Raw genomic sequence first — 56,587 nt, forward strand, 5'->3', positions numbered from 1 at the left:
CGGCTTGGACGCCTTCCAGGCAGCAACCCCAGCAGCCACGGCAGCCGCGATTACTCCAACAATCAGCAGCCCGCGCCTCTTGGGCTTTTCCGGCTGGATCAGCTGCTTCCCGGTGACTGCACGGCCCGCCTCCGAGGCGGCTGACTTCAGCTGCGTGCCGGCAACCTGCGCCTGTTCCTGAAGGGAGTGGATGATGCCGACGTCGCCGAGCTTTTGTGCCACGGCGTCGACGCGGGCCGGAGCGTTTTCCAGCGTCCGGTGGACCACCTCCGATGCCGTGCCGATCTGGTCGGAGAGCCGGGGCAGGTATTCGACCACTACGCGGTCACGGGCCTGTGTGATGACGGGGGTGGCCTTGTCCAGGGCCTCGTGCAGCCGCGGTGTGGCACCCTCAACGGCGTCATGAATCTTCGGTGCCAAGTGCGCCAGTCCGTCCTGGATCCGCGGCGTCACGACAGCAACTCCGTCAGCCAGGTTGTAGGCGGCGGACTTGAGCCCTTCCTGGATTTTGGGGGAAGCGGTGTCGATGCCATGCTGCAGCCGGGGAACAGCCCAGTCCACTGCGGCTTCCACCCGGTCTTTTGCGTTCTCTACTGCTGAACTGACCGACAACTCCAGTTCATGGGCAATACGATCCGTTTTCTTCACAACTACCTCCCGATTAATGTGACGGTTCTGTCGCTAGCCTACGTGGAGGATGACCCGTGCTGCTATCGTTCCCGGGGATTGCGGACGGATTTCACCCAACGCGGAACTGCCTTTGCGGCCCCGTGCGGCGTTGACCCTCCGTGAAAGAATGACCGTATGACTGCCACAGCAACTGCAAAAGCAACCATCCACACAAGCCTCGGCGACATCGTCGTCAACCTCTTCGGCAACCACGCGCCGAAGACTGTCAAGAACTTCATTGGATTGGCCACAGGCGAACAGAACTGGACGCACCCGGAGACCGGCGAGGAAAAGACCGGCACGCCGCTGTACAACGGCACCATTTTCCACCGCATCATCAAGGACTTCATGATCCAGGCCGGCGATCCCCTGGGCCGCGGCACCGGCGGACCGGGTTACCGCTTCGACGACGAGATCCACCCCGAATTGAGCTTCAACGCCCCCTACAAGCTCGCCATGGCCAACGCCGGCATTCAGATGGGCAAGGGAACCAACGGTTCCCAGTTCTTCATCACCACCATCCCCACCGACTGGCTGCAGGGCAAGCACAGCATCTTCGGTGAAGTGGCTGACGAGGAATCCCGCAAGGTCGTCGACGCCATCGAAGGCGTCCGCACCGGCATGGGCGACCGGCCGGTCGAAGACGTAACGATCAACAGCATCGATATCGAGCAGCTCTAACCCACACCATGAGTTACGGAATTCCGTCGGTCGAGCCGTCCGCGCAGGTCCCCGTGTGCCCCCGGCACCCGGACAGGCCCTCCTACGTGAGGTGCCAGCGCTGCGGGCGTCCCGCATGCCCCGAATGCCAGCGGGCGGCCGCCGTCGGATTCCAATGCATTGACTGCGTCAATGAAACAAAACGTACGACGCCGGCAGTCCGGACCGTCTACGGCGGCGCCGTGGCGACAGGCAAGCCAATGGTGACGTTCGCGATCATCGCGGCCTGCGCGGTGCTATATGTCCTGCAATGGGTCATTCCGGGCGATGCCATTTACCGGAACCTTGCGTACGCCTCGGTGTTTGCCACTCCCGAGTACGGTGTGTTCCAGCCGTGGCGCATGGTCACGTCGGCCTTTCTGCACTCGCAGGGATTTCTTCTCCACATCCTGCTGAACATGTACATGCTGTGGATTTTCGGCCAGGCCCTGGAGCCGTTGCTTGGCCGGGTCCGCTTCCTTGCGGTCTACCTGGTCTCGGCCGTGGGAGGGTCCGTGGGGTATCTTCTCCTCACTCCCCTCATTCCTGAGGGCGGACCCGTGGGCGTCATCGGGGCCTCGGGAGCAATCTTCGGGCTCTTCGGCGCCATGCTGGTGGTCCAGCGGCACCGCCGCGCTGAAACCAAACAGCTCTGGATACTCATCGCCATCAACGGCGTGATCGGATTCGTGGTGCCCCAGATTGCCTGGCAGGCTCACCTCGGTGGGCTGATAGCGGGAGCCCTGTGCGCGGCAGTTATCGCCTACGCGCCCCGCGGTCCGCGCCAACACCTTCTGCAGTTTGCCGGTCTGGCCGCTGTTTTGGCGCTGCTGGCCCTCGCGTCTTGGTCCCGCATCATCGCCGGCTGACGGTTTCCTCACCGCTTCCCCTGCAGCTCCCCTGGCTGCACCTACATAGCCTTCCATACCTCGTGGCCTCCTTCCCATAATCTTCCAAGGCGCGACGTGTGCTGTACTGCACCCTCCGCCCTCCCGCCGGCCGGCTGGCGAGGGAGCGGCCTCGGGCCCGGCTGTTCCCCCTGAAGCCGCTGAGGCGCGCCTCTGGAACGCTTTGGCCTCTGTAGCTGGTCGCCTCCTGGAGCCGCAGCCTCCTGGACCGGCAACTTCCTGGACCGGTGGCCAGAGTCTCAGCGCTTACGTTTTCCACAGGAGTTATCCACACTGTGAGTAACTTACACGTCTGTAGTTCCCCCATTGCCGCTTTGAAATCCCCGCCGAAGCGCGGTTTTCCCCATTTTGTCGACAGTTGCGTCCACATCTGTGGATAACTCTGTGGGGGCTTCCTGTGGTTAAGTGGACAACTTTCCGGCTCCAGGAGGGGCGGGACCCTACATGGGCCGATGGACTGGCAACAAACTCACGGAGTGCCGGAAATCCCGGGAAAATCAACGGACGGAATGGTCCCCTGGCGCGTGCGAAGCAGGCGCACGCCCCTATTCTCAACAGGGTTATGCACATTTGTTAATAAGTTACAGCTGTGTAGTTCGACGACGCGAGACGGTCCTGAAGCCTACATGGCGGCGATTTCGGAGATTCTTCCCCACAGGTTATCCCCACCTGTGGATAAGTTGTGGGTACTCGCCTGTTGTTAAGTGGATAAACCCCACAGGTTCACCTCGGATTTACCCTCGCCTAGGGCGCCGTGGCTGTCACGGCATGTGGGCCAACGTGCCGCTTGCCGGTCCGGGCCGCGTGTAGTCTCGGATTAACCGCCAGCCAGCGCCACTGTCCGCCGGTGGCTTCCGGCGGGCTTATTCATCGAGGAGTACGCCGTGAGCACCACCGAACATATCTTCCTGGACAAACACCATCCCGCATCATGGCGTGCCCTCAATGGCCTGGGACTCAAAGTGCGGGAAGCGGCGATTGAAGCTGGGCTGGATCCTAAGCTCATCGAACTGCTGTACGTCCGCACCTCCCAGCTCAACGGCTGCGCGTACTGTCTGGACATGCACGTGTCGGACGCCCTCAAGGGTGGCGAATCCAGCCAGCGGCTGGCTGTTCTCCCCGCCTGGCGCGACACCGAGCTCTTTGACGGTACCGAGAGGGCGGCCCTGGCACTTGCCGAGAGCATCACAAACCTCCCTGACGCGCGAACCCGCGAAGCCGAGGAAGCCTATGCGCGTGATCACCTGACAGCTGAGGAGTATTCGGCGGTCAGTTGGCTGGCCATCACGATGAACGCTTTCAACCGGGTATCGATCACCAGCCAGCACCCTGTCCGCCGGCAAACAGACTAGGCCGCCGCATTATCCACAGACTTTCCACAGTTGTTAATAACTTGAGCAGCGCTTTTCGCGAAGGAAAGGGCGCGCTAGAGGCCTTGAGCCGCTCTTGAGCCCGGATTCGGCTCCGGCTTTATCAACACTGTGGATATCCTTACCAACATCTGTGGACAGGAAGTGGGACGCCGGAAGCGGGGCTGTCAGTGCCAGACGCCGGACGTTCCGCGTCGATGGCTGTCGATGAGGTGAGTGTCCACCATGCCGATGGCCTCCATGAGGGCAAACATCGTGGTGGGCCCGACGAAGGCGAACCCCTTTTTCCGGAGTGCTTTCGAGAGTGCAATGGACTCAGGCGACGTGGTGGGTACATCCGCGTAGGTCAGCGGCGCAGGAGTGGACGCGGGCTGAAACTTCCACACAAAATCCACGAGCCCGCCCTCGTCGCGGAGGGCAATCGTAGCCTTGGCATTGGTAATGGCGGCCCGGATCTTCAGCCGGTTCCGCACAATGCCGGGGTCCTGGAGCAGCCTCTCGACGTCGGCCTCGGTGAAGGCGGCCACAGTATCGGGATGGAAGTTGGCGAAGGCCGCACGGAAGGCCGGCCTCTTGCGGAGGATTGTGGCCCAGGACAGCCCGGCCTGAAACGCCTCCAGGCTGATGCGCTCGTACAATCCCTGTTCGTCCCGGACAGGAAGTCCCCATTCCGTGTCGTAGTACTCCCGCATCAGGGGATCTGCGGAGGCCCATACCGGACGGGCGAGCCCGTCGTCGCCGATGATGATGCCGTCCGGGGTCATGGCAGCGGAACGGCCGTCAGGAACGCCAGCGCGTGGTCATGAGGAAGCCAGCGATCGCAATGCCGAACCCGGCAACGATGTTCCATGAGCCCCAAGTACCCACGGGTAGTGTTCCCTCGCTGATGTAAAAGGTGATGATCCAAAGGAGACCGATGATCATGAGCCCGAACATGACAGGCTTGAACCACACGGGATTGGGTTTGTACGCCTGCGTCGCGGAGACGGATTCGGACGCGCGGGCAGTCTTCTTACGGGGCTTTGACTCGGGCACATGTCCTCCTTGGCGGGCTGAATCAAGAACGGCGTGCCCGGCTTGATATCCTGCTAGCAGGAATATTGCCGGCGGTCTGCGCGCTCTTGGTCAAGTCTGAAGTCTTACTAGCAGCCAATTCTAGCTGTACTTCAGGCCACACCATCGCCCACCGCACCCGCCTTGGAGGAGATCGCGTGGTACTGCAGGAGAAGGTCAGACCCCCTGCCGCGCCGGTATCCGGCGTCGTAATCCTGCGAAGGGCTGTCCAGGTCATTGGTGAGCTGCTGATAACGGCCGGCATTGTGCTCCTGCTCTTCGTCGCATGGCAGCTGTGGTGGACCAACGTCGCGTCCGATGCCAGGCAGGGCGAGGTAGTCAAAGACTTTGCCCGCGAACTGGGGGGACCGGTGGTTCCCGCGCCCAGCCCGGGAGCTTCGGCGGCCGCGTCGGGGACACCTGACTATGGCACCCCTCCGGTCGCCCAGGCACCCGGCCACGGCGGCACCATCGGCATCATGTACATCCCCAGGTTTGGCGAGAACTACACGCGCCCCATCGTTGAAGGAACCAGCCCCGATGTGCTGGACACCCTTGGCCTGGGCCATTACGGCAGCACCGCCATGCCGGGCGCGGTAGGGAACTTCGCGGTGGCCGGACACCGACAGACGCACGGTGCCGTGCTGGACAATATCCACACCCTCGTTCCGGGAGACAAGATCTACGTCCAGACCAGGGACGGCTACTACGTATACGTTTTCCGGAACAACCGGATCGTGATGCCGTCCAACGCTGACGTCCTGCTTCCGGTGCCCTCGCGGCCCGGAGTCAGGCCGACCGAAAGATTCCTGACCATGACCAGTTGCAACCCCCGCTTTGGTTCGCAGGAGCGGATCATTGCCTATTCCGTGCTGGACCACTGGCAACCGGTGTCCGCAGGGCCGCCGCGGGAAATTGCGGCCCAGGTGGCACGGGCCCGAGGGGAAGGCTGAGACTTGTACGGTTGGATATTCCGGCACCTCCCCGGCCCGCTCTGGCTTCGCATCCTCACCTCGGCGGCGCTGATTGTCGGGACACTGTTCCTGATGGTCGAGTTCCTGTTCCCCTGGATGTCACAGTTCACACAATTCACCGACTCAACGATTGGTGCGGCAAGTAAACCATGAGCACAACCAAGATCCTCGTCGTGGATAACTACGACAGCTTCGTCTATACCCTGGTGGGTTATCTCCAGGAACTGGGCGCCGAGACCACCGTGGTCCGCAATGACGACGTCACGCTCGCCGAAGCGGTCGAAATGGCTGAAACGCGCGACGGCGTACTCATCTCGCCTGGTCCGGGCTCGCCGTCGGAGGCCGGCGTCTGCATTGAGCTGATCAAGTGGTGCGGAGACAGCCGGAAGCCCATGTTCGGCGTCTGTTTGGGTCATCAGGCCCTCGCCGAGGCTTACGGCGGCATTGTGACGCATGCCCCCGAGCTGATGCACGGCAAGACGTCGCTGGTCCGGCATGAGGGCGTCAGCGTGTTCGCCGGGCTGCCCTCCCCCGTTACCGCAACGCGTTACCACTCCCTGGCAGCTGTGCGGGAGTCCATTCCGGACGTTCTCGAGATCACGGCGGAAACAGCCAACGGCGTGGTCATGGGCCTGCAGCACCGCACAGCGCCGCTGTGTGGAGTCCAGTTCCACCCGGAGTCGGTCCTCACCGAGGGAGGCTACCAGATGCTGGGCAACTGGCTTGAGTCACTCGGCATGAAGGGCGCGGCCGAACGCGCGGCCAAGCTCAGCCCGCTCATCCAGCACTAGCCGCCAATCCGGCACTAGCGTTTGGCGGAGGCGCTGGGCGAGGCAGTCGGCTTGGGAGTGGAAGTGGGGGTCGGAGTCGGCTTTGGCGCCGGCGCTTTGGCCACGGTGATGGTGATGGTTTTTCCCTGTTCCACGAGGGTGTTCAGGGGATCGCTTTGGCCTGTCACCTTGCCCGGAGCCACTTGGGAATTCTCCACTTCGCTGACGACAACCGGCAGATGCAGCCGCTTCAGGGCGGCCTCCGCTTCGGCGCGTGTCATGCCCCGCAGTTCGGGCACGGGCACCTTGCCGGTGGAAATGATGATCTCCACGGTGCTTCCCACCGCAACCTGCTGGCCCGGAGCGGGCTTAGTGGTGATCACCAGGCCGCCCGGGACCGTTGGGCTGTTGGCCATGGTGGTGGACGGCGCTCCCACCAGTCCGACCTGTCTCAGGATGTCACGGGCCGCCGCTTCCGTCCGGCCAGGCAACGCTTCAGGGATCTTGACGGCGCTTGGCCCGGCCGAAACGTTGAGCGTCACCTCCGAGTCCAGAGTGAGAAATGATCCGGCCGCGGGCACAGTTCCGATGGCTGTCCCCTTGTCGACGGTGTCGTGCTGGACGCGCTTGATTTGGGGCCGCAGCTTGGCGTCGTAGAGCACCTGCAGGGCTTCTGATTCTGTGCGGGCTTCCACCGAGGGTACGGCAACCTTCACCGGCTCCGCCGGCCGCTGGTTCATGGTGTTGTACAGCCAGAGTCCGCCGCCTGCGAGCACGAGCAGTGTAAAAACAACAAACGTGGCGATCCACGCCCGACGGCGGGACTTCTGTACGCGCGTGCGTTCCCTCTCCCGCGGGAGACCCAGGGGAAGGTCCTCCTGTTCGGCCGTCTCATACATCGCGGTGGCCTCCGCAGGCAGAACGGACTCGGCGCCGGCAGGCTCCTGGGCAGGACGGAGCCTGCCGCCCGGGGCATCGTCCAGGAAGCTGGCGCCTGTCATGGAAAAGGCTTCCGTGGCTGGCGTGCGGTGGAGCTGCGGGACGTGGTCGTTCGGGTCTGTCGGCGCCTCGCTGGCGGACACCCCAGGCACGGGCACGCCGTTTTGTGCGGCACGCAGGGCACGCCTGAATGACGCGGCATCCTGGAACCGGTCCACCCGGTTTTTCTGGAGTGCCTTCGCCAGGACGCTGTCCAGGGCTGCGGAAACGTCCGGGTTGAGGCTGCTGGCAGGCTCAGGAATCTCGCGCACGTGCTGGTACGCCACGGAAACCGGGCTCTCACCGATAAACGGCGGGCGGCCGGTCAGCATTTCGTACAGCAGGCACGCCGCGGAGTACAGATCGCTGCGGGCATCAACGGTCTCGCCGCGGGCCTGCTCCGGCGACAGATACTGGGCAGTGCCGACGACGGCCTGCGTCTGCGTCATGGTGGCCGCGGAGTCCGCCATGGCACGGGCGATGCCGAAGTCCATGACCTTCACCATGCTTGAGTTCCTGCAGAACATCACGTTGGCCGGTTTGATGTCGCGGTGCACGATGCCGGCCTTGTGGCTGTACTCGAGCGCGGACAGGACCCCCAGTGTGTAGCTGATGGCCTGGCTGATGGTGATGCCCTTGGCCCTGATGAGGTCCCGCAGGGTTTCCCCGTCCACGAATTCCATCACGATGTAGGGCACGCGGATGTGGTCGTGGGCGTCCTCGGGCAATGCGTGGTCACCGGTGTCGTAGATCGCCACGATGGACGGGTGGTTCAGGGCCGCAACAGCCTGCGCCTCGCGTTTGAACCGGGCTTGGAACTGCGGATCACGTGCCATGTCCGGACGCAGCAGCTTGATGGCCACTGTGCGCCCCAGCCGGGTGTCGGTGCCGCGGTGTACATCGGCCATGCCTCCCCGGCCTATGAGCTCACCGAGCTCATAGCGTCCGTTGAGGATGCGCTGGGCGGTCACCGGGATGCGGTCCTCCCGGTGCGACGGCGATCGTGGCGGCGTAGTCACAGCTTATCCCTGGCCCAGGGGCACGCTTGGAGAGACGCTGGGGCTGGTCGCGGGCGGAGTGGTGGCCTGGGCCTTGGCCAAATGGTAGGTCACCGTGGAACCGGCATCGACTTTGCTGCCGCTGCCCGGCTCGGAGCTGACGAAAGTACCGGGCTCCTGGCCGGGCTCCCCATCCACATCAGGTCCCTTGACCCAGCGGAGATTGGCGTTCTCGATTGCGGTCCGGACCTGGGCCTCCGTGCTGCCGGGACTGAGGTCGGGCACAGTGGACTGCTCCGGTCCCTTCGAGTAGGTGACCTTGATGGTCTCCCCTGGCTGGACCGGGCCGGTCGGGTTGATTTCAGTAACCGTGCCGGGAGCCGCCGCATTGAAGACCGGTTCCCCGTCCACCTGGAGCCCGAGCGCGTTCAGTTCGTCCCGCACCGCGGTGAACTGCTTGCCCAGGTAGGCAGCGGGAATGACATTGACGGTTTCCGGAGTGCTCTGCGTGGGGGTCGGCGTGGGCGTTGGCGACGTGGTGGTGGGCGTGGGGCTGGCACTCGTTGAGGTCGGGCTGCTGGCGGCACTTGACGTGGTACCGGCAGGTGACTGCGGCGGGAACAGGAGGCCCGCCTGGGTCAGGAGAATACCAACAACGGCGAAGAGCACCAGCAGGATCAGGGCGATCAGCGGCCAGGTCCAGGGGCTGCGTCCGCGCCGCTCCGGCTCATCCGCAGGTTCGTCGTCGTACTGCTCCTCCTCCTGCACCCAGCTGCGTTCCGCAGCGAGGGCGTCGGCCCGCGACAGCGTGCTGCCGGCACGCGTGGGCGCTCCCTCTGTTCCGGCACCGGCGCCGGCTCCGGCGGCGCCCGCCGCCGCCGCACCTGCAGCCGCCGCACCGAGCACCGGCAGGGCGGAAGTCGCCGTCGAACTCTTCTCGGTGCCGATGACGCCGGTGGGGGCCGTGTGCATGTTGACCGGTGCCGTGATGGGCCCGGTGGCACCCTCGTAGAGCAGCATGCCCGGGACGGCCGCGTGCGCCGCCTGGATGTCGCCGTTCCGGATGGCCTCGGCGGCTTCCGAAAGCTTGATGGCATTGGCCGGCCGGTTCTTCGGATCCTTGGCCAACATGGACATCAGGAGCGCGCGGACCGGTTTCGGAAGCGTGTCCGGCAGGGGCGGCGGGGCGTCGTTCACCTGGGCCAGGGCGATGGCGATCTGGGATTCGCCCGAGAACGGCCGGTGGCCTGTGAGGCACTCGTAGCCGATGACGCCCAGCGAGTAGATGTCCGAAGCTCCGGTGGCTGTCTGCCCGGTGGCCTGTTCGGGGGCAAGGTACTGCGCGGTGCCCATCACCTGGCCGGTCTGCGTGAGCGGCACCTGATCGGCAAGGCGGGCGATGCCGAAGTCGGTCACCTTGACCCTGCCGTCGGGAGTGATGAGAAGATTGCCCGGCTTGATATCACGGTGCACCAGCCCCTGGGCGTGGGCAACGGACAGTGCGCGTGCGGTCTGGGCGATCATGGACAGCGTGCGGTCCGGCGATAGGACCTGCTCGTGCTCGATGATGCTGCTCAGCGGCTGGCCGGGCACCAGTTCCATGACGAGGTAGGCGGAGCCCTCCTCCTCGCCGTAGTCGAAGACATTCGCAATGCCCACGTGGTTCAGGAGCGCGGTGTGGCGTGCCTCCGCCCGGAACCGCTGGAGGAAGCCGGGGTCGCCCGTGTACTCCTCTTTGAGCACCTTGATGGCCACGATCCGCCCGAGGATGAGGTCTTTGGCCTTCCAGACTTCGCCCATGCCGCCGATCGCAATACGCGTGGTCAACTGGAATCTGCCGCCGAGGGTGATTCCTGATGTAGGCCTCACTTATTCAACACCGCCTCAAAAATCTTCTTTGCGTTCGGACTGGTTAGCTGTGCGCCGGTGGTAATGTCCACGCCCTGCATGACGATCGTGACAGACACCTGCGGGTCATTCGCGGGGGCAAACCCGGTAAACCACGAGTTGTTAAGGCCATCGGTACCAAGTTCGGCGGTGCCGGTCTTGCCGGCCACGTCCGCGCCGGGCACCGCCGCGCCGGCACCGATGCCTTGGCTGACCACACTGGTCATCCATTCGGTGATCTGACCGGAAATTTCCGGCGTGGTGGAGGTCCGCAGCGGCACTGGCTTTGGTTCTTCGAGGACGCGCAGATCCGGCGACCGCACAGCCTTGATCAGGTTGGGGGTCATTTGTACTCCACCATTGGCAATGGCCGAGGTCATCAGCGCGATCTGCAGCGGTGTTGCGCGGACGTCGCGCTGGCCAATGGCCGACTGGGCCAGCCCGGCGGCGTCCAGGTCCCGCGGGAAGATGCTTTCGGCGTAGTCGAGCTTGAGCTGGTCTCCCAGTTCCTGTCCCCAGCCGAATTTAGCTGCCTGCGCGGCGATGGCGTCCTCACCGAGCTTTTCAGCAATGCTTGCAAACGGGGTGTTGCAGGACTGCTGGAGCGCGAACGCGAAGTCGGCGGTGTTGCGGGTGTAGCAGTTGCCGCCGGCATAGTTCGGAAGCCGGTACTGGATGCCGGGAAAAGACATTTCCGCGGGATTCGGAAGCTGGCTGTCCGCGTTGTATTTTCCGGATCCCAACGCAGCAGCAGTGTCCACGATCTTGAAGACCGAGCCCGGCGCCATGAGCGCACCGGTAGGTCCGCTGACGGACGGGTTCAGGTTGATTCCGGGGACCTTGATGATGTCGTTGTAGCTCGCCTGTTCCTTGGCCGCGTCCTGGGTGGCAATGAGGTTGGGGTCATAGGACGGCTTGCTGACCATGGCGAGGATGTCGCCGGTCTTCGGATTGGTGACCACGATCGATCCCCGCTGCCCGTCCGGTATAAGGTCGTATGCCAGTTTCTGGATCTTGGGGTCGATGGTCAGCTCCACTGACGCACCCTTGGGCTGGTTGCCCAGGAAAAGCTGCCCGATGCGGTCCAGGAACAGCTGGTCAGAGCTTCCGGCCAGCTGGGCGTCCATAGCGCGCTCGAGACCGGTCACGCCATAGTTCTTCGAGAAGTATCCGGTAATGCCGGCATAGAGCTCAGGCTGGGTGTAAGTCCGCTGGAACTTGCAGGTTTGGTTGCCTTCCACGGACTCCGCAATGGGGGTGCCGGCCACGAGGATGGCACCGCGGTGATTGCAGTAGTTCTGGAGAATGGCACGCTTGTTCCACGCGTTGGCCTTGAGCTCGTCGGCCCCGACCACCTGGACGTAGCTGAGCGCACCGAAGATCAGGGCGAACATGGCGATCGCGGCAACCCACGAGTGTCGAATGGCCTGGTTCACAGTTGTTTCACCGCCTCGGTGGGAGCGTCCGGAAGGGTCTGGGTAGCGTTTTTGCCCGGCCTGCCCATTGCCGCTGGCAGCCCTGGAGTCCGCTGGGCCTCGGGCGTCCGGCCCGGCTGCATGGGCGTGGTGTCCACAGGTCCGCGGGCAGTGTGCGAAATCATCAGCAGGAGGCCCACGATGATCCAGTTGGCCAGGAGGGACGAGCCTCCGGCTGCCAGGAAGGGGGTAGTCAGGCCCGTCAGCGGAATGAGCCGCGTGACGCCGCCGATGACGACGAAGCACTGCAGCGCCACAGCGAAGGACAGCCCGCATGCCAGCAGTTTGCCGAAGGCGTCCCTCGTGCCGAGTGCGGCGCGGAATCCGCGGGTGAACAGCAGCAGGTACATCATGACGATGGCGAACAGCCCGATCAGGCCAAGTTCTTCACCGAATGAGGCGATGATCATGTCGCTGTTGGCAAAGGGCACGAGGTTGGGGCGGCCCTGTCCAAGCCCGGTTCCCACGAGTCCGCCGTTGGCCATACCGAAGAGGCCCTCGACGATTTGACCGCTGCCGCCTGGCGAGCGTCCGAAGACCTCTTCGGTGAACGCATTCAGCCAGGAGTCGATGCGGAGCGCGACGTGTGAGAAGACCTGCGATGCAATGAAACCTCCGCCCAGGATCAGCGAAACGCCGATGACCACCCAGCTGATGCGGCTGGTTGCGACGTAGATCATCACAATGAACAGGCCGAAGAACAGGACGGAGGAGCCGAGGTCGCGCTGGAAAATCAGCACGCCGATGCTCACGAGCCAGGCGGTGATCATGGGTCCCATGTCCTTGAAGCGCGGGAACTGCAGGGGCCCGATCTTCCGGCCGGCGAGCATGATCAGATCGCGGTTTGACGATAAATAACCCGCGAAGAATATAGCCAGCGTGATCTTGGCGACCTCACCGGGCTGGAAGGTCATGGGTCCGAGCCTGATCCACACGCGGGCGCCCAGGATCTCGCCTGCGGAAATCCCGGGAATCAGCGGAAGGACGAGCAGCAGCGCGCTGACGGCCAGGGAGATGTAGGTGAAGCGGCGAAGGATCCGGTGGTCCTTGAGGAGCCAGATCACGGCGATGGCCACAGCCATTGCGATGAGTGTCCAGCGCATCTGGTTGTTGCCGGTGTCCTCGCCGGGGGCGTCGAGGCGATGGATCATCGCCAGGCCGAGCCCGTTGAGGGCGACGACCAGCGGAAGTATTACCGGATCTGCATACTTGGCCCGGATCCGAAGCACGACGTGGAAGGCGAGAGAGGCCACGGCCAGAAGGCTGGATTGGAACCAGAAGTCAGTGTCGAAGGCGTTCTGGTCATCGATGCTGATCAGTGCGTTGGCACCGATGCTGACAGCGAGGGCCAGCATGAGCAACAGCAGTTCGACGTTTCGCCGGGGCTTGGGCATGGTGTCGGCGTGGCTCATTGGCCCCCCTCACAGGTTGCGGTTGGGGACGGCGCGGGGGATGCACCGGCGGCGGCGGTTTGCGACGCTGCCGGCTTGGGGCTGGCCGTGGCGGCGGGCGTCTTTGCGGCAGGAGCCTTGGCAGCCGGCACCTTTGCGGCCGCGGTTCCCGCGGGCGTGGGCTTGGCAGTCGTGGCACGCGGAGTCGGGGACGCCGTGGACGTGGGCGAAGCCGTGATGCATTCATCCGACGGAGTCGTCGTCCCGGTCCGCTCGAGGTTCTTCACGATGCGCTGGGCATCGTAGAGGTCGCGTGCGGGCACGGTCTGGCGGACGCGCTGCTGCGAGAACTGCGGCAGGGACTCCATCCGAATTTCGGTGACGGCCTCAAGCGTCGAGAGCTGGAAGGGGCCAAGGCGCTGCGAAACGCCATTGAAGATCGCCACGCGCTGGTCGAACTCGCCAATGTAATACCGGGTCTGCGTCCAGGCGTAGCCCAGCCAGAGCCCCACGACGAGGACCATGAGGGCTGCAGCGGCGATGCCGATGGTGACCCAGCGGTGCGGCCGGCGTTCCCCTCCGAGATCCTCGGCCTCGTCACGGGCCGGTTCGGCCTTGTGCGTGAGCACGGTGGCTGCCCGGCGGGCTACCGTGCGCCCGGCGATCGTGGGGATGGATCCGGTCTCCGCCGCGGTGACGGCAGCACCGACGAGGAGGTGGGGGCGTGAGGACAGTTCCTCGCGCAGCACCTCTGCCGAGAGGTGCTCACCCAGGTGCGGGTCGGTACTTGTTGTGGGCTCCTTGGATTCAGGCTGGCCGGTGTCCGGGACTGCGGCTTTGCCGTCCTCGGAGGGAGGGACAGCATCTGAATCGTCGGCCTTCGGGCCGTGGGTGGCTGCTTCAGGGCTGGGCGCGGCCACCTGTTCGGCTTCGGCCCCGGCGGATTCCGCAGCGGCGGAGGTTCCAGCCGCGGCGCCGGCGGCGCCCGTGGCGGCAGCGGGCTTGGCGGGGAGGCCATCCGGCGAGGCGAGTTCCGCGGAAGGAACGATGTCGACGGCGGCTGTTTTGACGTCGTCGAGCGTCTCCTCGACGATTTCCACCATCACGACGGTGACGTTGTCCGGGGCGCCTGCCTCAAGGGTGAGGTCGACCAGGATTTCCACGCATTCGTGGATGTCCTTGGTTTCGCGGACTGTCCGCTCCACGACGTGCCCGGCCACATAGTTCAGGCCGTCGGAGCACAGCAGCCAGCGTTCGCCGGGCTGCACCTCCAAGGCGGCCAGGTCCAGTTCGGGGCTCGCATCAACGTCGCCGAGGACCCGCATGAGGACATTCTTATGGGGATGGGTTTCGGCCTCTTCAGGGCGGAGCCGGCCCTCATCGATCAGGCGCTGGACGAACGTGTGGTCTACGCTGACCTGTTCGAACTCGCCGTTGCGGAGCCGGTAGGCACGCGAATCGCCGATGTGTGCGAAGTGCAGCTTGCCCTCGGCGAGAAGCAAGGCCGTCACGGTGGTGCCCATGCCGGCAAGTTTGGGATTGATGTGGACGAGCTCTGACAGCAGGGAATTGGCCGTCTGGATTTCATCGGCCAGAACGGTTTCGGCGTCGCCGTCGTAATCATCAGCGTCCAGGTGGATCATGTCCAGGACGGTGGCCGCGGAGGCCACGTCCCCTCCGGCATGGCCGCCCATGCCGTCCGCCACCACGGCGAGGTGCCGCCCGACGTAAGCGGAGTCGTCATTCTTCGCCCGGACGCGGCCGACGTCGGACCGCGCGGCATAGCGCATGATCAGGGGACGCGGGGAGGCTGGCGCCTTCTCCACGGGAATGTCCGGAGCGGCCATGGCTATGGCCTCAATTCAATGACCGTCTTGCCGATTCTCACGGGTACACCGAGGTCCACGGGAAGGGCCCGGGTGAGCTGCTGGTCGGCCAGATACGTGCCGTTGGTGGAGCCGAGGTCCTCAATGAACCAGCGGCTTCCCTGCGGGAACAGGCGTGCGTGCCGGCCGGAGGCGTAGTCGTCCTCCAGCACGAGAGTGGCTTCCTGGGCCCGGCCCAGCAGGATGGGGCTGGATGCGAGGGGAACCGTGCGCCCCTTGAGGGGGCCTTCGGTGACCACCAGTTGGCGGGCCTGCTGTTTGACCGGAGCCGGGGCGGGCTCGGCCAGTTCAGGATTCTTGCGCACCTGCCGAGCGGTGGGGGCGCCCGTCGCGGCCTTTCGGCCGATCATGAGGTCGCGGCGCATCGCGGAGACGATGCTGAAGATCAGCACCCAGAGAAGCAGCAGGAAGCCGAAGCGGAGGGCGGTTATGGTCAGTTCGCTCATGGGCGGCCGCCAGTGTTGGCGGGCAGGAGGCGGAAGATGATTTTGGTCCGTCCCATCGTGATGGTGGAGCCGTCGGTGAGCTCCGTGCTGCCAGCCACTTTGTGTCCATTGACGTAGCTGCCGTTGGTGGAACCGAGGTCCACGGCAGTTGTGGTGCCGCCGGCAGTCTGGATTTCCAGATGGCGACGGGATACTCCGGTGTCGTCCACCAGGATGTCAGCTTCTGATGAACGTCCCAGAACGACCGAAGGAGCATTGAGTGAATATCGCTGGCCGTCGATGTCCAGGACGGGCTGCAGGCGGACAGGCTGGCGGCTGGGCGCTGCAGGTACGTTGGCGCGCGGCGCTGCTGCCGGAGCAGCACCCGACGCCTTCTCGGTCTTGGATGTGATCTCAAAGTCGCCCGGACGGTGGGCTTCATCGTGCCGGAACGAGATCCGGACCGGCCCCTGAAGGGTGTAGCCCTGGCTGCGGACGTGGTTGATCACCACATCGCACAGTTCTTCGGCCAACGGGGTTCCCCATTCCTGGGCACGCTGGAAGTCATCGTCGCTGAGGAGTACGTCAAAGACATTGGGCGCCAGAGTCCGGCCGGCGGCAACGGTGATGGCCTTGTGGTCGACTTCCCGGCGGAGCCGGCTGGCGATTTCCACGGGCTCGACCTGTGCTTTGGAACCGGTGGAGAAGACGCCGCGGACGGCCTTTTCAATGCCGCGCTCGACTTTGTCCAGCAAACCCATGGTCCTTCTCCTTCCTTGCCACGGCGGGCAGTGCGCCTCGTGAAGCTCTCTCTGCTGCGCACGCCACAACAGAACAGTGGGCCCACCGGAAGCGGGCGCCTATACATCCGATACTACTTGCCACCCCTGCTAATGACCTTAATCCACAACGTGGCGGTGCTCAGATTCGTTCATGATGGACACTCTTTTGTTGCCGTCATCACACGGATTGGCGTGCGGAGCGCCGCCGGGTTGCCTGGAGCCGATGGGGCCGCGCGGACCTCAGTCTGCCTGTCAACGGGCCCCAATCCGGCCGATTGGCGTTTTGCGGCAATTGTCCGTTATGCTTGATCTCGCTGCTTTTACGAGGTTGCGACTCCGGAGTCCGGGGTTGGAATTCAGTGGAAGAAGTTGCGCGCGAGTGGCGGAACGGCAGACGCGCTGGCTTCAGGTGCCAGTGTCCGAAAGGGCGTGGGGGTTCAAATCCCCCCTCGCGCACGCAAATGAAACACCCCGGTCTTTCGGACCGGGGTGTTTTTGTTTGCCCTGCGGCGGGGTTATCGGGTTCTTGGCAAGAGTGCCAAATTCGGGCGCGTCAGGACACCGGGGTCACCAAGGTTCCGTCGGCTGCGAACTGGGCCAGGTTCGCAAGCGTGAGCTCCGCCATCGCGGCGCGGGTCTCGTGGGTCCCGCTGCCCAGGTGCGGCAAAAGAACCACGTTATCCATGGACAGCAGGTCCTGAGGGACCTTCGGCTCATCGGCAAAGACATCAAGGCCTGCTCCGCCCAGCTTTCCCTCCAGCAGGGCCGCGACGAGAGCCTGCTCGTCCACTACTGAACCTCTGGCGATGTTGATAAGGTAACCGCCGGATCCGAGTGCCTCCAGGACCTCGCGGTCAACTACGTGCACAGATTCCGGCCCGCCGGCCGCTGCCACAATCAGTACATCCGAATTCTGTGCCAGCTCCACCGGTGAGGATGCGTAGTCGTACGTCACCCCCGGATCCCTCCTGCGGTTGTGGTAGCTGACGGTGCAGTCGAAGCCCTCGAGCCTGCGCGCAATTACTTTTCCGATCCGGCCAAGGCCCAGTATCCCCACCCGCTTGCCGCTTGCCTTGGTGGCGAGGGGGAAATTTCCCTTTCGGGCCCAGTCGCCCCGGCGTACATAGCGGTCTGCGGCACTGGTGCGGCGCAGCACGTCCACATAAAGCGCGACGGCGGTGTCAGCCACGCAGTCATTCAGGACATCCGGTGTATTGCTGACGGCGATCCCGCGTTCTGCGGCCTGCCTGGTGTCCGTGGTGTCGTACCCAACGCCGAAGTTCACGACAGCCCGTAGGTTGGGCAGGGCCTCCATCAGTTCGGTTCCCACACCGAAGCGCCCAGAGGTGACGGCGACCTCAAAAGTGTGGCCATGGCGTTCCAGGAACTCGGTCTGGTCTGCCACGGAATCGGGCAGCCGGACTGCGCCGTACACGTCGGCCACCGTGTCCTGGACAGTTTGCATGAGTGGTCCTACCTGCAGGACAGCGACGTTGTTGTTCATACCCTGCACAGTAGGTTCGGGCATCCATATGCGTCCAACATGCAAATAGCATTGATCGATGCCCGATGTGTATAGGTGTGCAGACTTTCGCGGAATACCGCGGCGGACGGGGTCACGTGGCGCCGGTCACACCCCCTGGCTCCGCCATGAAGGGCACGACGCACGGCTTTGCGGCATGCCCTTCCTCTTGTGGTGCTTTTGGAGGCTCAACTAGCTTGAGTCCAGCGCGGCCCCCAGCTCCCTGTCCACACCTCACACAAAGCTGCAGCCTGCCGCGCTCCACTACTCCGGAGGATCCAATGATGTCTTCTTCAACACCCCAATCCCGCGCATCGGCGGTTAGATGGCCTGCCCTCGCGGCCGGAGCACTGCTGGCGCTGAGCGGCTGCTCTGTCGCCAATTCCGACGCCGCGCCCGCATCCGGAAGCACGCTCCGCGTGGTCCTCGGCCAGGAACCGCCCACCTTGGAGGCCTGCGAATCGAACCTCACATCGACCGGTGTGGTGGTGCGCTCCAACGTGACTGAGCCGCTCATCGAACGGAACCCCCAAACCGGCGAACTTGAACCGCTGCTGGCAACGGAATGGAAAGCCACATCGGACACCGAATGGACTTTCAAGCTGCGCGAAGGCGTGAAGTTCCAGGACGGCACCCCATTCGATGCGGAAGCCGCGGCCTTCACCATCAACAGGGCCGTCAACTCCAAGCTCGGCTGCAATGTGGAAGGCTACGTGTTCGGGGACGCCGATCTCAAAGTAAAGGCCGTGGACGACACAACCCTCACGGTCGCCACGGCGGAGCCGGACCCGATCCTCCCGCTGCGGCTGTCCTTCCTCGAGGTGGTGCCGACGTCGACGGACACCACCGCGAAGGTTCGCGAACCCGTCGGCACCGGCCCCTACAAAATCGAGGCGTGGGACGCCGGCCAGAAAATTACGCTGAGCAGCTGGGATGGCTACTGGGGCGATAAGCCGGCCTATGCCAAGGCCGAGTACCAGTGGCGCTCCGAGAGTTCGGTGCGCGCGGCCATGATCACCAGCGGGGAAGCCGACGTGGCCATGGGCCTCAGCCCCGACGACAACATGGGCGAGCTTGGCATCGACTACCCGAACAATGAGACGGTTGCCCTTCGGCTCGAGGCTACGAAGCCGCCGCTGAACGACATCCGCATCCGCCAGGCGGTGAACTACGCCCTCGACAAGGAGGGAATCGTCAACTCCCTCTACCAGGGCAAGCACAAAGTGGCGGCCCAACTGGTGCCTGAGGGCATCGTGGGCCACAACGCGGAGCTGAAGGGGTGGTCCTTCGACCTGGACAAGGCGAAGTCCCTGGTTGCCGAGGCCAAGGCCGACGGCGTGGACACCTCCGCCCAGATCTCGCTCGTTGTCCGCAGCGCCCAATTCCCCAAGATCACCGAACTGGGGCAGGTACTCCAGGAGCAGCTGAGCCAGGCCGGACTGAACGTGAAGCTGAAGATGCTGGAAACCAGCCAGCACCTGACCTACCAGGTCCGCCCGTTCGCTGACGATGAAGGTGCAGTTGCCCTGATGACGCAGCACGGCAACCAGGCCGGTGATGCGGCCTTCACCGTGGACCAGTACATGCTGTCCACCGGGGCGCAGAGCTACTTCGGGACCCCGGAGTTCGACGCCATGATCAAGAAGGCGGACGCGGCATCGGGTGAGGAGCGGAAGAAGGCCTTCGAGGAGATCTTCGCCTACCAAAACGACAAGGTGGTCCAGTTTGCCCACATCTCCCACCAGACCGGCATCATCGGCAAGTCCAAGTCCGTGAACTACACGCCGAACTCCTCCAGCGGCGACGAGCTGCGTGTCTCGGAAATGACCCCGGCAAGCTAGCCCGGGCCTCCAGGAATAAGAAGGACAGCCATGCTGATCTACTTGAGAAAGCGGATAGCCTCCAGTGCGCTGCCGCTGGTAGTGGTTATCGTCGGTGTTTTTGCGCTTGCCCGGATGACAGGAAACCCGGCCAGCCTCTATCTGCCCCTGAACGCCACACAGCAGATGCGTGATGACTTCACCGCACGCAACGGCCTGGACCAGCCCTTGCTGGTGCAGATGGCGGACTACTTCGGCGGGGTGCTCAAGCTCGACTTCGGGCAGTCCCTCCGCACCGGGCAGGATGCCGCCGCCATGGCGCTGCGTGCCTTCCCTGCAACTCTGCAGCTCGCGGCCACCACCATGGTGCTGGCCGTGCTGTTTGCACTGGTTGTCGGTTGCTGGGCCGCACTGAAGCCCAACGGCGTGGCCGACCGCATCTCAAGCTTCGTCTCCATGGCCGCCGCTTCGATTCCTGACTTCTGGCTCGCCATCGTGGGCATCTGGGTCTTCGCCATAACGCTGGGCTGGCTCCCGACATCCGGTGTGTCGGGGGCCGGCGCCTGGGTTCTGCCGATCGCAACCCTTCTGCTCCGGCCATTCGGCGTCCTGGTCCAGATCGTCCGGGGCTCCATGGTCTCGGCACTGTCGGAGCCGTACATCAAGCTGGCACGCAGCCGCGGTGCCGGCGAACTGCGGGTGGTCACCCATCACGCACTGCGCAACGCCGCGGCTCCGGCCCTTACTGTGGCCGGTGACCTGACTGTGGGTTTGGTGAACGGAGCTGTGGTGGTGGAAACCATCTTCGGCTGGCCCGGCATCGGAAAGCTCATGATCGATTCCATTCTGCAACGTGACTTCGCCGTGCTGCAGGCCGCGGTGCTTCTCACGGCAGTGGCGATCTTTGCTTTGAACATCCTGATTGACATGGGCTATGCGCTGCTTGATGCACGTGTCCGCCCCGTCACGGCAAAGGCTTAGGAGTAGCCATGAAGACTTCATTGACTGAGCCGGCGGGGCAGAATCAGCTGCCGGCAGCCGAGCAACCGAAGCCCGTGAAGGAAAAGAGGGAGGCGAACCTCCACCTCTTCCGGCTTCTGCTGAAGGACCCCTTTGCAACGGTGTCCGCGCTGCTCCTGATCGCCATCGGGCTGACCGCCGTCGTCGGCCCTGCCCTCATGGGCGACCTGGCAACCAGACAGAACCTCCTCTTCGCCAATAAGGCACCCTTTACCCTGGCCAATGGCTGGGAATACTTCCTGGGCAGTGATTCGCTGGGGAGGAGCATGCTCGCACGCCTCGTCGTGGCCAGCCGCACCACGTTCTCCGTGGCGCTGCCCGCCGTGGCACTTGCCCTCGTGATCGGTTCCCTCTGGGGAGTCTGGGCCGGCTACCACCGCGGCTGGCGTGAAAACCTCTCGATGCGGATCGCCGACGTCATCATGAGCTTCCCGTCCCTGCTGCTCGCCGTCGTCGTTCTGTATGTGTTCAGCCCGAGCGCAGGAAACATCGTGCTGATCCTGGCCCTCACCCGGATCCCCATCTATCTGCGCACGGCCCGGGCCGAATCGGCGGAGCTGCAAAGCAGGACGTTCGTGGATGCTGCCCGGACCTTCGGCGCCAAGCCGAACGCCATCATCGGCCGCCACGTCATCCCCGTGGTCCTGCCGACGCTCCTTACGCTTGCAACGCTCGAATTTTGCTACGTCATGCTGGCCGAGTCGTCGCTGAGCTTCCTCGGCATCGGAATCCAACCGCCGGACGTCAGCTGGGGACTGATGGTCTCGCAGGGCAGGCAGTACATGCAGACGGCATGGTGGCTGTCCATCTTTCCCGGCGTAGCAATCGTGGTCACCACCATCGCCGCCAACGTCCTCGCGGCCTGGCTGCGTATCGCCACTGATCCGGCCCAGCGCTGGCGGCTCGCACTTCCCCGCAAGCGCCTGATTGCCCGTATTCCAGTAAAGGAGGCCAAGCCGTGAAAGCTGCTGCCCAAACCGTGCTCACCGAAGAGTCCCCGGTGAAAGATGCCGTTCTCACTGTCCGGAACCTGGCTGTGGACATCCGCACCCACCGGGGAACGATCCGGGCCGTCAATGGTGTGGGCTTTGAGGCCCGTGCGGGGGAGACCCTCGCGCTGCTCGGAGAATCCGGCTGCGGTAAGTCCATGACGGCGAAGGCCCTCGCCGGGATCATGGACCCGGTCTGTGACCTGGCCGGCGGGGAAATTGTCCTCAACGGAACAGATCTTGCGGCCCTGACACCCAAGGAGCGGCTCAAGTTTGCGGGACCGGGGCTGGGGATCGTCTTCCAGGACGCGCTGACAGCCCTCAACCCTGTTTACACGGTGGGAACACAGCTCGGCGAAGCTTTCAGGATCCATCAGGGAATGAGCGCCAAGGAAGCCAAGGTCCAGGCAATTGATTTGCTGAAGCGGGTGGGAATTCCCGAACCCGAGTCCCGCGTTAATTCGTATCCGCACCAGTTCTCCGGCGGTATGCGCCAGCGCATCCTGATCGCCATGGCGGTGGCACTGAACCCGCGCCTGCTGATAGCGGATGAACCCACCACAGCCCTGGACGTCACGGTCCAGGCGCAGATCATGCAGCTCCTGCGGAAGCTCCGCGAGGAGGGACAGATGGCCGTCGTGCTGATCACCCACGATCTGGCGGTCGTCGCCGAGGAAGCGGACTCCGTGGCGGTGATGTACGCCGGGAACGTGGTGGAGAGCGGGCCGGTCTCCCAGGTCTTCAGCGATCCACGGCATCCCTACACCAAGGGGCTGCTCGAGTCCGTGCCCGTTCACGTGGAGCGCGGCACCCACCTGAAGTCCATTGCCGGGAGCCCTCCGGAGCTCCACGACATCCCGGCCGGCTGCGTCTACCAGTCCCGATGCCCGCTCGTGCAGGATATCTGCAGGGCCGAGCGTCCCCGGCTGCTGCCGGTCATGGACAGTGCCCAGGACAAGCAGAACGGTGCCGGCAACGGCCCCCGCGCCGAGAGCTACCCCGCGATCCAGCCGCCGCGGCCGGGCCGGTACGCAGCCTGCCACTTCAGCAAGGAGTTAAACAATGTCTGAGCCGCTTCTGCAGATCGATGGTTTGTGCAAGACGTTCCACGTCGCCAAGAGCGCCAGCGGCAACACCCGCCTCAAGGCACTGGATGGCGTCAGCCTGACGGTCGGCCGCGGGGAGACCCTCGGCCTCGTGGGGGAGTCGGGCTGCGGCAAATCCACGCTGGCCCGGACCCTCATGATGCTCGAGACGCCGGATGAGGGGACCGTGACCTTTGAGGGAACGAACCCGTTCGGCCTCCGCGGCAAGGAACTGCTGAGCTGGCGGCGCAGAGTCCAGATGGTGTTCCAGGACCCGTTCGCGTCCCTCAATGCGCGTATGAGTGCCGGCGACATCATCGCGGAGCCCTGGGCCACCCATCGGAGCCTCTACCCGACGCCGCGTGAGCGCGAAGCCCGGGTGCGCGAGCTGCTCACCATGGTTGGGTTGCGTCCATCGGATGCCCGTAAATCCCCGCAGGAATTTTCCGGCGGCCAGCGGCAGCGTATTGGCATTGCTCGGGCGCTGGCCCTCAACCCGGACGTCATCATCCTGGATGAACCGGTCTCCGCCCTGGACCTTTCCGTCCAGGCACAGGTCCTCAACCTGCTCAATGACATTCAGCAGGAACTGGGCGTTTCCTACATCTTCATCTCCCACGACCTGACCGTCGTGCGGCACGTGGCAGACCGGGTGGCGGTGATGTACCTGGGCAGAATCATCGAAACGGGCGACACCGAGGAGGTTTTCGACCATCCGCGGCACCCCTACACAGCGGCGCTGATGTCCGCCTCGCCGAAGCTGGACGTGACGGGCTCGAAGCGGGAGCGCATCGTCCTCAAAGGCGAGTTGCCTTCCCCGTTGGACCCGCCGTCGGGCTGCCGCTTCCGTACCAGGTGCTGGAAAGCGCAGGACATCTGCGCCGATGTGGCTCCCGAGCCGCGGGTGACGACAGCCGCCGCCGGTGCGCCGCATGTGGCCGAATGCCACTTTCCGCTCGAAACCATCAAGGGCCTCACCGCCGCCACCGCCGCTGCCGGGTGACGGGCACGGAGTATGCGGTCATTGCCGGCGTGATTTTCCTGGCCGCCTGCCTGCAGGCCTCGACGGGGTTCGGCCTGGGAATGCTCGCCGCGCCCGTGGTGGCCATGGTGGACCCGATGCTGTTGCCGTCCACGCTCATTCTCCTGGCACTGCTCGTGACCATCCTCGTGACAGTCCGTGAACGGCAGCACCTGGACCTCCGCGGGACCGGCTGGGCCCTGGTGGGCCGGATCCCCGGAAGCTTTCTGGGGGCGTGGCTTGTGGCCGTGATCTCCACGGAAGGACTTGCCTGGGTTGTGGTTGCGGTGGTGCTCACCGGGCTGGTGCTTGCCATCAGGGGGTGGGCGCCCCGGCCGGTCAGGGTCAACCTCATCGCGGCCGGTGCAGCCTCGGGCATCATGGGCACCGCAACATCCATCGGGGGACCTCCCATGGCCCTGGTGTGGCAAGGCCATCAGGGACCGCGGCTGCGGGGCACCATGAGCGCGTTCTTTATGGTCGGCTCCGCCATTTCCCTGGTCTCGCTGGGAGTTGCAGGCGCCGTGACGGCCGAAACCTTGACGCTCGCGCTGTGGATGGTGCCTGCGGTGCTGGGCGGCTATCTGGCCTCACGCTTCGTGAACCGCTTCCTGAACGCTGCACGCCTCAGGGTGCTGGCGATGGGGGCGTCGGGGCTGGGAAGCCTGCTGTTGATGGGGCAACTGGTGCTGGCTGGCATGCAGCCCTGAGCGTATGAGCTGGTCGGAACGACTCGCCGCAGATCGCCGTCCTAGGACCTGGGCACCAGGTTGAACAGCTCCAGGCCTTCCGCCAGCCTCCTGATGTTGGCCGCAATGTCCGCTGCCCGTCGTTCGAACGTGGTCCTCGCATGTCCGGAGTGGTGCGGGGTGAGAACGGTATTGGGCAGGGACGCGAACGGCAGTTCCGCCGGAGGCACCACTCCATCGGCAGGCGAACCCCACCAAACGTCGATGCCCGCCCCGGCGATGCGCTGTGACTCCAGGGCGTCGAACAGCGCGTGCTGGTCCACCACCGGCCCCCGCGCAACATTAATAAGGAACGCCGTGGGCTTCATGGCCGCCAACTCCGCGGCTCCGATCATCCCCTCTGTCGAAGCGTCCAAGGGCACAGTGACAACCACGACGTCGGACGCGGCCAGCAGCTCCCGGAGCTGGTGGTTGCCGCCGGTCCAGCTCAGAGCGACCCCATCGGGGACGCTGGCGTCCGGGTTCCTGCGGACGGCGCGGACGTCCATGCCCAGTGCGCCGGCCATCCGCGCAACCTCGGCCCCGATCGAGCCCATTCCCACGAGTCCCAGGGTCATTTCGCCGAGGGTCGGGTGGAAAGGAACGTCCAGATCCGTGGCAATGGTTTTCCAGCTGCCGCCGCGTAGAGCACGGTCGGCCGCCAGGACATTGCGGGACAGCATCAGCGTGAGCATCAGGACGTGTTCGGCGATGGGCTGCGCGTGATGGAAGGTGTTGGCAACGACGGCCTCCGGGGGCAGCCCCGGAAACGAGATTTTGTCGTAGCCGGCGCCTGTGACGTGCACGAGCTGCAGCCTGGCGGCGGCGGCCGCCTGCTGCGGACCCAACGACGAACAAACGACGACGTCGGCACGCGCCAGCGCGTCCAGCTGGCGGGCGGGGGTCCAAGCCGCCGCCATGTCCCAGTGGTGTGCGCCGCCGTCGTGCTTTAACTCGTCCTCAAACCGGCTGATGATGGGGTCGGTGACCACGATCCTCAGGCTCTTCATTGAGGTCTCCTCTTTGCTGCGGTCCTGGATGCGCTCACCAGCGGGGGCTCTGAAGCTCATAGGAGGGGTTCAGCCTTCTCATGTACCCGGTGTCGTCCCGGCTCGTGATGCCGCATTCCAGATACTGACGGTGGAGACGCTGCAAGGCGTCGCGGTCCAATTCGATACCCAGCCCGGGCCCGGTGGGGACCTTGACGGCTCCGCTCTCGAAGGCGAAAGTGCCGGCAGCCACGACATCCTCTTCCGGGTCTTTCCATGGCCAGTGTGTGTCGCACGCATAGTCGAGGTTCGGCGTCGCTGCTGCCAGATGAACCATGGCCGCGAGGCTGATGCCCAGATGGGAATTCGAGTGCATGGACAGACCCAGGCCGAAGGTGTCGGCGATGCCCGCCAAGGACTGGGAGCGGCGCAGGCCTCCCCAGAAATGATGGTCCGAGAGGATGACATCCACGGCACCTGCGGCAATGGCCGGGGCCACGTCAGAGAAACTGACCACGCACATGTTCGTGGCGAGCGGCATCCCTACCTCGCGCCGGACAGCTGCCATCCCCTCAATGCCAGGCGTGGGATCCTCGAGGTACTCCAGGATGCCGTCCAGCTCCTTGCCCACCCGGACGGATGTGTCCACGGTCCAGGCACCGTTGGGATCAACCCGGAGCGGCATGGCCGGGAACTCGGCCCGCAGTGCCTTGACGGCGCCCACTTCCTCCTCGGGCGGGAACACGCCCGCCTTGAGCTTGAGTGCCGGGAAACCGTACTCGTCCACCATCTTCCGGGCCTGCCGAACAATTCCGGCCGGATCCAGCGCTGCACCCCACGAATCGTCGTCCTGGCCGGGGTGTCCGGACCATTTGTAGAACAGGTACCCGCTGAACTGAACGGTGTCGCGGACAGCGCCGCCGAGAAGATCGCTGATGGGGCGGCCAAGGAGCTTCCCCTGAATGTCGAGGGCGGCCACGTCGAAGGCTGACAGGACACGGTCCGTGGTGCTGGAACCGGTGACCATTCCGCTCATGCCATGGCCCCCACGGACCGTGTCGTGCCGGAGTGCAGCTGCAATGCGGCTTCGGATTTCGTTGATGTTGAAGGCATCAGTGCCGGGAAGGCCAGCGGCCGCGGCTTCCAGACGTGCGAGGTGGCCGGCATCTCCGTAGGTTTCACCCACCCCGCTGATGCCCGAATCCGTATGGACTTCCACAATGGCCCGGAGAGCATAGGGTTCATGGACACCAACAGTGTTCAAAAGCGGCGGATCCTTGAACGCCACCGGCGTGATGGTGACGTGCGTGATGATCACTTGCTTCAGGTGTTCGACGTGCTCGTTCACGGGGTTCACTCCGGTGTGCTCCTAGATGCGGCTCGGTCAGTGTGGGCTAGGTCAGTGGGCTTGCCCAGCAGGTTTGTTCGTTGGTGAAGTCGGGGCCTTTTCCTGTGCGGGATGGTTTCGCAACTGCCCTCCACATGAACATAATGGGACGAATTGATCCACGTCCAAGCCAACTTTTGCACCCGATCATCCACGAAAGGTATCGATGTTTACCTTGCCCCAGCTGGAGGCCTTCGTTGCCGTCGCTGAAGAACTGCATTTTGGAGCGGCCGCGGAAAGGCTCAACATGACGCAGCCTCCCCTGAGCCGGCAGATCCAGATCCTGGAGAAGAAGCTCGGCACGCAACTCTTCGGCCGCACCAGCCGCAAGGTCGAGCTGACACCGGCGGGCGCCATGCTGTTGCCACGGGCGAGGCAGATCCTGGACTTGTGCATCAAAACCGAGCTGGATGTCCGCAGGGTTTCCTCGGGGGAAGTGGGAGCCATCACCGTGGGCTACACGGCGATCGCCGGCCAAAGTGCATTGCCCCTCATGCTGCGCCGCGCGGCCGACAGCATGCCCGGGGTCTCGTTCATGCTCAGGGAGCTCGTGTCCACGGACCAGATGGACGGACTGGTGAAGGGCAGCGTGGATCTTGGTCTGTTGAGGCCGATTGTGGCCCGCCCGGGCATAGTGTCACGGCCCCTCATGAAGGACCGCCTGGTCGTGGCGCTGCCCGTCGGGAGCTCATTGCTTGGAAGCATGCCCATGAAGGAGGGCGCCCCGCTGCCCTTGGGAAAACTGGACCGGCTTCCCCTGTTGATGTACTCCACGAAGGAAGCCAGGTACTTCCACGATCTCGTGCTCCGCCTGTTTGCCAGTGCCGGCGCCCATGCAAACATCACCCAATATGCCAGCCAGATCCCGGCACTCCTCGCCTTTGTCCAGGCGGGGCTGGGAGTCACGCTGGTGCCGGCGTCCGCCATGGCCTCGGCACCGGCGGGGGTCGAATTCCACGAAATCGACGGAAGCCACGGCATTCAGGAGCTCAACCGGGTGGACCTGGAGATTGCGTGGAACGAAGAGACAGCCAACCCAGCGGTCAGGCGGCTCCTCGAGCTGATCGACTCTGCGGGATTGGCTGCGTCCGATCGGGACAGGTAGCCCGGGAGGCTGCTTCGTCCCGGCTACTTTGACCCGGCTACTTTGATCCGACGGTGGCCAGTCCCGAATTCAGTTCCGTTGAGTTTTCCTCCTCGCCGCGCGGCTCCGCTTCGACCCGTGCCCCGGGCGTCTTGCGCTCCTTCAAGAAATACACGAGGCCGGCCGCGAGAGTAGATGCCGCGGCCAGGGCGAAGAGTCCCGGCACTACGCTTCCGGTCTGCTCCTTGATGATGCCGAAGCCGAACGGGGCCACAAAACCGCCCAGATTCCCCAGGGAATTGATGATGGCGATGGCCGGGGCCAGGACCAGCGGATGCAGGCCGGACTGAGGAATGGTCCAGAACAGCGGAGAAGCACTCTTGAAGCCCATGGCGGCGATGGCGAGGAACACCAGGGCCAGGACCGGAGTGGCGACGGCGGCTGCGAACGTTCCCACGGCGGCCACCAGCAGGGCAACCACCAGCAGGGGACGCTTGGACTTTGCCTTGTCCTGCCATTTGGCTGCAAAGTACATGGCGACGACGGCGCACACCCACGGAATGGCGGAGAGGAAGCCGACACTCAGGTCGGTGGTGCCGGGGATCTGCCTGACGATGCTGGGCAGCCAGAAGGTGTTGGCATAAATGGAGAGCTGCACGGCGAAGTAAATGCCGCAAAGCAGGAGGATCTGGGGGTTCAGGAGCATCTTCCAGCGGTTGATCTTCGCATTGCCTCCGGCATGTGACCCGGTACCGTTGCCGGCGGAGTGCTGGGCGTCCTCCGCCTCAATTGCACGGGAGAGTGCGGACTTTTCGGCGGTGCTCAGCCACTTTGCATCGTGGATCTTGGCATCCAGAAGAAAGAACACCACGATGCCCACAGCCACCGACAACAGGCCTTCGAACCCAAACAGCCACTGCCAGCCACGCAGTCCCAAGACGTCGTGGAGGCTGAGCAGCATGCCGGCAATGGGTCCCGACAGAGCGGCGGCGACCGACGAACCGGCAATGAAAATGGCTGTGGCCTTGCCGCGCTGGCCTGCGGGTACCCAGCGGGCGAAGTAGAAGATGACCGCGGGGAAGAATCCTGCCTCGGCCGCACCGAGCAGGAATCGCAGGACGTAGAACATCGTCTCGTTCTGGACGAAAGCCATCAGGAAGGACACTGTGCCCCAGCTGATCATGATCCGGGTCAGCCAGACCTTTGCGCCGTACTTTTCCATCATCACGTTGCTGGGAAGTTCAAAGATGGCGTAGGCAATAAAGAAGAGTCCCGCGCCGAATCCATACGCGGCAGCGCCGATGCCGACATCCGCCTGCAGGTGGTCCTGGGCGTAGCCGATGTTGGACCGGTTCAGCTGGTTGCAGACCAACATGACCAGCATGATGGGCAGCACCCGCCTGAAAAACTTCTTCGTGGCCGAAGCCAGATCCGTGACAGCGGTGTCTACAGACTGCATTGGGGGAATCCTCTTTGGTAGATCAGCAAGCTCACGCTGCGGGGATGACGGCCACGCCGTGTGCTCCTCACCACAGCACCCGTTAACTGTAAACAGCCGCTTTCATGCACGTCCAACACAGATTTTGCATGGCGTGATACCTGCGGAGACCGATTCCCCGCATTGCCTCCTGCTTGAGGCCTTCATCGCCGTCCTTCGTCTCCGTCCTCTGTAACGGTCCTCCGTCACCGTCCTGCGCGGAGGCGGCGGCGGGAATTGGCGAGATGGCTGCGCATGGCCGCGGCAGCCGATGGCCCGTCTCCCTCGGCAATGGCGGCATAAATCGAGCCATGCTCGTGGACGACCTGATCGAAATGATCCCGTGCGTAGTGTTCGACGCCGGTCATCAGCCGCGTCCGCGGCATGGCGATCATGGTCTGGCCCAGGGATGCGAGGCAATCCGAGTAGAAGGGGTTTCCCGAAGCAGCGGCGACGGCGCGGTGGAAGTCGTAGTCGGATTTCATGGCATGCGCAGGATGCTCCACGCTGGCCGTGAAGTCATCCAACGCTTTGTGCAGGACCTTGAGCTGGCGGTCGGTGCGGTTGGTGGCAGCGAGGGTGGCGGCTTCGGCCTCCACGCCGATGCGGAACTCCAGCAGGTGGAGACGGTCTTCCATGGTGACAACAGGCCTGGTGGCCTGTCCCGCCGTCGGACCTTCCGGGGGCGGGGTCAGCGCAAAGCTGCCCCGCCCGCGTTCGGTTTCCACGAGTCCTTCGGCCTGGAGCCGCGTGAGCGCGGCGCGGACCACGGTGCGGCTCACACCGAACTCGTTGATCAGGGTGTTTTCGCTCGGAAGCTTGTCCCCGGGCTGGATGACGCCGTCAACGATGCGGTTGCGAAGGTCGGCGGCGAGGTCCGTGGTCAGGTTCCGGCTCATGGGTTCAAGATTACGCGCCGAATTCCACGGTCTCCGTGGTCCAGGCGCGTGCCTGGTCGCTGAGCGACACACCGAGGCCGGGGCGGTCCGGAACCATCATGCGGCCGTTCTTCGTTTCGAGGCGCTCGTTGAACAGCGGGTCCAGCCAGTCGAAGTGCTCCACCCAGGGCTCGCGGGGATAGGCAGCGGCAAGGTGGAGGTGGATTTCCATGGCGAAGTGCGGGGCCAGGCCAAGACCGCGTTCATCCGCCAGGGCAGCGAGGCGCAGGAACTGCGTGATACCGCCGACGCGCGGGGCATCAGGCTGGATGATGTCGCAGCCGTTGGCGGCGATGAGGCCCTTGTGCTCGGCTACGGAGGCGAGCATTTCGCCGGTGGCGATGGGGGTGTCCAGGACGTGGGCGAGATGCGCGTGGCCTTCGAAATCGTAGGCGTCCAGCGGCTCTTCAATCCACACGAGGTTGAACTCTTCCAGCTGGCGGCCCATGCGCAGGGCGGTGGCACGGTCCCACTGCTGGTTGGCGTCCACCATGCACGGGACGTCCCAGCCGATGTGTTCACGGATGCCGGCTACCCGGCGCAGGTCCTCTTTGCTGTCCGGGAGGCCAACCTTGATCTTGATGCCGCCGATTCCCTCTTCGATCGACTGTGTGGCGCGGGCCTTGACCTCGTCCAGGGTGGCGTTGAGGAATCCGCCCGAGGTGTTGTAGGTCTGCACGGAGTCGCGGTAGGAGCCCAGCAGCTTGGCGAGCGGGAGGCCGGCGCGCTTGGCCTTGAGGTCGTAGAGCGCGATGTCGAGGGCGGCGAGGGCCTGGGTGGCGACTCCGGAACGGCCCACGGAAGCGCCGGCCCAGAGCAGCTTGGTGTAGATCTTGCCGATGTCGTTGGGGTCCTCGCCAATGATGCCGTCTGCGACTTCCTTGGCGTGGGCGTACTGGGCGGGGCCGCCTGCACGCTTGGAGTAGCTGAAGCCGAGGCCGGTGTGGCCCTGTTCGGTGGTGATTTCTGCGAAGAGGAAGACCACTTCGGTCATGGGCTTCTGGCGACCGGTGAACACCTTGGCGTCGCTGATCGGAACGGCGAGTGGCAGCTTCGCGGTGGACAGTTTTACATGGCGGATGAGATCTACGGTGCTCATGGATGCTCCTCGAAAGCAGGATGGTGGGCTGCGTCGCCCTCCTACTTAGAGTACAAGTAAGCAACTTGTATTACAAGTATGTTCCTGCACGAGTCCAGGCAACGTGGGGAACTTGGCCGATGGTTGCATGGCGACGGCCAGCTTCGGCCGAGTTCAGCATCTGAAGTAGTTGTTTCGTTGTGGTTGTTGGCGGGGGTCGATATGGGGTGGTGGTTTGAACCAGGGCACACCGTTCTTGACCTGGATGTGCCACTGTTCCTTGTGGATGAGGTGGTGGTGATGGGAGCACATGAGGGTGCCGTTGTCGGTGCCGGTGGTGCCGCCGTGTGACCAGTAGGTGATGTGGTGGGCTTCGCACCACGGTGCGGGGATGGTGCAGCCGGGGAAGGCGCAGCCTTGGTCGCGGGCGGTGATGGCTTTGCGGATGTGGGGCGGGAAGATGCGGGTGGTGCGGCCGACGTCGAGGATGCGGCCTTCGCTGCCGAGCAGGACCGGGATGACGTCCGCGTCGCAGGCGATTTTCCGGACGGTGGCGGCGTTGATGGGTCCAGTGAACGTGAACGACCCGGTGCCGCCCTGAAGGTACCCGCTGGCGGCTGCGGCCGTGGGTCGGTTCGATGCGGTGCTGCGGTTGATGCTGCGGTAGCGGGGTCCTTGGCTGGTTTCGTGTTCGAGGCGGTCCAGGAGGTCGAGGTAGTCGATGGTGACCATGACCTGGGGTCGGAGCCCGCCGGTTGTGGGGAGTGCATCGGTGGTGAGGGCCGCTTTGCAGGCGCCGACGAGTCCGTCCAGGTGTTGTTGCGGGCGGGTCCGGCGGTCCAGCTCAACGTCCGGCGGCGAATCCCAGCCGGTGGTGCGCGGGTTGGTGGTGGTGCGGGGGTTGGTGGCGGTGTTCATGACGGTGAGGAGGTGTTCGTATTGGTCGGTGGTGGCGAAGATTTCGAGGTGGTGCAGACCGCGGCGGGGGCGGCGGAGGAAGGCGCCTTGGCGGTGGCGGAGTTCTTCTTCGGTGGGTTCGGTGCCGTCCTGGTCGATGGCGTCGGTCCAGCGGTGGGCGATGCGGGTCAGGAAGTCGTGGTCGTTCTCGAGGGCGGTGCGGACCAGGATGGTTTCCATGTGGTCCAGGACGGCGGGCTCGGCGATGGGTCGGGCTTTGTCCAGGGCGGTGGTGATGATGGTGCCGGCGCGGGAGGCGATGGTCCCGGCGGCCAGGACCGTGGCGGTGCGTTCGCAGGCCGGGGGCAGGGGCGCTCCGCCGAAGCCGGTGCGGGGGAGAACGGAGCCGGCGAGGGCGAGGCGGCGGCGGGCTTCGCCGATGCTGATCCGGAGCCGGATCCGCAGGAACTCCGCGGCATTCCGGCACCCGTCATCGGCCGGATCCACCGCCCCAAGCCGGGCCGCCGGGGCCGGGAGAGCGGAAGCCGCCGTCGCGGGTTCGGTGTCGGGTTCGGTGCGCCAGCCGGTGGTCCAGCCGGTGGTTTTGCTGGCCGGGCCGGCGGTGTTGATCGCTGCGGTGCGGGTCCGCTCGACCGCGGCGGCGGCGAGCAGTTGCAGGTGCTCGACCCGGCGGGACAGCTCCTCCGCCAGGTCGGCGAAATCCGCAGCGTCCCCGAAACCGGCCGCGGCCAGGTCCTTGGGTGCGGACTCCACCGCCGCTTCCACCAGCGCGAGGCAGGCTTTGAGATTAGCGGAAGCACCGCCGTCGGACACCACGCGGTCCACAAGCCCGGAATCTGACATGGAAGCGGGAACGCTGAAGAGCCGGCGGCTCCGCAGCAGGGAAGCCGCGCTGAAGCCGGACGTTACCGTCCGGCCCGCGGTGTGATCCGCTGCGTTGTCCCCCATGGCTTCCATAGCTAAACTCTGCCAAAGGGGTCGGACATTATTAGCTATCCGACCGCCCAGGCGACCACCAGCAGCGCCCCGACGCTGAGCAGTGTGGTGCAGAGGATCACGTCCCTGGCCACGGTCATGCCCCTGCCGTAGGGGGAGGCGAAGAGGAACACGTTCTGTGCGGTCGGGAGGGCGGCCATGATGACGCTCGCGAGGAGATGCTGGCCTTCCAGGCCGAAAACAAACCGGCCCAATACCCAAACAACCAGTGGCATGCCCGCAATCTTCAGGAAGGTCGCCACCAGGGTTTCCGTGCGCCCGTCGCCTGCTTGCAGGGGTGCCTTCCCGGCCAGGGAGAGGCCAAAGGCCAGCAGCACCATCGGAACCGCGGCGCCCGCGAGCATGTCGATGGGCTTCTGTAACAAGTCCGGGGCGCTCCAGCCGGTAAGCGCCACGACGGCGCCGAGCGCGGAGGCGATGATCATGGGGTTGGCGAACGGCTGGACCAGCATCTTTTTCCACGAGATTCTGGCTCCGGAGGACAGCCCCAGGACGGTCAGGTAGAAGGGGGCCATGACCAGGATCTGCACCAGCAGCACCGGGGCCACGTGCTGGGCCGTTCCCACGGCGTAGAGCGAGACCGGGATCCCGATGTTGTTGGCATTGGCATAGCTGCTGGCCATTGCTCCGACAGCGGTCTCCGCAACGGGTCGGCGGAAAAACAGGAAGCTCAGCAGGCAATAGAGAAGCCCCACTATCGCTGCTGACAGCAGCGCCAGTGGGGCATCCGTTCCGAGCGCTGCCCGGATGTCACTTCCGGCCACCACAGTAAAGAGGAGTGCCGGGTTGGTGATGTAGAAGGCTGTGCGGGTCAGCGCGCCCTGGATCTCGGGACCGAGGACCCGCAGTCGGGCCGCGACATAGCCCACGGCAATGACGGCGGAAACTATGAGGATTCCGGAGACGACGCCGCCCAAGCTGAGCCCTTCTATTTAACTCTATTCAACGTAATGAGTGGGTTCCGCACGGCCGGCTCCTGTTGCGGGGAGGCCCGGCCGTGCGGAAGATTTTGGTGCTTGTCTACCGCACTCGCATTAGCGGACGAGACTGGGACGCTTGGGATCGAAGGACCAGCCGTCGATGTAGTACTGCATGCCGATGCTGTCGTCGCGGGCGTCGAGGCCGTGCTGCAGATACAGCTCATGCGCCTTGTCGAGGGCATCGCGGTTTAGCTCGATGCCGAGACCGGGTGCATCCGGAACCTCGATGGCGCCGTTCCTGATCTGCAGCGGGTCCTTGGTGAGGCCCTGGCCGTCCTGCCAGATCCAGTGCGTGTCCAGCGCCGTGATCTCGCCCGGTGCGGCCGCGCCAGTGTGCGTGAACATGGCAAGCGAGATGTCGAAGTGGTTGTTCGAGTGCGAGCCCCACGTGAGGCCGAACTCGTTGCACAGCTGCGCCACGCGTACTGAACCGTGCATGGTCCAGAAGTGCGGGTCTGCCAGTGGAATGTCGACGGCGTTGCTGCGGATCGCGTGCGCCATTTCGCGCCAGTCCGTGGCGATCATGTTCGTGGCCGTCTTCAGGCCGGTGGCACGGCGGAATTCCGCCATGACTTCGCGCCCCGAGAAGCGGCCTTCCGCCCCGCAGGGATCCTCGGCGTAAGCCACCACGCCCTGCATCCGCTTGCCCAGCCGGATGGCCTCCTCAAGAAGCCACCCACCGTTGGGGTCGAGCGTGACACGGGCTTCGGGGAAGCGCTTGGCAAGTGCCGTGACGACGTCCACTTCGGCGTCGCCGGACAGCACGCCGCCCTTGAGCTTGAAGTCGCTGAAGCCGTAGCGCTCCTGCGCGGCCTCGGCCAGGGCTACCACTGCTGCGGGTGTCATCGCTTCTTGCCGGCGGAGCCTCTCCCAGCGGTCCGCCGGCGCATCCTCCACGAGGTACGGCAGGTCGGTCCGTCGGCGGTCGCCGATGAAGAAGAGGTAACCGAGCATGGGAACAGAGGTACGCTGCTGCCCGTCGCCCAGCAGTTCCGCGACGGGGACGCCCAGAAACTGGCCGTGAAGGTCCAGCAGGGCTGATTCGACGGCGGTGACCGCGTGGACGGTGGTGCGCAGGTCGAAGGTCTGCAGGCCACGGCCGCCGGCGTCGCGGTCGGCGAACTCTGCGGCGATCTCGCGCAGCAGGGAACGGTAGCGGGCCACCGGCTTGCCGGTGATCAGGGTGCCTGCTTCCTCGATGGTGGTGCGGATCTTCTCTCCGCCGGGAACCTCACCGAGTCCCGTGCGGCCGTCAGAGTCGGTCACGATGACCACGTTCCGGGTGAAGAACGGCCCGTGGGCGCCGCTGAGGTTCATCAGCATGCTGTCGTGGCCCGCAACCGGAACGACTTCCACGCGGGCGACGGTTGGCTGGGCGCTCATGCGTTGACCTCTTCTTTTTCTTCGGCGTCTGCCTGGACAACGGTGCCGTCGACGCGGCGGTTCAGGTGCCAGGGGTTGGTGTCCTGGAGGGGTGCGGGGAGCAGTTCCTGGGGGAGGTTTTGGTAGGCGACGGGGCGGAGGAAGCGGTTGATGGCCAGGGTTCCGACGGAGGTGGTGCGGCTGTCGGAGGTGGCGGGGAAGGGGCCGCCGTGGACCATGGCGTGGCCGACTTCGACGCCGGTGGGCCAGCCGTTGACGATGATGCGTCCGACTTTCTGCTCCAGCGCCGGGATCAGGGGTGCCGCCGTCGGGTAGTCCTCTTCGGTGAGCTGCAGCGTGGCGGTGAGTTGGCCTTCGAGCCGGTTGATGGCGGTGAGGAGTTCCTCGGTGGTGGAGTAGCGGATCACCAGGGACGCGGCGCCGAAGATTTCCTCGTGCAGCACGTGGTTGGAGACGAAGGTGTTGATCTCGGTGCCGAAGATGGCCGGTGCCGGGGCGTTCTCGGTGCCTCCTTGGGTGCCTTGGCCTACGAGGTCGACGCCGGCTGCGGCGCCGAGCGCTTCGGCGCCGGCGTTCCGGGAACCGGCGATGCCTGCGGTGAGCATGGTCTGCCCGGCGCAGGCGGACACGGCGCGTCCGACGGCGGCAGCGAGTTTGTCTCCTGCCTCGCCCGCGGGGGCGAAGAGCAGGCCGGGGGAGGTGCAGAGCTGGCCGGAGCTGCCGGTAACTGCGGTGACGTACTGCTGGGCCAACGCGTCGATGTGTTCGGTGTCGATGTGTTCGGCGGAGCCGTTGAGGGCGCCGGGGAAGACGAAGACCGGGTTCAGCGAGGACATCTCGGCGTAGACGGGGATCGGTTCGGGGCGGGCCGCGGCGGCTTGCATCAGCGAGATGCCGGCGGCGCGGGAGCCGGTGAAGCCGACGGCCTTGATGGCCGGGTCCGAAACCAGGGCCTGGCCGATGCTGGCGCCGGGGCCGTAGACCAGGGAGAACACGCCGGGGTGCAGCCCGGTGTCCTTGACGGCTTTGACGACTGCCTGGGCGACGAGTTCGCCGGTGCCGGGGTGGGCGTTGTGGGCCTTGAAGACGACGGGGCAGCCGGCGGCCAGGGCCGAGGCGGTGTCTCCTCCGGCCGTCGAGAAGGCCAGCGGGAAGTTGCTCGCGCCGAAGACGGCGACGGGGCCGAGCGGGATCTGGCGCTGGCGGATGTCGGCGCGGGGCAGCGGGGTGCGGTCCGGGAGCGCGGGGTCGACGCGCACGCCGCGGAAGTCGCCCTGGCGGACCACGTTCGCGAAGAGGCGCAGCTGGCCGATGGTGCGGGCCAGTTCGCCCTGCAGCCGGGTCGCCGGCAGGCCGGTTTCCTGGCCGGCGCGGATGATGAGTTCCTCGCCGATGGCATCGATGTTGTCCGCGATCGCCTCCAGGAACGCAGCGTGCCTCTCGGGGTCAAGGGTGCTGAAGGACGGGAAAGCCTCGGCCGCCGCGGTCGTGGCGGCTTTGAGCTGTTCTTCGGTGATCAGCGTGTAGGCGGGCTCGAGCCGTTCATTCGTGGCCGGGTTGAATCCAAAAGCGGTTTTGCCTGCGCCCGGGACCGGCTGCCCGGCGATCAGTGAGTGTCCGTTGAGTGTCATGGTTGCTCCTAGGAGACGGTGGCGATGAGGGCTTTGAGGTCGGCGAGGTCCTGCGCGGCGAGGTTCTGCAGAGGGGGGCGGACACCGCCTGCGGAGCGGCCGATGACGTCGAGGCCTGCCTTGACGATGGAAACGGAGTATCCCTTGACCCGGTCGCGGATGTCCAGGTACGGGATGACGAACTCGTTGAGCTTCTTGTTGACGGCTACACGGTCGTTATTGCGGACGTCCTGGTAGAAGTCCAGGGCGAACTGCGGGACGAAGTTGTACATGGCGCTGGAGTACGTGCTCATGCCCAGCTGCAGCAGCGGAAGCGCGAAGGTTTCCGCGGTGGGGAGGCCCCCGAGGTAGAAGAGGCGGTCGCCGAGCTTGGCATAGACGCGGGCATCGTGCTCAAGGTCGCCCACACCGTCCTTGAAGCCGATCAGGTTTTCGTGCCGGTCAGCCAGGGTAGCCACGGTGGTGTCCTTGTAGATGGCGTTGGCGCGGTTGTAGATGATCACGCCGAGCGACGTGGCACGGCAGACGGCGCTGACATGCTCAATCAGGCCGCCCTGGTCCGCCTCGGTGAGGTACGGCGGGAGGAGCAGGATGCCCTCGGCGCCCACCGCTTCGGCCGCCTTTGCGTTCTCGATGGCCTGGGCGGTGGACCCGCCGGCTGAGGCCAGGACCGGAACCGTGTTGCCGACTTCCTCGACGGCGGCACGGACGACTCGTTCCGACTCTGCGGGTGTGAGGGAGAAGCCTTCGCCGGTCCCGCCGGCGGCGAAGAGCCCGGCCACCGGGTAGCTGGCCTGCCACGCGAGGTGCTTCCGGTAGTTTTCCTCGTCAAACTGCAGTTCTGCATCGAAGGAGGTCACGGGGAAGGAGAGCAGCCCGTTCTTGAGTGTGTCGGCAAGTTCCTGGGGTGAGTATTTGGCCACGGTGTGGTCCTCCATGTCGGCGCCGCTTCGTGCGGCGGATGAGTTCGTTCCTTCCACATTAGGGAGGCATTTGATGCCTGTCTAAGTTCATTTTTGTATGTACTGATACCGTCCCGGCATCATTCGGGCTCCGCACGTTGAGGCTCAGTTGCCGCGGAATTCGAGTCCGTGCAGCAGGCGGGAGAGCGCGGGGTTCCGGATGTTGCGGTTCCAAATGGCGTGGAGTTCCACGGGATCCTCCACGCTGCTCTTCAGCGGAAGGAACTCGACTGCCTGGATGCCCAGCAGGGTGGCGGAGTGCGGAACGAAGGCCACGCCCCGTTTTGCGGCGACGAGCGAGACCATGGTGAGGATCTGGCTGACCGTGTGGACCACATTCGCGTGCTGCACGGGAATCATGCGGATCACGAGGTCATAGAAGTACCGGGCCTGCGTTGGCGAGTGCATGATGAGAGGTTCGTTCTTGAGGTCCTCATGAGTGATGTCGCGGCCCAGGTCGGCCAGCGGGTGGCCTGAAGGAACCGCCAGCACCATGGCTTCCCGGTACAGGAGGTGGGAATCGAAGATTTCGCTGTCGAAGGGCGGGCGGGCCAGGCCAAGATCCAGTTCGCCGGTCTGAAGTCCCATGATCTGCTCTCCGGTGACGAGCTCCTGCAGGTCGAGGTCGACGTCCGGGAGGATGTCCGAGGCCTCCTCGAGCAACGGCCCCAGGATGCTGAACCCGCTCGCGGCGGTAAAGCCGATGCGCAGATGCCCTGACCGGCCGGACGCTATCCGGCGGGCCGTGACCGGCGCCCGTTCCGCCAGTGCGATCAGCCGGCGGGCCTCGTCCAGGAAGGCCCGGCCCGCCGGCGTCAACTCGACTTTCCGGTTGTCGCGCTCAAGCAACTCGGCCCCCACTATTTTCTCAAGCTTTTGGATCTGGCGGCTGAGGGGCGGCTGCGTCATGTTGAGCCGCTCCGCTGCGCGGCCGAAGTGCAGCTCCTCGGCGACAGCGATGAATCCTGCAAGCTGGTCGAACGTAAACATGATGCCTTCCCGGTATTACCCGATGCATATTTGGGCTTAGACACGCATCATACCGGCTCCCTACACTCAAGAAAGCGAGCCGGCCGTGACCCGGTTCACAACTACTTACCGGGCACCCCCGCCCGCAGTGCAAACGAGGAGTTTCAATGACGCACTTCCCCTCCCGCCGTTCCATTCTCGGTGCAGCATCCGCCGTTGCTCTGATGGCCCTGACTGCCTGCGGCAATGTCGCCGGTGGCGGAGCCGATACATCGAAATACCCGAGCGGACCGGTCAACCTCACGGTTGGCCAGGCTCCCGGCGGCAGCACCGACCTTATTGCCCGCGCCATTTCAGAAGGCGCGTCAAAAACCCTGGGCGCCCCGATGCCCGTAGTCAACAAGCCCGGTGCCAACGGCGCCTTGGCCTCCAAGGAGGTGGCGGGCAAGCCGGCTGATGGCCAGAACCTGATCCTGCTCAACGCCTCCCTGATCACCATCACGCCGCTGGCCGTGACCGCGGACGAGGCTGTGAATATTGATGATTTCGATGTCATCGCCGGTTTGTCACAGGATGACTATGTACTGGTAGCCAGTGAGAAATCCGGCTTCAAAACCATCAAGGACGTGACAGGGGCGGGCCGCAACATCACGTTCGGCACCACCGGCGTGGGGACCGGAAGCCAGCTCGCACAGACCGTGCTTTTCAAGCAGGCGAATGTCAAGGGCACCGACGTTCCCTTCGACAGCGGCAAGCCGGCATTGACTGCTGTCCTTGGCAACCAGGTGGAGCTGGCGACCATCCAGCTCGGCGAGGCTATGCCCCAGATCAAGGCCGGCAAGGTTGCCCCGCTGCTGGTCTTCTCCGAGGAGCGCAACACCTTCCTGCCGGACACGCCCACTGCCAAGGAATCGGGCTACGACGTTCCGGTGGCCCAGTACCGGGCAGTCGCCGCGCCCAAGGGCACGCCGCAGGAGGTCAAGGACAAGCTGACGGCAGCGTTCCAGGAGACCTTCAAGTCGGACGCTTACAAGGCATTCAACGAGCAGAACCTGCTGACGCCGAAGGAAATCTCCGGTGAGGAAGTTGTCACGCAGTGGAAGGACTACGCCGCGAAGTACAAGGCACTGGTGGAGAAGTACAGCATCAGCTTGAGCGGAACGAAGTGATTTCTGTGAAGCCAACACCCCCAGTGCCCGACGGCGGGGCGCTCCCCGGCGTTGACCTGGACGATCTCACGCCGGAACAGCTGGCGGCCCAATGGGAAGAGGAAAAGCCGCCCGCCGCCGGGGCTCTGGCCAACGCGGCCTCCTCGCTGGTGGTTCTCGGCCTAGGCGCCGGTGCCATCATGCTGTCCCTGGCGATGGGACTGGGCACGCCGGCAGCACCGCAACCCGGACTCTGGCCTTTCATCATTAGCTGCGTGATGGTGGCGCTCGGCCTCTTTCAGCTGGTCATCGGCCGGCACAACCGGGACGCGGAGAAGTTCACCCGCATGTCCATGGCGCCCCTGACCGGCCTGGTGACACTGGCCCTGATGGTCGCGCTGATGCCGACGATCGGATTCGAACTGCCGGCGTTGGCGCTGTGCATCGTCTGGATGCGGTTCCTGGGCAGTGAAACCTGGCGCTCCACGCTCGTGGTGAGTGCCGTCGTCGTTGGCGTGTTCTACGGGCTCTTTGTCCTCGCGCTCAACACTTCCATCCCCCATCTCTTCTAGGAGACACCGTGGATTTTCTGAATCCCGTGATCAACGGATTTGCGGTTGTCCTGGAGCCGACAAACCTCCTGTACTGCCTCATCGGCGTCGTGATCGGCATGCTGATCGGTGTTCTGCCAGGCCTCGGGCCGGCTGCCACGATCGCCATACTGCTCCCGCTGACATACAACGTGGAGCCGGTGACCGCCATCATCATGCTGGCGGGTATCTTCTACGGCGCGCAATACGGCGGAACGATCACTTCGGTGCTGCTCCGCCTTCCCGGCGAGGCCTCGTCGGTGGTGACAGTATTCGACGGCTATCAGATGGCGCGGCAGGGCAAGGCCGGCACCGCACTGGGACTGGCTTCCATCGGATCCTTCGTCGGCGGCACCGCCTCCATCATCGGCCTGACATTCCTCGCCCCGATCGTGGCGAGCTTTGCCCTGGACTTCGGCGCCCCGGAGTACTCCGCCCTGGCCCTGCTGGGCATCCTGCTGGTGGCAACGATCAGCAGCGGCGCGAAAACCAAGGCGCTCATCGCCGCGGCACTCGGACTGCTGCTGGCCACCGTCGGCCGCGACGTCTTCACGGGCGAAAGCCGCTTCACGTTCGGCAGCCTGGAGCTCGCCGACGGGATCGACTTTGTACCGATCGCCATGGGCATCTTCGGCCTTGGCGAGATTCTGTACAACCTGGAGGAACGCCACCGTGCCGCCAAAGCGCCGTCCAAGGTCGCCAATGTGTGGCCGTCACGCAGTGACCTGAAGCAGGCCTCCGGTTCGATAGGACGCGGCTCCATCCTGGGCTTCTTCCTTGGCATTCTGCCCGGCGGCGGCGCCACGATTTCGTCCATGGCCTCCTACGCCATGGAAAAGAAGCGGGCCAAGCAGCCGGAACGCTTCGGCAAGGGAGCGCCCGAGGGCGTTGCCGGGCCCGAGACGGCAAACAACGCCGCTGCCACCTCCTCCTTCATCCCGCTGCTCACGCTGGGGATCCCGGCCAACGCCACCATGGCCCTGATGTTCGGAGCGCTGCTCATCCAGGGCGTGACCCCAGGTCCGCAGTTGGTGGAGGAGAACCCGGACCTCTTCTGGGGCGTCGTGAACTCGATGTATATCGGCAACATCCTGCTGCTGATCATGAGCCTGCCGCTGGTGGGCCTGTTCGTGAAGATCCTGCGCGTCCGCGCCGCGATTCTGGCCCCCGTCACGGCGCTGATCACCCTGCTCGGCGCCTACACGATCAATAACAGCATGTTCGACGTGACTCTTGTGGTGGTGTTCGGCGTCATCGGCTACCTCATGAAGAAGTTCGGCTTCGAGCCCGGTCCGCTGGTCCTGGCGTTCGTGCTGGGTTCGCTGCTCGAGAGTTCGCTCCGCCGCTCGCTGCTGGTCTTCGGCGGCGATCCGCTCGGCTTCTTCGGCAGGCCGATTTCGGCAACATTGCTCGCGGTGTTCGTCCTGGTCGCCGTGCTGCCGGGGATCCGGAGCATGCTGGTCAAGCGCAGGGCAGGTGCTCCCGGAGAGCCAGAGCCCGCTACCGTACAAATCAAGGAGAAGGTATGAGCATCATCGTCGGTTTCGTCCCCACGCCCGCCGGTGAGGCGGCTTTGAGTGCGGGCATCGCCGAGGCTCAGTTGCGGAAGCAGGACCTCGTCATCGTCAACTCCGCCCGTGAGGGTGCGCTGGTGGATAAGTCGGTTGCGCCGGTGGACGTGCTTGCCCAGGCCTCCGGGCGGGCCGCGGAGGCGGGGGTGAAGGCAACTGTGATCCAGCCGCCGTACCAGCACGACCTGGCAGACGAGTTCCTTGAGGTAGCCCGCGAAGCCAACGCCTCGCTGATCGTCATTGGCCTGCGGCACCGGTCGCAGGTGGGCAAGTTCATCCTTGGCAGCCACGCGCAGCGGATCCTGATGCAGGCCGACCGCCCCGTGCTCGCCGTCAAGGCAGGCGACGGCCACTTTTAGTTCGGCGCCACTGCTTCGTAACGAGGCGGGCCGGCAATCCAACAGGGTTGCCGGCCCGCCTCGTCACGTGCCGACATAGGCCGCCAGATGCTCGCCGGTCAGGGTGGAACGCGCCGACACGAGGTCGGCGGGTGTGCCCTCGAAGACAATCCGGCCGCCGTCGTGCCCGGCGCCGGGACCGAGGTCAATGATCCAGTCGGCGTGGGCCATCACCGCCTGGTGGTGTTCGATGACGATGACGGACTTGCCGGAGTCAACCAGGCGGTCGAGGAGGCCGAGCAGATTTTCGACGTCGGCTAGGTGCAGCCCGGTGGTTGGCTCGTCCAGGATGTAGATGTCGCCCTTCTCGGACATTTGGGCGGCAAGCTTGAGCCGCTGGCGTTCGCCGCCGGACAGGGTGGTGAGCGGCTGGCCGAGGGTGAGGTAGCCGAGTCCGACGTCCTCGAGCCGGTCGAGGATCTTGTGCGCGGCCGGTGTCTTTGCTTCGCCGTCGCCGAAGAAGTCCTCGGCCTCGGTGACGGACATGGCGAGCACTTCCGCAATGTTGCGGCCGCCCAGTGTGTACTCCAGCACCGCCGCCTGGAACCGCTTCCCCTCGCACTCCTCGCAGGTGGATTCGACTGTGGCCATGACGCCCAGCTCCGTGTAGATGACGCCGGCGCCGTTGCAGGTGGGACAAGCACCTTCGGAGTTGGAACTGAAGAGCGCCGGCTTTACCCCGTTGGCTTTGGCGAATGCCTTGCGGATCGGTTCGAGCAGGCCAGTGTACGTCGCCGGGTTACTCCGTCGCGAACCGCGGATCGCACCCTGGTCGATCACCACCACGCCCTCGCGGCCGCCGACCGAACCGTTGATCAGCGAGCTCTTGCCGGAGCCGGCGACGCCCGTGAGCACGCAGAGCACCCCGAGGGGGATGTCGACGTCCACGTTCTGGAGGTTGTTCGTCGATGCGCCGCGGACCTCCAGCGCGCCGGGGGATGAACGCACCGAGTTCTTGAGCCGCGCCCGATCGTCGAGGTGGCGGCCGGTGATGGTGTCACTCTCCCGCAGCCCATCCAAGGTGCCCTCATAGCAGACGGTACCGCCGCCGGTGCCGGCGCCGGGGCCGAGGTCGACGACGTGGTCAGCGATCGCGATGGTCTCCGGCTTGTGCTCCACGACGAGTACGGTGTTGCCCTTGTCACGCAGCTGCAGCAGCAGCCGGTTCATCCGCTCGATGTCGTGGGGGTGGAGGCCGATGGTCGGCTCGTCGAACACGTAGGTGACGTCAGTGAGGGAGGACCCGAGGTGGCGGATCATCTTGGTGCGCTGCGCCTCTCCACCGGACAGGGTGCCGGCCGGCCGGTCCAATGAGAGGTAGCCCAGCCCGATTTCGGCGAACGAGTCGAGCAGGTGCCGCAGTCCTTTGAGGAGGGGTGCGACCGACGGCTCCTCCAGCTCGCGGACCCAGCCAGCCAAGTCGCTGATCTGCATCTCGCACAGGTCGGCGATGTTCTTGCCCTGGATTTTCGAGGACCGCGCCTCCGGGCTGAGCCGCGTGCCATCGCATTCCGGGCAGGCCTGAAACGTGATGGCACGCTCCACGAAGGCTCGGATGTGAGGCTGCATCGCGTCGACATCCTTGGAAAGCATTGATTTCTGGATCTTCGGGATCAGGCCCTCATACGTCAGGTTGATACCCTCGACCTTGATCTTGGTCGGCTCCTTGTAGAGGAGGTCGTGCATCTCCTTCTTGGTGAACTTCGCGATCGGCTTGTCCATGTTGAAGCCGGCGCCACTGAAGATGCGTCCGTACCAGCCGTCCATGCTGTAGCCGGGGACCGTCAGGGCACCCTCGCCGAGCGACTTGCTGTCGTCGTACAGCGCAGTGAGGTCGAAGTCGGAAACCGAGCCCATGCCCTCGCAGCGCGGACACATGCCGCCCAGGTACACAGCGCCCTGCACCACACTCTTCTCGACGCGGCCGCCTGCTTTCTCGGTGCTCATCACCCCGCTGGCCTTGCGAGTGGGGACGTTGAAGGAGAACGCCGTGGGTGGGCCGACGTGCGGCTGTCCCAGCCTGCTGAAGAGGATGCGCAGCATCGCATTGGCGTCGGTCGCCGTGCCGACGGTGGAGCGCGGGTTGGCTCCCATTCGCTCCTGGTCGACAATGATCGCCGTCGTCAGGCCTTCGAGGAGATCGACGTCCGGCCGAGCCAGCGTGGGCATGAAGCCCTGGACAAAGGCGCTGTAGGTCTCGTTGATCATCCGCTGCGACTCCGCGGCGATCGTGCCGAACACCAGGGAGCTCTTGCCCGATCCGGAGACGCCGGTGAACACCGTCAGCCGGCGCTTCGGGATCTCGATGCTGACGTCCTTGAGGTTGTTCACCCGGGCGCCCTGGACGCGGATCAGATCATGGCCGTCGGCGACGTGCTGCGTGGGCTCCTGCGTGTCAATACTGGTGGCCATGCTCATCGTGTCTCCATCTGTTGATCGGGGCGGCAATCGTCGTAGCGGCTCGAGTGCGGAGGGGACTACCACGCTCAGCTGTCCTGAAGCAGCCCCAGGACGTTGCCATCGGGGTCGGTGACGGTGGCCACCAGGCGGCCGCCGCCGACGTCGTGCACGGGTTCCTTCACGGTGGCGCCCGCGGCGGTCACCTCGGCAAGCTTGGCTTCGATGTCCGGCACATGCCAATAGGCCACGGGTGAGGTCATGCCCTGCGGTCCACCGCCCGGCACCAGCCCGATGTGCTGGCCCGCGGTGTCGAAGCCGACATAGTAGGGGCCGTCGGCCTGCGGCGGCACGCCGAGGAGGGCCGTGTACATGCTCTTGGCCGCAGCCAGGTCGGACACGGGATGCAGGACGGTTTTGATTCCTTGGGTGGAAGAGTCGGTCATGGTCACTCCTATGGTCCTGGGCCCCATTCGACCCGGTGCTTACGGTGTGATGTCGATGGGATTCATGCTAGCCGCAGCTCCTGCGGAGGGTTGCTGTCTGCCTCATTTTCTTGAGCCGATCTTGCGTTGACACTGTCCGGGTCTTGAGGCTCGGGGGTGAGACTGTGATCGGCGGCCGTGCAGCAGCGTCGCGGCCGGCGTATAGCACCAATGATTCTTGGGGAAGGATCTGTGATGGCTGGAAGCAATGTCGAGACGTTCTACGAAGATCTGTTGTGGAAAACCCGCCGTGAAGGGAGCGCTCAATCCCTCGTCGTGAGCACGAATCAGTCTGAGGCGCTGGACGCCGGACGACGAGCCGCCGTGCGCGACAGGGTCGACCACCTCATCCGCGACGTCGACGGCACACTCCTGTGTCAAAACAGCTACCGCGACCTTCCAAGCCGCTACTAGCGCCGACGGGGACCCGGCGTGGCCGGCGCGTCGGGACGCCCATGCGAACTGGGGGCCCGGCGCCCGGGTCCTTGGCAGATATGATTTCCCTCAATCACTTGCGTTTTCCAAGGGGGAGACATGGAAGGTACCGTGCGGCACGACCCCAGGACACGCCGCGGCTGGATCTGGCCTATTGTCGCCGGATTCGTTGTCTCGGTCACCGGCATTATCGTCGGCCTGCAGAAGGTGGGTCCCCTTTGTGGCAGCCCGCTGATTCCGCCAAGCCGTCAGGCTGAAATTTTCGACGCGCTTCGAAGCGGCTCACGGGTGGCCGGTGAGTGCTACCGGAAAATCGATGAGGCCGCGGCTCCGGTCTGGATGCTGATCGCCGCGGGCATCGTTATGGTCCTGGCCGCGGTGATCGTCCGGGTTGTCGCGATCAACCGGTTCACGGCCGCCTCTGCCGTTCCGTCGGTGGCGTCACAGATCGAGGACCTGGAGCGCCGGTACCGGGATGGCCTGATCAGCACCGAGGAGTTCGACGACAGGCGGGCCCGGCTGCTCAACCAGCTTTAAGGAAGCAACGCCTAAGGAAGCCGCGTCGGCCGCAGCAGTGTGGGGGCGCCGGCGCTTTCGGGGTCGAGCGGCACGGGGCTGATGAGCACGGCCTGCCCGCGGTGCAGGTTGCCGTCCGAAAGGGGTTGACAGCGGATGCCTCCCCGCCCGCGCATGGCCTTATGTGCGCCGGGGGCGAGCATCTGATCCATCCAGGCGCAGGGGTGGGCAGGACGCCCGGCCCTGAGCCGCAGCAGATCACCGCGCGATTCCAGCGCGAACTCCCTGCCAAGCAGCGGAGCCAGGTGGGCACCCCTGAGGACCACGTTGCGCCGCGTCAGCAGCGGGTCGAACGGTGCGACTCCCAGTTCCGCGGCCATGGCATCGAGGGCCTCGACCGCGATCAGGGTTACTGCTGCATCCATATGCGCGGCCTTGCCGAAGAACCGATCACCCACAATGCCCTTGCCGGCCACCAGCTCCACCCGGTCGGCGTCGGTTGTGGGGACGTCTGCGGCACCCTCGCGTGCACGGCCAAAGTACGCGTGCGCCGGCGACACCAGCAGGTGCAGGATCTCCACCTCGTACCTGTAGGTGACTGTCATACAACCATCCTCCCTAATACGGGGGATTTGTGGGTGCCTGGGGATCGTCGGCTTAGAATCGACAGTAGTCAACCACTGAGGGAATCATGAAGAAACTCACCACCGCCCTGCTGGCCGCCGGGCTTCTCCTGTCCGCTTCCGCCTGCGGCTCACCGCAGCTTTCCACGGCGGAAACCTGCGACCGGGTCAGGACTGTAGTTTCCAGCCCCACGGGAAACATGGGCAAGACCGGCATGATCAAGCTTGCCAACCAGATCCGGCCGATCGAGGCCGTATCCTCGAACGACCTGAAGCCGGCCCTACAGGCAATCCTGGAGTACGCGGACGAGTCCGTGAAGGAGCACCCCGACGAGGCAAAGCTCGCCGATCTTACTGCCGCATACCAGGAAGCAGGCAGCACGTACAGCAGATTCTGCAGCTGATTTCTGCGGCTGGCACGGGTGGCCCGTGCCGGCACTGCCGGGTGGCCGCGGGTCCTTGTTGACGCGCATATCCCTGGCCGCCCCGGGATAAACCAGCAGGGTCAGAGGTCGGCTGCCCGCGCCTCCAGGACCGCCCGGGTGCGGTCGTTCCTGGCGAGGGCGGCCGCCGTCGTAAATTCCCTGCGGGCTTCGTCGGTCCGTCCCAGCCGGACGAGCAGTTCGGCGCGGACGCTGGGCAGCAGATGCCCTCCGCGCAGGGCGCCGTCCGAGGCGAGGCGGTCCACGATGGCCAAGGCGGCGGCGGGACCCGTCGCCATGGACACGGCGACGGCCCGATTGAGTTCCACGACGGGGCTCGGAGCCACACGGCCGAGCACCTCATAGAGCAAGACAATGCGCGCCCAGTCCGTCTCCTCAACGCTCGGCGCCACCGCATGGCATTCGGCGATGGCGGCCTGCAGGGCATAGCTGCGGCGGCCCCGCCCGAACCCGTCGGCCAGGGCAAGGGCTGCACGGCCCCGCCCGATCTGGCCACGGTCCCAGCGGGTGCGGTCCTGGTCCGCCAGCAGGATGGGCGTACCGTCGGGCCGGGTGCGGGCGGCGAAGCGTGAGGCCTGGAACTCCATGAGTGCCACGAGCGCATGGGCTTCGGGCTCGCGCGGAACCAGCCCGGCGAGAACGCGCCCTATCCGCAAGGCCTCGTTCGCCAGATCGGGGCGGATCCACCGGTCTCCTGAGGTGGCCGAATAGCCCTCGGTGAACATGAGGTACACGACGCCCAGGACCGCGCCCAGCCTCCCGCCCCACTCGTGTGGTTCGGGGACCTCGAAGGGCACCTGGGCTGCTGCGAGGGTTTTCTTGGCCCGCACGATCCGCTGCTGCACGGTGGCGACCGGAACGAGGAACAACCGGGCGATCTCGTCCGTCGTCAGGCCGCCCACCACCCGCAGCGTCAGCGACATTTGCGCTTCGCGGGAGAGGACGGGATGGCATGCCGTGAAGACGAGCCGCAGCACGTCGTCGTCCACCGGCTCCCACGACACGCCTTCAACGTCCGAGAGTCCGTGGGCGATGGTGCGGTAGCGCTCATCCAGCATCTCGGCCCGCCGCCAGGCGTCGACCGCCTTGCGCTTGGCGACGGCGGTGAGCCAGGCGGCGGGATTCCGCGGGACGCCGGTCCCGGGCCATTGGGCCAGCGCATCGGCCACGGCCTCCTGGGCCAGGTCCTCGGCAAGACCGAAATCCCGGGTGGCCCTGGCGAGGGTGGCGATGATGCGGGGACCTTCGATGCGCCACAGCGCATCGATCCGGCGGCGGACTGCCGCACCCGCCGCCTCGATCTCGGCTTCCTCATTCACCGGGGCCTCCTGGCTCACTGCCGCTTCGCCGGCCGGGCATCAGGCCTGGCCCAGCTCCTCGCGCCAGAGCGCCTCCTTCTGGATGTACTCGTTGTCCGCGAAATCTGCGAAGTCATCAGCTTCTGCGACGCGGCGGACCTCCAGCTTCGAGCCCGGTCCGAGCGGACAGCGGCTGGCCCATTCGGCGGCCTCTTCCTTCGACGCGACCTGGACGATCCAGAACCCGTTGAACAGCTCGTGCGTTTCGCCGTAGGGGCCGTCCGTGACCACGGGCGGCTCCTCGGAGAAGTCGACCACAAAGGCGGAGCCCTCCGAAAGGTCAGCGAGGCCTTCGCCGGCCAGCATGACACCGGCCTTGATGAGTGATTCGTTGTAGGCGCCCATCTTGTTGAGGATCTCCTCGAACGGGACCTTCTTCGATTCCTCGATTGCCTCGTCGGTGGCGCGCATGATGAACATGTACTTCATGGGATTTCTCCTTTGACTGGATGAGGACGCCGTGTGCGTCCTTCTACTATCCCGTCGAACGGGGGTGCCGGGAATCGACACGGGCATGAAAAGTTTTTGAAGTCTCAGCGGCAGGCCGTCCCGCTTGTGGGTTGGACGCATTTTTTTGCCGCCCCAAAGCGCCACTTCGTCACTACACGGCAGGCACGGCGGCAGACTCCCCGGCTGCCGCCGGTACTATGCCGACCGACCCCCGCTGGATCAGCCTCGCATTGAACTCCGGGGCCGGGGCCACGGGCGGGCGGCCCTCGATCTGCCGGATCAGGGCGGTCGCCGCCGCGGCGCCCATCTCGTAAACGGGCTGCGCCACAACCGTCAGGGGCGGCGTGGTGAGGCGCGTCCACGCGAAATCGTCGTACATCATGAACGAGACATCGCCAGGGACAGCCAGCCCCAGTTCCTGGATGGCCTCCACGACGCTCAGTGCGATCAGTCCGTCCGAAGCGACGACGGCGGTGGCCGCGTCGTCGCCAAGGAGGACCGCGCGTGTGAGGTTGCGGATGGATCCGGCGGCGCCGGCGTTGAGCCGCACCAGGTCCTCCGGAAACGCACATCCGGCATCGGCAAAGGCCCGCCGCATCCCGTCCAGGCGATCCGCGATCTGGGAGGAGTCCAACCGCATGCCTGCGGTGTAGGCGGCGTCGGTGCGCAGGGTTGAGATGAAGGCGATCCTCCGGTGCCCGGCATCAAGGAGGTGGCGGGTGGACTCGTACGAGATGGCTGCCATATCGACGGCGACCGTCTCCACATCGAGGCCCTCCGCGGCTCGGTCCAGCAGAACCAGCGGCCGCCCGGAATCGTGGACCCGCCGCAGATGTTGGGTTTCCACGGAAGACGCGGGGGCAACGATGAGGCCGTCGACCCGCTTGTCCAGCAGCACCCGCACGGCGTCCACTTCCGCAGCCGTGTTCTCGTCGGTGTTGATCAGGATGACGTTGAACCCGCTCTTCTTGGCAGTGTCCGTGATGCCCCTGGTGGCGAGTCCGAAATGGGGGTTCTCGATGTCTCCCACCACCACCCCGATGGTGTGGGATTTTCCGGTGTTCATGCTGCGGGCCAGTTCGTTGGGCCGGTACTCCAGCTCCTCCGCGGCCGCGAGAACCCGCTCACGCACGTCCTCGCTGACGGCCCCGTAGTTGCCCAGGGCGCGGGCGGCCTGGGCCTTGGATACCTGGGCAGCCTTTGCGACGTCGGCGACTGTAACGTCCCGCCGTCTGGCTCCGTCACTGCTCATGTTCACCTTTCCAAGGAGGGCTGTTGACGCGGCGTGTGATTTACGCTACATTTTCATTCAATCGATGTGAGTCCGGTCTCAATCTTAGGGACTGAGACCGGACTCAACAAGAGCTTCATCGACCAAATCCTTTGGCAGCCCTGACAGCACCGCTTTCCCTCCCACGATTGGACAAACGCTGTGATCAAACTGAACTTCCGCCCGGCAGCCGTCGCTGCGGCAGCCCTGGCGGCGATCCTCGCCCTTTCCGGCTGCGGCGGATCATCATCAGCCAATTCAACTCCTGCCGAGAACCCGTATGGCCTGATCGAGCCGGGCACCATCCGGGTGGCAAGCCTGGGCGATTCGAAGCCGTATACCTTCACCGACGCGCAGGGTAACTTCACCGGTTTCGACGTCGAACTCTTCAAGGACGTGGCCCACCGCGCAGGCGTAGACAATGTGGTCTTCACCGGTCAGGACTTTTCCGGACTGCTTGCCGCGGTGGCCAACGGCCAGTTCGACGTCGGCGTGGCCGCGATCGGCATCACGGACAAGCGCAAGGAAACCGTTGACTTCTCCGAGGGTTACCTTGCGGGATACCTGACGGTCATCACCAGCAAGACCTCGGGCATCAAGGATGTTGATGGTCTTTCCGGCAAGCGCCTGGGCGTGGTCCAGGGAACGCTGCAGGAAGCCTATGCGGTGAAGAACTTCACGTCGGCAAACCTGGTGCGCTTCCCCGACAACAACACCGCCATCTCCGCCGTGAACAGCGGCTCCGTGGACGCCCACTTCCTGGACTACGAGGCAGCCAAGGCGTACCAGGAGCAGTATGGCCTGGTCAGCGCCGCGGACATCCCGTCCTTCGACGCCCCTGCGGGTTTTGCCGTGGCCAAGGGCAAGACCGCCCTCAAGGAGGCGCTGAACAAGGGCCTCGCGGAAGCGATGGAGGACGGGACCTGGAAGAAGCTCTACCAGAAGTGGTTCCCCGGTTCGCCGATGCCGGAGCAGTACCTGCCGAAGGCCGAGCAGACCGCGTCCCCGGCCCCCAGCAAGTAAGCCCCCAAGGGCAACCAGCCACCCGGCTTTCCGGGCGGGCCGCACTGCGCGGCCCGCCCGGGACCCCTAAGCGAACTACGTCTGAGAGCAACCATGGACTGGCTCAACACCATCATCCGAACTTTCTTTGACTTCGGCGCAATGGCCGAAGTGCTGCCCCAGCTCCTGGGGGTGGGCCTCCTCAATACCCTGATCATCTCCATCGCCGCCACCATTCTGGGTGTGGTGCTGGGCATGGTGATCGCCGTCATGGGCATCTCGCCGTCCAAGTGGCTGAGGGTTCCGGCCCGGATTTACACTGATCTCTTCCGGGGACTTCCCGCAATCCTCACCATCCTGCTGATCGGCCAGGGCTTCGCCCGGTTCAGCCAGTCCGTTTTTGGACCCTCCCCGTACCCCCTCGGCATCATCGCACTGAGCCTGATCGCCAGCGCCTACATCGGCGAAATCTTCCGCGCCGGCATCCAAAGCGTGGACAAGGGGCAGGGTGAGGCCTGCCGCGCACTGGGCATGAGCTACGCCAAATCCATGGCCCTGGTGGTGGTGCCGCAAGGCATCCGCCGCGTGCTCCCCGCCTTGGTGAACCAGTTCATCGCCATCGTCAAGGACTCCTCCCTGGTCTACTTCCTCGGCCTGCTGGTCAGCGAACGCGAACTCTTCCGGGTTGGCCAGGACGCCGCTGTCCTCTCCGGAAACCTCTCCCCGCTGGTCATGGCCGGCATCTTCTACCTGATCATCACCGTGCCCCTGACCCACCTGGTGAACTACTTCGACAACAGGTTCCGCACCGGCCGCCGCCGCCCCTCCGCACCCAGCAGCGGGCTGAAGGAAGTCAACGAACTCGACGCGGCCTCGCCGCTGATTACCGGGAGCAACACATGAGCCTCGCAAGCAACACGGCCAACACCGCCGCGGAAAGCAGCACGTTCCACGGCTCAAGCCTGGAACTGAAGAACCTGACCATGGCCTACGGGGACATCGAGGTGCTCCGCAACGTCAGCCTCACCGTGGCCCCCGGCACCACGACGTGCATCATCGGACCGTCCGGCTCGGGCAAGTCCACCCTGCTGCGCGGGATCAACCGGCTGCATGAACCCAAAAGCGGCGACGTGCTGCTGGCCGGGGAGAGCGCCCTGAAGGTCAAGCCCGACATCCTTCGCGCCCGCATCGGCATGGTCTTCCAGCACTTCAACCTCTTTCCGGACCATACGGCGCTGGAGAACGTGGCCCTGGCACTCTGGAGCGTCAAAGGAATGCCCAAGGCCGAGGCAAGGGAACGTGCCCGCAGCCGCCTCGCCGAGGTGGGACTCGCCGAACGCGCCGATCACCGGCCCCGGGACCTCTCGGGCGGACAGCAGCAGCGTGTCGCCATTGCCCGGGCGCTGGCTATGGAACCTGAGGTGATGCTCTTCGACGAGGCCACCAGTGCGCTGGACCCCGAACTGGTCAAGGGCGTGCTGAACCTCATGGCCGGACTGGGCCGCCGCGGGATGACCATGGTGGTGGTTACGCACGAGATGGGCTTCGCCCGCAAGGTAGCGGACCAGGTGGTCTTCATGGATGAGGGCGAAGTGGTGGAGGCCGGCACGCCGGCCGAGCTCTTCGACAACCCGCGCAGTGAACGGCTGCAGCGCTTCCTTTCGGAGGTCCTGTGATGCGAACCGTAACTACGGCACCCATCCGGACGGCCGTCGTCGGCTTTGGCATCTCGGGGAAGGTCTTCCATGCGCCGCTGATCGCAGCCGATCCGGGCTACTCCCTGGACATGATCGTGACGTCGGATCCGGAGCGAGCCGCTGAATCCGCGCGGCTGTACCCGCGGACCAGGGTGGTTCCCACACCCGAGGCGCTGTTTGCCCTGGCCGCCGATCTCGACCTTGTTATCCTCGGCACCCCGCCGCTCACGCATTTCGACCTCGCCGCCACGGCCATTGCCCACGGCCTCCATGTGGTGGTGGACAAGCCGTTCGTCACAACGGCGGCGCACGGTGAAGAGCTGATCACCAGCGCGAACGACGGCGGTGTGCAGCTGACGGTGTTCCAGAACCGGCGGTGGGACGCCGATTTCCTGACGCTCCAAAAGCTCGTACACGAAGGCGCCCTCGGGGAAGTCCGCACTTTCGAGTCGCGCTTCGAATGGTGGCGGCCGGACGGCTTTGGAAACTGGCGGGACACTGCCGGGTTGACCGAAGGCGGCGGCATCCTCAACGACCTCGGCGCCCACCTGATCGACCAGGCCATCCAGCTGTTTGGCCCCGTTGGGGAAAGCTACGGGGAGACGGCCAACTACGGGCATCCGGATGGTGCCGACACCGAAGCCTTCGTGTCGCTGCGCCATGAATCCGGCGTCCGGTCCAGATTGTGGATGAACGGCATGGCGGCCCAGGTCGGCCCGCGCTTCCACGTTCTCGGTTCCACGGCCGGCTACACCAAATGGGGCCTGGACGGCCAGGAGGCGGCGCTGGCAGCCGGCATGTCGCCGTCGGATCCCGCCTACGGCGTTGACGCCCAGGAGTCTTGGGGGCTTCTGGGAGTGGACGGGGCTGCCGTGCCCGTGCCGGCAGCGAAAGGCGGTTACCCCAGTTTCTACGCCGGGCTCGCGGCTTCGCTCCGGGGTGAAGGGCCGCTGCCGGTGCACCCCGCGCAGCCGCTCGAAACGCTCAGGATCATCGAAAAAATTCACGCTTTCGCGTAGCCCGGCCCTTATTTATCTGGCCGCATGGCCAAAGCATCAGAACACAAAGAAAGGGACAACGCATGTCCTCCACCACCAAACGTGTCGCTGTCATCGGCGGCGGCATCCTGGGCGTCTCCACCGCTGTCCATCTGCTCCGCGAGGGCGCGTCCGTGACGCTGCTGACTGAGCGTGGCCTCGCGAGCGAGGCCACCGGCCGCTCGCTGTCCTGGCTCAATTCGGCGGGCGAGCGGTCAACGCCGTACCACTTGCTGCGACTCGCGGGTATTGACCGGTACCGCACGCTCTTCGCCGCAGATCCCCACCGCGAGTGGCTGCAGTTCGGCGGCGGCCTCATGTGGAACGCAGCCGGGCAGCGGGAGGTTACTGAGGCCCGCCACGCCTACGAGAAGTCCGTGGGGTACGATTCGATGTTGCTGGCTCCGGAAGACGTTGCCGCCGCCACGCCCGGCATCGATGCCGGTGCCATTCCGGAGAACGCCATCTTCAACCCCGGCGAGGGCTGGGTCAGCCTGCCGGACCTTGTGGAATTCCTGATGGAGGAGTTCCACGATCGCGGCGGAAAGCTGGTCGTGAACGCCGGCAAGGCCTCCGTCGTGACCGACGGTGGCCGGGCGGTCGGCGTCGAAACGGCGGCGGGCGAGACCTACGACGCCGACGCTGTGCTGGTGGCGTGCGGAGCGGCGACACCCGCCGTCGTCGCGCCCCTGGGCGTGGAGATCCCGAACGGTTCACCGGTGTCCATGCTCGTGGTGACCAAGCCGGTGGACCACGACGTGCGGGCCGTGATGAACACGCCGCGTGCCGCCGTGCGGCCCAACCCGGGCAGCACCCTTGCGCTGGACCACGACTGGTACGAAGGGCACATCACCGAGCACCCGGACGGCACCTTCAGCATCCCGGATGACGTTGTCCAGGAACTTGCCGATGAGGCATCCAGGCTCATCGCCGGAAACCCCGAGCTGAAGCCGGCGTCGTGGAAGATCGGATACAAGCCCATCCCCGGCGACGGCGAGCCTGTCTTCGGCGAACTGGGCCAGGTGCCGGGCTGCTTCGTGGCCTTCACCCATTCCGGTGCCACGCTGGGGCTCATCGCCGGCGAGCTGCTCGCGGGGGAGATTCTGACCGGAGACAGGCACCCGATGCTGGCCACGTTCCGGCCGGGGCGGTTCTCCTGACCGTAAATTCCTGAACCGAAACTGCTGCATGTGAAGAATAGGGCGACGGCGCCGCCGTCGTCCTATTCTTCGTACGCCAGGTGTACTTTGAGGGGATGGAGGTCCTCGACTGGCTGCTCGATTCCGACCCTTCGATCCGCTGGCAGGTGCTTCGCGACCTTGCCGACGCGCCGCCGGAGGAGGTGTCCGCCGAGCGTGCCCGGGTGGCCAGCGAGGGCTGGGGCGCCCGGCTGCTCGCGCTGCAGGGCGAGGACGGGCAGTGGGACGGCGGCACGTACTACCCGTCGCGGTATGACGATTCGGCGCCCGGCCAACCCTGGACGGCAACCACCTACAGTCTGCTGCTCCTGCGTGAATTCGGCCTCGACCCCGCCAGTGACGAGGCCCGCCGCGCCGTCGCACTCGTGCGGGAGAACAGCCGGTGGGAGGAGGGGGACCAGCCCTTCTTCGAAGGGGAGGTGGAGCCGTGCGTCAACGGCATGGCGGTCACCATCGGCGCCTACTTCGGACAGAATGTCGACGGCGTCGTGTCGCGTCTGCTCGGGGATCAGCTGACCGACGGCGGCTGGAACTGTGAGGCGGAAAACGGCTCCACACGGTCCTCGTTCGGGAGTACGATCAACGTTCTCGAGGGGCTGCTCGAGCGCGAACGCGCGACGGGCGGGTCGCCGGCGTCTGCCGCAGCGAGGAAGCGCGCTGAGGAGTACCTGCTTGAGCGCGGACTCCTGCGCCGGAAATCCACCGGCGAGCTGATCAACGAGGAGT

General features: G+C 65.1%; 53 protein-coding genes and 1 tRNA gene (2 of these 54 only partly in view). 26 read left to right on the forward strand and 28 right to left on the reverse strand.

Annotation, left to right across the window (positions count from 1 at the left end; all coding sequences use genetic code 11):
• Positions 1–648 carry the 5' portion of a hypothetical protein gene (locus tag AC6CH3_RS08560; RefSeq protein ID WP_498132023.1) on the reverse strand. 291 nt of this gene lie to the left of the window's left edge, so the window shows 648 of its 939 coding nt (coding positions 1–648); its start codon is at positions 646–648; its stop codon lies beyond the left edge, outside the window.
• Positions 649–804: 156 nt separating this feature from the next.
• Here AC6CH3_RS08560 and AC6CH3_RS08565 point away from each other — a divergent pair, with 156 nt between their 5' ends.
• From AC6CH3_RS08565 to AC6CH3_RS08575, 3 genes are all read left to right on the forward strand, one after another.
• Entirely contained in the window at positions 805–1,350 is a 546-nt protein-coding gene (locus tag AC6CH3_RS08565) for a peptidylprolyl isomerase (RefSeq protein ID WP_498132024.1), read from the forward strand.
• Positions 1,351–1,358: 8 nt separating this feature from the next.
• Positions 1,359–2,237 (forward strand): rhomboid family intramembrane serine protease, encoded by an 879-nt coding sequence (locus tag AC6CH3_RS08570; RefSeq protein WP_498132025.1) that lies wholly within the window; start codon positions 1,359–1,361, stop codon positions 2,235–2,237.
• 923 nt (positions 2,238–3,160) lie between these two features.
• The gene (locus AC6CH3_RS08575; protein ID WP_498132026.1) at positions 3,161–3,628 is read left to right on the forward strand and encodes a carboxymuconolactone decarboxylase family protein; all 468 of its coding nucleotides are present in this window, start codon (positions 3,161–3,163) and stop codon (positions 3,626–3,628) included.
• A gap of 185 nt (positions 3,629–3,813) precedes the next feature.
• On the opposite strand, the gene AC6CH3_RS08580 is transcribed toward AC6CH3_RS08575, so the two are convergent.
• Together AC6CH3_RS08580 and AC6CH3_RS08585 are read right to left on the reverse strand one after the other, a co-directional pair.
• Complete coding sequence (locus tag AC6CH3_RS08580) at positions 3,814–4,410, reverse strand: DNA-3-methyladenine glycosylase I (protein WP_498132027.1); 597 nt, start codon at positions 4,408–4,410, stop codon at positions 3,814–3,816.
• 16 nt (positions 4,411–4,426) lie between these two features.
• On the reverse strand, positions 4,427–4,681 hold the full coding sequence (locus tag AC6CH3_RS08585; protein WP_400576958.1) for a cell division protein CrgA: 255 nt from the start codon (positions 4,679–4,681) through the stop codon (positions 4,427–4,429).
• Between the two features lie 176 nt (positions 4,682–4,857).
• On the opposite strand from AC6CH3_RS08585, the gene AC6CH3_RS08590 reads away from it, so the two are divergent.
• Positions 4,858–5,652, forward strand: coding sequence for a class E sortase (locus tag AC6CH3_RS08590; protein WP_498132028.1), 795 nt, complete (start codon positions 4,858–4,860; stop codon positions 5,650–5,652).
• A gap of 170 nt (positions 5,653–5,822) precedes the next feature.
• Positions 5,823–6,464, forward strand: a complete 642-nt coding sequence (locus tag AC6CH3_RS08595) for an aminodeoxychorismate/anthranilate synthase component II (protein WP_498132029.1) — start codon at positions 5,823–5,825, stop codon at positions 6,462–6,464.
• 14 nt (positions 6,465–6,478) lie between these two features.
• Here AC6CH3_RS08595 and pknB read toward each other — a convergent pair whose 3' ends face one another.
• The 7 genes from pknB to AC6CH3_RS08630 are packed head-to-tail and all read right to left on the reverse strand — an operon-like array spanning position 6,479 to position 16,244.
• Positions 6,479–8,440: a Stk1 family PASTA domain-containing Ser/Thr kinase gene (pknB, locus tag AC6CH3_RS08600; RefSeq protein WP_498132030.1), complete on the reverse strand. Its 1,962-nt coding sequence runs from the start codon at positions 8,438–8,440 to the stop codon at positions 6,479–6,481.
• A 3-nt stretch (positions 8,441–8,443) separates the two neighbouring features.
• Positions 8,444–10,288, reverse strand: a complete 1,845-nt coding sequence (locus tag AC6CH3_RS08605; protein WP_498132031.1) for a protein kinase domain-containing protein — start codon at positions 10,286–10,288, stop codon at positions 8,444–8,446.
• A complete protein-coding gene (locus AC6CH3_RS08610; protein ID WP_498132032.1) occupies positions 10,285–11,742 on the reverse strand; it encodes a peptidoglycan D,D-transpeptidase FtsI family protein in 1,458 nt (485 codons plus the stop codon). The genes AC6CH3_RS08605 and AC6CH3_RS08610 overlap by 4 nt, the downstream gene beginning before the upstream one ends.
• The gene (locus tag AC6CH3_RS08615; RefSeq protein WP_498132033.1) at positions 11,739–13,193 is read right to left on the reverse strand and encodes an FtsW/RodA/SpoVE family cell cycle protein; all 1,455 of its coding nucleotides are present in this window, start codon (positions 13,191–13,193) and stop codon (positions 11,739–11,741) included. The genes AC6CH3_RS08610 and AC6CH3_RS08615 overlap by 4 nt, the downstream gene beginning before the upstream one ends.
• Positions 13,190–15,019 (reverse strand): PP2C family protein-serine/threonine phosphatase, encoded by a 1,830-nt coding sequence (locus tag AC6CH3_RS08620; protein ID WP_498132034.1) that lies wholly within the window; start codon positions 15,017–15,019, stop codon positions 13,190–13,192. The genes AC6CH3_RS08615 and AC6CH3_RS08620 overlap by 4 nt, the downstream gene beginning before the upstream one ends.
• Before the next feature lie 2 nt (positions 15,020–15,021).
• Positions 15,022–15,504: an FHA domain-containing protein FhaB/FipA gene (locus AC6CH3_RS08625; RefSeq protein ID WP_498132035.1), complete on the reverse strand. Its 483-nt coding sequence runs from the start codon at positions 15,502–15,504 to the stop codon at positions 15,022–15,024.
• Positions 15,501–16,244: an FHA domain-containing protein gene (locus tag AC6CH3_RS08630; RefSeq protein WP_498132036.1), complete on the reverse strand. Its 744-nt coding sequence runs from the start codon at positions 16,242–16,244 to the stop codon at positions 15,501–15,503. Before AC6CH3_RS08630 ends, AC6CH3_RS08625 begins: the two co-directional genes overlap by 4 nt.
• Positions 16,245–16,638: 394 nt before the next feature.
• Here AC6CH3_RS08630 and AC6CH3_RS08635 point away from each other — a divergent pair.
• Positions 16,639–16,721: transfer RNA gene (locus tag AC6CH3_RS08635), tRNA-Leu, on the forward strand.
• A 97-nt stretch (positions 16,722–16,818) separates the two neighbouring features.
• Here AC6CH3_RS08635 and AC6CH3_RS08640 read toward each other — a convergent pair.
• Positions 16,819–17,769 carry a 2-hydroxyacid dehydrogenase gene (locus AC6CH3_RS08640; protein ID WP_498132037.1) on the reverse strand — a complete coding sequence of 317 codons (951 nt, stop codon included), beginning with the start codon at positions 17,767–17,769 and terminating at the stop codon, positions 16,819–16,821.
• Between the two features lie 302 nt (positions 17,770–18,071).
• On the opposite strand from AC6CH3_RS08640, the gene AC6CH3_RS08645 reads away from it, so the two are divergent.
• The 6 genes from AC6CH3_RS08645 to AC6CH3_RS08670 are packed head-to-tail and all read left to right on the forward strand — an operon-like array spanning position 18,072 to position 24,432.
• Entirely contained in the window at positions 18,072–19,628 is a 1,557-nt protein-coding gene (locus AC6CH3_RS08645) for an ABC transporter substrate-binding protein (RefSeq protein WP_498132038.1), read from the forward strand.
• Positions 19,629–19,658: 30 nt separating this feature from the next.
• Positions 19,659–20,588, forward strand: coding sequence for an ABC transporter permease (locus AC6CH3_RS08650; protein ID WP_498132039.1), 930 nt, complete (start codon positions 19,659–19,661; stop codon positions 20,586–20,588).
• 8 nt (positions 20,589–20,596) lie between these two features.
• A complete protein-coding gene (locus tag AC6CH3_RS08655) occupies positions 20,597–21,589 on the forward strand; it encodes an ABC transporter permease (protein WP_498132040.1) in 993 nt (330 codons plus the stop codon).
• Entirely contained in the window at positions 21,586–22,686 is a 1,101-nt protein-coding gene (locus tag AC6CH3_RS08660) for an ABC transporter ATP-binding protein (protein WP_498132041.1), read from the forward strand. Before AC6CH3_RS08655 ends, AC6CH3_RS08660 begins: the two co-directional genes overlap by 4 nt.
• On the forward strand, positions 22,679–23,704 hold the full coding sequence (locus tag AC6CH3_RS08665; RefSeq protein ID WP_498132042.1) for an ABC transporter ATP-binding protein: 1,026 nt from the start codon (positions 22,679–22,681) through the stop codon (positions 23,702–23,704). The genes AC6CH3_RS08660 and AC6CH3_RS08665 overlap by 8 nt, the downstream gene beginning before the upstream one ends.
• Positions 23,701–24,432, forward strand: a complete 732-nt coding sequence (locus AC6CH3_RS08670) for a sulfite exporter TauE/SafE family protein (RefSeq protein ID WP_498132043.1) — start codon at positions 23,701–23,703, stop codon at positions 24,430–24,432. Before AC6CH3_RS08665 ends, AC6CH3_RS08670 begins: the two co-directional genes overlap by 4 nt.
• A 41-nt stretch (positions 24,433–24,473) precedes the next feature.
• Here the strand turns inward: AC6CH3_RS08670 and AC6CH3_RS08675 are convergent, their stop codons facing one another.
• Together AC6CH3_RS08675 and AC6CH3_RS08680 are read right to left on the reverse strand one after the other, a co-directional pair.
• Positions 24,474–25,460, reverse strand: a complete 987-nt coding sequence (locus tag AC6CH3_RS08675; RefSeq protein ID WP_498132044.1) for a 2-hydroxyacid dehydrogenase — start codon at positions 25,458–25,460, stop codon at positions 24,474–24,476.
• Positions 25,461–25,494: 34 nt separating this feature from the next.
• A complete protein-coding gene (locus AC6CH3_RS08680; RefSeq protein ID WP_498132045.1) occupies positions 25,495–26,796 on the reverse strand; it encodes a glucarate dehydratase family protein in 1,302 nt (433 codons plus the stop codon).
• A 196-nt stretch (positions 26,797–26,992) separates the two neighbouring features.
• Here AC6CH3_RS08680 and AC6CH3_RS08685 point away from each other — a divergent pair, with 196 nt between their 5' ends.
• Entirely contained in the window at positions 26,993–27,931 is a 939-nt protein-coding gene (locus AC6CH3_RS08685; RefSeq protein WP_498132046.1) for a LysR family transcriptional regulator, read from the forward strand.
• A 37-nt stretch (positions 27,932–27,968) separates the two neighbouring features.
• Here the strand turns inward: AC6CH3_RS08685 and AC6CH3_RS08690 are convergent, their stop codons facing one another.
• The 9 genes from AC6CH3_RS08690 to AC6CH3_RS08730 all read right to left on the reverse strand — a co-directional run bounded on the left by AC6CH3_RS08690 (position 27,969) and on the right by AC6CH3_RS08730 (position 39,263).
• Entirely contained in the window at positions 27,969–29,369 is a 1,401-nt protein-coding gene (locus AC6CH3_RS08690; protein WP_498132047.1) for an MFS transporter, read from the reverse strand.
• A gap of 224 nt (positions 29,370–29,593) precedes the next feature.
• Positions 29,594–30,286, reverse strand: a complete 693-nt coding sequence (locus tag AC6CH3_RS08695) for a FadR/GntR family transcriptional regulator (RefSeq protein WP_498132048.1) — start codon at positions 30,284–30,286, stop codon at positions 29,594–29,596.
• A gap of 10 nt (positions 30,287–30,296) precedes the next feature.
• Positions 30,297–31,424: an L-talarate/galactarate dehydratase gene (locus tag AC6CH3_RS08700; protein ID WP_498132049.1), complete on the reverse strand. Its 1,128-nt coding sequence runs from the start codon at positions 31,422–31,424 to the stop codon at positions 30,297–30,299.
• Positions 31,425–31,577: 153 nt separating this feature from the next.
• Positions 31,578–33,278, reverse strand: coding sequence for an HNH endonuclease signature motif containing protein (locus AC6CH3_RS08705; RefSeq protein WP_498132050.1), 1,701 nt, complete (start codon positions 33,276–33,278; stop codon positions 31,578–31,580).
• Between the two features lie 35 nt (positions 33,279–33,313).
• The gene (locus tag AC6CH3_RS08710; protein WP_498132051.1) at positions 33,314–34,234 is read right to left on the reverse strand and encodes an AEC family transporter; all 921 of its coding nucleotides are present in this window, start codon (positions 34,232–34,234) and stop codon (positions 33,314–33,316) included.
• A gap of 117 nt (positions 34,235–34,351) precedes the next feature.
• Complete coding sequence (locus tag AC6CH3_RS08715) at positions 34,352–35,680, reverse strand: enolase C-terminal domain-like protein (protein ID WP_498132052.1); 1,329 nt, start codon at positions 35,678–35,680, stop codon at positions 34,352–34,354.
• Positions 35,677–37,311: an aldehyde dehydrogenase (NADP(+)) gene (locus tag AC6CH3_RS08720; protein WP_498132053.1), complete on the reverse strand. Its 1,635-nt coding sequence runs from the start codon at positions 37,309–37,311 to the stop codon at positions 35,677–35,679. The genes AC6CH3_RS08715 and AC6CH3_RS08720 overlap by 4 nt, the downstream gene beginning before the upstream one ends.
• An 8-nt stretch (positions 37,312–37,319) precedes the next feature.
• Positions 37,320–38,234 (reverse strand): 5-dehydro-4-deoxyglucarate dehydratase, encoded by a 915-nt coding sequence (kdgD, locus tag AC6CH3_RS08725; protein WP_498132105.1) that lies wholly within the window; start codon positions 38,232–38,234, stop codon positions 37,320–37,322.
• A 144-nt stretch (positions 38,235–38,378) separates the two neighbouring features.
• On the reverse strand, positions 38,379–39,263 hold the full coding sequence (locus AC6CH3_RS08730; protein WP_498132054.1) for a LysR family transcriptional regulator: 885 nt from the start codon (positions 39,261–39,263) through the stop codon (positions 38,379–38,381).
• A 146-nt stretch (positions 39,264–39,409) separates the two neighbouring features.
• Between AC6CH3_RS08730 and AC6CH3_RS08735 the strand changes: the two genes are divergently transcribed.
• The 4 genes from AC6CH3_RS08735 to AC6CH3_RS08750 are packed head-to-tail and all read left to right on the forward strand — an operon-like array spanning position 39,410 to position 42,910.
• Positions 39,410–40,411, forward strand: coding sequence for a Bug family tripartite tricarboxylate transporter substrate binding protein (locus tag AC6CH3_RS08735; RefSeq protein WP_498132055.1), 1,002 nt, complete (start codon positions 39,410–39,412; stop codon positions 40,409–40,411).
• 5 nt (positions 40,412–40,416) lie between these two features.
• The gene (locus tag AC6CH3_RS08740; protein WP_498132056.1) at positions 40,417–40,962 is read left to right on the forward strand and encodes a tripartite tricarboxylate transporter TctB family protein; all 546 of its coding nucleotides are present in this window, start codon (positions 40,417–40,419) and stop codon (positions 40,960–40,962) included.
• Between the two features lie 8 nt (positions 40,963–40,970).
• Complete coding sequence (locus tag AC6CH3_RS08745) at positions 40,971–42,509, forward strand: tripartite tricarboxylate transporter permease (protein ID WP_498132057.1); 1,539 nt, start codon at positions 40,971–40,973, stop codon at positions 42,507–42,509.
• Positions 42,506–42,910 (forward strand): universal stress protein, encoded by a 405-nt coding sequence (locus AC6CH3_RS08750; protein ID WP_498132058.1) that lies wholly within the window; start codon positions 42,506–42,508, stop codon positions 42,908–42,910. The genes AC6CH3_RS08745 and AC6CH3_RS08750 overlap by 4 nt, the downstream gene beginning before the upstream one ends.
• Positions 42,911–42,973: 63 nt before the next feature.
• Here the strand turns inward: AC6CH3_RS08750 and AC6CH3_RS08755 are convergent, their stop codons facing one another.
• On the reverse strand, positions 42,974–45,367 hold the full coding sequence (locus AC6CH3_RS08755) for an ATP-binding cassette domain-containing protein (protein WP_498132059.1): 2,394 nt from the start codon (positions 45,365–45,367) through the stop codon (positions 42,974–42,976).
• A gap of 68 nt (positions 45,368–45,435) precedes the next feature.
• Entirely contained in the window at positions 45,436–45,792 is a 357-nt protein-coding gene (locus AC6CH3_RS08760; protein ID WP_494033645.1) for a VOC family protein, read from the reverse strand.
• Between the two features lie 234 nt (positions 45,793–46,026).
• On the opposite strand from AC6CH3_RS08760, the gene AC6CH3_RS08765 reads away from it, so the two are divergent.
• Positions 46,027–46,245: a DUF2188 domain-containing protein gene (locus AC6CH3_RS08765; RefSeq protein WP_498132060.1), complete on the forward strand. Its 219-nt coding sequence runs from the start codon at positions 46,027–46,029 to the stop codon at positions 46,243–46,245.
• Positions 46,246–46,365: 120 nt separating this feature from the next.
• Complete coding sequence (locus tag AC6CH3_RS08770; protein ID WP_498132061.1) at positions 46,366–46,803, forward strand: SHOCT domain-containing protein; 438 nt, start codon at positions 46,366–46,368, stop codon at positions 46,801–46,803.
• Positions 46,804–46,814: 11 nt separating this feature from the next.
• Here AC6CH3_RS08770 and AC6CH3_RS08775 read toward each other — a convergent pair whose 3' ends face one another.
• Positions 46,815–47,387, reverse strand: coding sequence for an MOSC domain-containing protein (locus tag AC6CH3_RS08775; protein WP_498132062.1), 573 nt, complete (start codon positions 47,385–47,387; stop codon positions 46,815–46,817).
• Positions 47,388–47,473: 86 nt separating this feature from the next.
• On the opposite strand from AC6CH3_RS08775, the gene AC6CH3_RS08780 reads away from it, so the two are divergent.
• The gene (locus AC6CH3_RS08780) at positions 47,474–47,809 is read left to right on the forward strand and encodes a hypothetical protein (RefSeq protein ID WP_498132063.1); all 336 of its coding nucleotides are present in this window, start codon (positions 47,474–47,476) and stop codon (positions 47,807–47,809) included.
• Between the two features lie 101 nt (positions 47,810–47,910).
• Here the strand turns inward: AC6CH3_RS08780 and AC6CH3_RS08785 are convergent, their stop codons facing one another.
• The 3 genes from AC6CH3_RS08785 to AC6CH3_RS08795 form a co-directional block, all read right to left on the reverse strand.
• Positions 47,911–49,167 carry an RNA polymerase sigma factor gene (locus AC6CH3_RS08785; RefSeq protein ID WP_498132064.1) on the reverse strand — a complete coding sequence of 419 codons (1,257 nt, stop codon included), beginning with the start codon at positions 49,165–49,167 and terminating at the stop codon, positions 47,911–47,913.
• A gap of 39 nt (positions 49,168–49,206) precedes the next feature.
• The gene (locus tag AC6CH3_RS08790) at positions 49,207–49,635 is read right to left on the reverse strand and encodes a YciI family protein (protein ID WP_494033640.1); all 429 of its coding nucleotides are present in this window, start codon (positions 49,633–49,635) and stop codon (positions 49,207–49,209) included.
• Positions 49,636–49,807: 172 nt separating this feature from the next.
• Positions 49,808–50,908 (reverse strand): LacI family DNA-binding transcriptional regulator, encoded by a 1,101-nt coding sequence (locus AC6CH3_RS08795; RefSeq protein WP_498132065.1) that lies wholly within the window; start codon positions 50,906–50,908, stop codon positions 49,808–49,810.
• 180 nt (positions 50,909–51,088) lie between these two features.
• On the opposite strand from AC6CH3_RS08795, the gene AC6CH3_RS08800 reads away from it, so the two are divergent.
• The 6 genes from AC6CH3_RS08800 to AC6CH3_RS08825 form a co-directional block, all read left to right on the forward strand.
• The gene (locus tag AC6CH3_RS08800; RefSeq protein WP_498132066.1) at positions 51,089–51,949 is read left to right on the forward strand and encodes an ABC transporter substrate-binding protein; all 861 of its coding nucleotides are present in this window, start codon (positions 51,089–51,091) and stop codon (positions 51,947–51,949) included.
• Between the two features lie 93 nt (positions 51,950–52,042).
• Complete coding sequence (locus tag AC6CH3_RS08805) at positions 52,043–52,831, forward strand: amino acid ABC transporter permease (RefSeq protein WP_498132067.1); 789 nt, start codon at positions 52,043–52,045, stop codon at positions 52,829–52,831.
• Complete coding sequence (locus tag AC6CH3_RS08810) at positions 52,828–53,604, forward strand: amino acid ABC transporter ATP-binding protein (RefSeq protein ID WP_400577070.1); 777 nt, start codon at positions 52,828–52,830, stop codon at positions 53,602–53,604. The genes AC6CH3_RS08805 and AC6CH3_RS08810 overlap by 4 nt, the downstream gene beginning before the upstream one ends.
• Complete coding sequence (locus tag AC6CH3_RS08815; protein WP_498132068.1) at positions 53,604–54,644, forward strand: Gfo/Idh/MocA family protein; 1,041 nt, start codon at positions 53,604–53,606, stop codon at positions 54,642–54,644. The genes AC6CH3_RS08810 and AC6CH3_RS08815 overlap by 1 nt, the downstream gene beginning before the upstream one ends.
• 62 nt (positions 54,645–54,706) lie before the next feature.
• Positions 54,707–55,822 (forward strand): NAD(P)/FAD-dependent oxidoreductase, encoded by a 1,116-nt coding sequence (locus AC6CH3_RS08820; RefSeq protein ID WP_498132069.1) that lies wholly within the window; start codon positions 54,707–54,709, stop codon positions 55,820–55,822.
• Positions 55,823–55,917: 95 nt separating this feature from the next.
• A protein-coding gene (locus tag AC6CH3_RS08825) for a prenyltransferase/squalene oxidase repeat-containing protein (RefSeq protein WP_498132070.1) crosses the window boundary here: on the forward strand, positions 55,918–56,587 show its 5' portion. It continues 263 nt past the right edge of the window; 670 of the gene's 933 nt are visible here — the first part of the coding sequence; it begins with the start codon at positions 55,918–55,920; its stop codon lies off the right edge, out of view.

This window comes from Arthrobacter sp. GQ119, assembly GCF_059759125.1.

Bases quoted from the DNA above. Each gene is read 5' to 3' on its own strand.
- AC6CH3_RS08565 (WP_498132024.1), top strand. From the start codon at position 805: ATGACTGCCACAGCAACTGCAAAAGCAACCATCCACACAAGCCTCGGC.
- AC6CH3_RS08570 (WP_498132025.1), top strand. From the start codon at position 1,359: ATGAGTTACGGAATTCCGTCGGTCGAGCCGTCCGCGCAGGTCCCCGTG.
- AC6CH3_RS08580 (WP_498132027.1), bottom strand. From the start codon at position 4,410: ATGACCCCGGACGGCATCATCATCGGCGACGACGGGCTCGCCCGTCCG.
- AC6CH3_RS08595 (WP_498132029.1), top strand. From the start codon at position 5,823: ATGAGCACAACCAAGATCCTCGTCGTGGATAACTACGACAGCTTCGTC.
- AC6CH3_RS08615 (WP_498132033.1), bottom strand. From the start codon at position 13,193: ATGAGCCACGCCGACACCATGCCCAAGCCCCGGCGAAACGTCGAACTG.
- AC6CH3_RS08620 (WP_498132034.1), bottom strand. From the start codon at position 15,019: ATGGCCGCTCCGGACATTCCCGTGGAGAAGGCGCCAGCCTCCCCGCGT.
- AC6CH3_RS08625 (WP_498132035.1), bottom strand. From the start codon at position 15,504: ATGAGCGAACTGACCATAACCGCCCTCCGCTTCGGCTTCCTGCTGCTT.
- AC6CH3_RS08630 (WP_498132036.1), bottom strand. From the start codon at position 16,244: ATGGGTTTGCTGGACAAAGTCGAGCGCGGCATTGAAAAGGCCGTCCGC.
- AC6CH3_RS08640 (WP_498132037.1), bottom strand. From the start codon at position 17,769: ATGAACAACAACGTCGCTGTCCTGCAGGTAGGACCACTCATGCAAACT.
- AC6CH3_RS08645 (WP_498132038.1), top strand. From the start codon at position 18,072: ATGTCTTCTTCAACACCCCAATCCCGCGCATCGGCGGTTAGATGGCCT.
- AC6CH3_RS08650 (WP_498132039.1), top strand. From the start codon at position 19,659: ATGCTGATCTACTTGAGAAAGCGGATAGCCTCCAGTGCGCTGCCGCTG.
- AC6CH3_RS08655 (WP_498132040.1), top strand. From the start codon at position 20,597: ATGAAGACTTCATTGACTGAGCCGGCGGGGCAGAATCAGCTGCCGGCA.
- AC6CH3_RS08665 (WP_498132042.1), top strand. From the start codon at position 22,679: ATGTCTGAGCCGCTTCTGCAGATCGATGGTTTGTGCAAGACGTTCCAC.
- AC6CH3_RS08675 (WP_498132044.1), bottom strand. From the start codon at position 25,460: ATGAAGAGCCTGAGGATCGTGGTCACCGACCCCATCATCAGCCGGTTT.
- AC6CH3_RS08685 (WP_498132046.1), top strand. From the start codon at position 26,993: ATGTTTACCTTGCCCCAGCTGGAGGCCTTCGTTGCCGTCGCTGAAGAA.
- AC6CH3_RS08690 (WP_498132047.1), bottom strand. From the start codon at position 29,369: ATGCAGTCTGTAGACACCGCTGTCACGGATCTGGCTTCGGCCACGAAG.
- AC6CH3_RS08695 (WP_498132048.1), bottom strand. From the start codon at position 30,286: ATGAGCCGGAACCTGACCACGGACCTCGCCGCCGACCTTCGCAACCGC.
- AC6CH3_RS08700 (WP_498132049.1), bottom strand. From the start codon at position 31,424: ATGAGCACCGTAGATCTCATCCGCCATGTAAAACTGTCCACCGCGAAG.
- AC6CH3_RS08705 (WP_498132050.1), bottom strand. From the start codon at position 33,278: ATGGAAGCCATGGGGGACAACGCAGCGGATCACACCGCGGGCCGGACG.
- AC6CH3_RS08715 (WP_498132052.1), bottom strand. From the start codon at position 35,680: ATGAGCGCCCAGCCAACCGTCGCCCGCGTGGAAGTCGTTCCGGTTGCG.
- AC6CH3_RS08720 (WP_498132053.1), bottom strand. From the start codon at position 37,311: ATGACACTCAACGGACACTCACTGATCGCCGGGCAGCCGGTCCCGGGC.
- AC6CH3_RS08730 (WP_498132054.1), bottom strand. From the start codon at position 39,263: ATGTTTACGTTCGACCAGCTTGCAGGATTCATCGCTGTCGCCGAGGAG.
- AC6CH3_RS08735 (WP_498132055.1), top strand. From the start codon at position 39,410: ATGACGCACTTCCCCTCCCGCCGTTCCATTCTCGGTGCAGCATCCGCC.
- AC6CH3_RS08750 (WP_498132058.1), top strand. From the start codon at position 42,506: ATGAGCATCATCGTCGGTTTCGTCCCCACGCCCGCCGGTGAGGCGGCT.
- AC6CH3_RS08755 (WP_498132059.1), bottom strand. From the start codon at position 45,367: ATGAGCATGGCCACCAGTATTGACACGCAGGAGCCCACGCAGCACGTC.
- AC6CH3_RS08760 (WP_494033645.1), bottom strand. From the start codon at position 45,792: ATGACCGACTCTTCCACCCAAGGAATCAAAACCGTCCTGCATCCCGTG.
- AC6CH3_RS08765 (WP_498132060.1), top strand. From the start codon at position 46,027: ATGGCTGGAAGCAATGTCGAGACGTTCTACGAAGATCTGTTGTGGAAA.
- AC6CH3_RS08770 (WP_498132061.1), top strand. From the start codon at position 46,366: ATGGAAGGTACCGTGCGGCACGACCCCAGGACACGCCGCGGCTGGATC.
- AC6CH3_RS08775 (WP_498132062.1), bottom strand. From the start codon at position 47,387: ATGACAGTCACCTACAGGTACGAGGTGGAGATCCTGCACCTGCTGGTG.
- AC6CH3_RS08780 (WP_498132063.1), top strand. From the start codon at position 47,474: ATGAAGAAACTCACCACCGCCCTGCTGGCCGCCGGGCTTCTCCTGTCC.
- AC6CH3_RS08790 (WP_494033640.1), bottom strand. From the start codon at position 49,635: ATGAAGTACATGTTCATCATGCGCGCCACCGACGAGGCAATCGAGGAA.
- AC6CH3_RS08795 (WP_498132065.1), bottom strand. From the start codon at position 50,908: ATGAGCAGTGACGGAGCCAGACGGCGGGACGTTACAGTCGCCGACGTC.
- AC6CH3_RS08805 (WP_498132067.1), top strand. From the start codon at position 52,043: ATGGACTGGCTCAACACCATCATCCGAACTTTCTTTGACTTCGGCGCA.
- AC6CH3_RS08810 (WP_400577070.1), top strand. From the start codon at position 52,828: ATGAGCCTCGCAAGCAACACGGCCAACACCGCCGCGGAAAGCAGCACG.
- AC6CH3_RS08815 (WP_498132068.1), top strand. From the start codon at position 53,604: ATGCGAACCGTAACTACGGCACCCATCCGGACGGCCGTCGTCGGCTTT.
- AC6CH3_RS08820 (WP_498132069.1), top strand. From the start codon at position 54,707: ATGTCCTCCACCACCAAACGTGTCGCTGTCATCGGCGGCGGCATCCTG.